At 38.3% G+C, this 57671-nt stretch carries 66 protein-coding genes (2 of these 66 cut by a window edge); 14 read left to right on the top strand and 52 right to left on the bottom strand.

All coding sequences use genetic code 11. From position 1 onward, the window contains the following. The 3 genes from P0Y49_01790 to P0Y49_01780 all read right to left on the bottom strand — a co-directional run. Nucleotides 1–623, bottom strand: partial view of a carbonic anhydrase gene (locus P0Y49_01790; GenBank protein ID WEK19885.1) — the 5' portion only. Its footprint begins 49 nt before the window's first position; only the first 623 of its 672 coding nucleotides appear in the window; its start codon is at nt 621–623; the stop codon falls past the left edge of the window. Between the two features lie 6 nt (nt 624–629). Continuing rightward, nucleotides 630–2234, bottom strand: coding sequence for a SulP family inorganic anion transporter (locus tag P0Y49_01785; GenBank protein WEK19884.1), 1605 nt, complete (start codon nt 2232–2234; stop codon nt 630–632). Nucleotides 2235–2311: 77 nt separating this feature from the next. After that, nucleotides 2312–2650, bottom strand: coding sequence for a hypothetical protein (locus P0Y49_01780; protein WEK19883.1), 339 nt, complete (start codon nt 2648–2650; stop codon nt 2312–2314). A gap of 198 nt (nt 2651–2848) precedes the next feature. Here P0Y49_01780 and P0Y49_01775 point away from each other — a divergent pair, with 198 nt between their 5' ends. The 6 genes from P0Y49_01775 to P0Y49_01750 all read left to right on the top strand — a co-directional run bounded on the left by P0Y49_01775 (nt 2849) and on the right by P0Y49_01750 (nt 9481). Further along, nucleotides 2849–4087 (top strand): porin, encoded by a 1239-nt coding sequence (locus P0Y49_01775; protein ID WEK19882.1) that lies wholly within the window; start codon nt 2849–2851, stop codon nt 4085–4087. Nucleotides 4088–4114: 27 nt separating this feature from the next. Next, nucleotides 4115–5656 (top strand): acyl-CoA carboxylase subunit beta, encoded by a 1542-nt coding sequence (locus tag P0Y49_01770; protein ID WEK19881.1) that lies wholly within the window; start codon nt 4115–4117, stop codon nt 5654–5656. Continuing rightward, complete coding sequence (locus P0Y49_01765; protein WEK19880.1) at nt 5656–6819, top strand: MFS transporter; 1164 nt, start codon at nt 5656–5658, stop codon at nt 6817–6819. The genes P0Y49_01770 and P0Y49_01765 overlap by 1 nt, the downstream gene beginning before the upstream one ends. Nucleotides 6820–6821: 2 nt before the next feature. Continuing rightward, a complete protein-coding gene (locus P0Y49_01760; protein WEK19879.1) occupies nt 6822–7241 on the top strand; it encodes a GNAT family N-acetyltransferase in 420 nt (139 codons plus the stop codon). A gap of 53 nt (nt 7242–7294) precedes the next feature. Continuing rightward, the gene (locus P0Y49_01755) at nt 7295–8404 is read left to right on the top strand and encodes a M42 family metallopeptidase (protein ID WEK19878.1); all 1110 of its coding nucleotides are present in this window, start codon (nt 7295–7297) and stop codon (nt 8402–8404) included. A gap of 177 nt (nt 8405–8581) precedes the next feature. Further along, nucleotides 8582–9481, top strand: coding sequence for a sugar phosphate nucleotidyltransferase (locus tag P0Y49_01750; GenBank protein WEK19877.1), 900 nt, complete (start codon nt 8582–8584; stop codon nt 9479–9481). 75 nt (nt 9482–9556) lie between these two features. Here P0Y49_01750 and dnaK read toward each other — a convergent pair whose 3' ends face one another. The 33 genes from dnaK to P0Y49_01585 all read right to left on the bottom strand — a co-directional run bounded on the left by dnaK (nt 9557) and on the right by P0Y49_01585 (nt 29301). Next, nucleotides 9557–11476, bottom strand: a complete 1920-nt coding sequence (gene dnaK, locus P0Y49_01745; GenBank protein WEK19876.1) for a molecular chaperone DnaK — start codon at nt 11474–11476, stop codon at nt 9557–9559. 168 nt (nt 11477–11644) lie between these two features. Further along, entirely contained in the window at nt 11645–12841 is a 1197-nt protein-coding gene (locus tag P0Y49_01740) for an SAM-dependent methyltransferase (protein ID WEK19875.1), read from the bottom strand. Between the two features lie 102 nt (nt 12842–12943). Further along, nucleotides 12944–13468: a 50S ribosomal protein L17 gene (rplQ, locus tag P0Y49_01735; protein WEK19874.1), complete on the bottom strand. Its 525-nt coding sequence runs from the start codon at nt 13466–13468 to the stop codon at nt 12944–12946. Nucleotides 13469–13557: 89 nt separating this feature from the next. Next, entirely contained in the window at nt 13558–14550 is a 993-nt protein-coding gene (locus tag P0Y49_01730) for a DNA-directed RNA polymerase subunit alpha (GenBank protein WEK19873.1), read from the bottom strand. A gap of 79 nt (nt 14551–14629) precedes the next feature. Then, nucleotides 14630–15238 carry a 30S ribosomal protein S4 gene (gene rpsD, locus P0Y49_01725; protein WEK19872.1) on the bottom strand — a complete coding sequence of 203 codons (609 nt, stop codon included), beginning with the start codon at nt 15236–15238 and terminating at the stop codon, nt 14630–14632. 65 nt (nt 15239–15303) lie between these two features. Continuing rightward, the gene (rpsK, locus tag P0Y49_01720; GenBank protein WEK19871.1) at nt 15304–15693 is read right to left on the bottom strand and encodes a 30S ribosomal protein S11; all 390 of its coding nucleotides are present in this window, start codon (nt 15691–15693) and stop codon (nt 15304–15306) included. Nucleotides 15694–15714: 21 nt separating this feature from the next. Next, nucleotides 15715–16092, bottom strand: a complete 378-nt coding sequence (gene rpsM / locus P0Y49_01715; protein ID WEK19870.1) for a 30S ribosomal protein S13 — start codon at nt 16090–16092, stop codon at nt 15715–15717. Nucleotides 16093–16176: 84 nt separating this feature from the next. Continuing rightward, entirely contained in the window at nt 16177–16293 is a 117-nt protein-coding gene (gene ykgO, locus P0Y49_01710) for a type B 50S ribosomal protein L36 (GenBank protein WEK19869.1), read from the bottom strand. Nucleotide 16294: 1 nt separating this feature from the next. Beyond that, nucleotides 16295–16513 carry a translation initiation factor IF-1 gene (gene infA, locus P0Y49_01705; GenBank protein ID WEK19868.1) on the bottom strand — a complete coding sequence of 73 codons (219 nt, stop codon included), beginning with the start codon at nt 16511–16513 and terminating at the stop codon, nt 16295–16297. A 71-nt stretch (nt 16514–16584) separates the two neighbouring features. Further along, nucleotides 16585–17370, bottom strand: coding sequence for a type I methionyl aminopeptidase (gene map / locus P0Y49_01700; protein ID WEK19867.1), 786 nt, complete (start codon nt 17368–17370; stop codon nt 16585–16587). Between the two features lie 8 nt (nt 17371–17378). Continuing rightward, nucleotides 17379–18716, bottom strand: a complete 1338-nt coding sequence (gene secY / locus P0Y49_01695; GenBank protein ID WEK19866.1) for a preprotein translocase subunit SecY — start codon at nt 18714–18716, stop codon at nt 17379–17381. 3 nt (nt 18717–18719) lie between these two features. Next, on the bottom strand, nt 18720–19166 hold the full coding sequence (gene rplO / locus P0Y49_01690) for a 50S ribosomal protein L15 (protein WEK19865.1): 447 nt from the start codon (nt 19164–19166) through the stop codon (nt 18720–18722). Nucleotides 19167–19279: 113 nt separating this feature from the next. Further along, a complete protein-coding gene (gene rpmD / locus P0Y49_01685; GenBank protein ID WEK19864.1) occupies nt 19280–19459 on the bottom strand; it encodes a 50S ribosomal protein L30 in 180 nt (59 codons plus the stop codon). Between the two features lie 4 nt (nt 19460–19463). Continuing rightward, nucleotides 19464–19982, bottom strand: a complete 519-nt coding sequence (gene rpsE / locus P0Y49_01680; protein WEK19863.1) for a 30S ribosomal protein S5 — start codon at nt 19980–19982, stop codon at nt 19464–19466. 18 nt (nt 19983–20000) lie between these two features. After that, nucleotides 20001–20354 (bottom strand): 50S ribosomal protein L18, encoded by a 354-nt coding sequence (gene rplR / locus P0Y49_01675; GenBank protein WEK19862.1) that lies wholly within the window; start codon nt 20352–20354, stop codon nt 20001–20003. Nucleotides 20355–20359: 5 nt separating this feature from the next. Further along, nucleotides 20360–20917 carry a 50S ribosomal protein L6 gene (rplF, locus tag P0Y49_01670; protein ID WEK19861.1) on the bottom strand — a complete coding sequence of 186 codons (558 nt, stop codon included), beginning with the start codon at nt 20915–20917 and terminating at the stop codon, nt 20360–20362. A gap of 18 nt (nt 20918–20935) precedes the next feature. Next, entirely contained in the window at nt 20936–21334 is a 399-nt protein-coding gene (gene rpsH / locus P0Y49_01665) for a 30S ribosomal protein S8 (protein ID WEK19860.1), read from the bottom strand. A gap of 115 nt (nt 21335–21449) precedes the next feature. Further along, a complete protein-coding gene (rpsN, locus tag P0Y49_01660) occupies nt 21450–21719 on the bottom strand; it encodes a 30S ribosomal protein S14 (protein WEK19859.1) in 270 nt (89 codons plus the stop codon). Further along, the gene (gene rplE / locus P0Y49_01655; protein WEK19858.1) at nt 21719–22285 is read right to left on the bottom strand and encodes a 50S ribosomal protein L5; all 567 of its coding nucleotides are present in this window, start codon (nt 22283–22285) and stop codon (nt 21719–21721) included. The genes rpsN and rplE overlap by 1 nt, the downstream gene beginning before the upstream one ends. Next, on the bottom strand, nt 22285–22596 hold the full coding sequence (gene rplX / locus P0Y49_01650; protein WEK21765.1) for a 50S ribosomal protein L24: 312 nt from the start codon (nt 22594–22596) through the stop codon (nt 22285–22287). The genes rplE and rplX overlap by 1 nt, the downstream gene beginning before the upstream one ends. A 28-nt stretch (nt 22597–22624) precedes the next feature. After that, nucleotides 22625–22993 (bottom strand): 50S ribosomal protein L14, encoded by a 369-nt coding sequence (gene rplN, locus P0Y49_01645; GenBank protein ID WEK19857.1) that lies wholly within the window; start codon nt 22991–22993, stop codon nt 22625–22627. 1 nt (nt 22994) lies between these two features. Then, nucleotides 22995–23249, bottom strand: coding sequence for a 30S ribosomal protein S17 (gene rpsQ / locus P0Y49_01640; GenBank protein ID WEK19856.1), 255 nt, complete (start codon nt 23247–23249; stop codon nt 22995–22997). Between the two features lie 13 nt (nt 23250–23262). After that, complete coding sequence (gene rpmC, locus P0Y49_01635) at nt 23263–23472, bottom strand: 50S ribosomal protein L29 (GenBank protein WEK19855.1); 210 nt, start codon at nt 23470–23472, stop codon at nt 23263–23265. 72 nt (nt 23473–23544) lie between these two features. Next, complete coding sequence (rplP, locus tag P0Y49_01630) at nt 23545–23967, bottom strand: 50S ribosomal protein L16 (GenBank protein WEK19854.1); 423 nt, start codon at nt 23965–23967, stop codon at nt 23545–23547. A gap of 38 nt (nt 23968–24005) precedes the next feature. Then, a complete protein-coding gene (gene rpsC / locus P0Y49_01625) occupies nt 24006–24857 on the bottom strand; it encodes a 30S ribosomal protein S3 (GenBank protein WEK19853.1) in 852 nt (283 codons plus the stop codon). Nucleotides 24858–24866: 9 nt separating this feature from the next. After that, complete coding sequence (gene rplV, locus P0Y49_01620) at nt 24867–25226, bottom strand: 50S ribosomal protein L22 (protein WEK19852.1); 360 nt, start codon at nt 25224–25226, stop codon at nt 24867–24869. A 7-nt stretch (nt 25227–25233) separates the two neighbouring features. After that, nucleotides 25234–25500 (bottom strand): 30S ribosomal protein S19, encoded by a 267-nt coding sequence (gene rpsS / locus P0Y49_01615; GenBank protein WEK19851.1) that lies wholly within the window; start codon nt 25498–25500, stop codon nt 25234–25236. Next, nucleotides 25500–26324: a 50S ribosomal protein L2 gene (gene rplB / locus P0Y49_01610; protein ID WEK19850.1), complete on the bottom strand. Its 825-nt coding sequence runs from the start codon at nt 26322–26324 to the stop codon at nt 25500–25502. Before rplB ends, rpsS begins: the two co-directional genes overlap by 1 nt. Before the next feature lie 23 nt (nt 26325–26347). After that, entirely contained in the window at nt 26348–26638 is a 291-nt protein-coding gene (gene rplW / locus P0Y49_01605) for a 50S ribosomal protein L23 (GenBank protein ID WEK19849.1), read from the bottom strand. A gap of 1 nt (nt 26639) precedes the next feature. After that, nucleotides 26640–27269: a 50S ribosomal protein L4 gene (gene rplD / locus P0Y49_01600; protein ID WEK19848.1), complete on the bottom strand. Its 630-nt coding sequence runs from the start codon at nt 27267–27269 to the stop codon at nt 26640–26642. Between the two features lie 4 nt (nt 27270–27273). Then, nucleotides 27274–27891 (bottom strand): 50S ribosomal protein L3, encoded by a 618-nt coding sequence (gene rplC / locus P0Y49_01595; protein ID WEK19847.1) that lies wholly within the window; start codon nt 27889–27891, stop codon nt 27274–27276. 181 nt (nt 27892–28072) lie between these two features. Next, nucleotides 28073–28468: a DUF1634 domain-containing protein gene (locus tag P0Y49_01590; GenBank protein WEK19846.1), complete on the bottom strand. Its 396-nt coding sequence runs from the start codon at nt 28466–28468 to the stop codon at nt 28073–28075. After that, nucleotides 28465–29301 carry a sulfite exporter TauE/SafE family protein gene (locus tag P0Y49_01585; GenBank protein WEK19845.1) on the bottom strand — a complete coding sequence of 279 codons (837 nt, stop codon included), beginning with the start codon at nt 29299–29301 and terminating at the stop codon, nt 28465–28467. The genes P0Y49_01590 and P0Y49_01585 overlap by 4 nt, the downstream gene beginning before the upstream one ends. A 172-nt stretch (nt 29302–29473) precedes the next feature. Here P0Y49_01585 and P0Y49_01580 point away from each other — a divergent pair, with 172 nt between their 5' ends. After that, on the top strand, nt 29474–30073 hold the full coding sequence (locus P0Y49_01580) for a hypothetical protein (GenBank protein WEK19844.1): 600 nt from the start codon (nt 29474–29476) through the stop codon (nt 30071–30073). A 76-nt stretch (nt 30074–30149) separates the two neighbouring features. On the opposite strand, the gene rpsJ is transcribed toward P0Y49_01580, so the two are convergent. The 6 genes from rpsJ to P0Y49_01550 all read right to left on the bottom strand — a co-directional run bounded on the left by rpsJ (nt 30150) and on the right by P0Y49_01550 (nt 35185). Continuing rightward, nucleotides 30150–30455 carry a 30S ribosomal protein S10 gene (gene rpsJ, locus P0Y49_01575; protein WEK19843.1) on the bottom strand — a complete coding sequence of 102 codons (306 nt, stop codon included), beginning with the start codon at nt 30453–30455 and terminating at the stop codon, nt 30150–30152. 147 nt (nt 30456–30602) lie between these two features. Further along, nucleotides 30603–32717 (bottom strand): elongation factor G, encoded by a 2115-nt coding sequence (gene fusA / locus P0Y49_01570; protein WEK19842.1) that lies wholly within the window; start codon nt 32715–32717, stop codon nt 30603–30605. A gap of 18 nt (nt 32718–32735) precedes the next feature. Then, nucleotides 32736–33203, bottom strand: a complete 468-nt coding sequence (gene rpsG / locus P0Y49_01565) for a 30S ribosomal protein S7 (protein ID WEK19841.1) — start codon at nt 33201–33203, stop codon at nt 32736–32738. Nucleotides 33204–33219: 16 nt separating this feature from the next. Then, the gene (gene rpsL / locus P0Y49_01560) at nt 33220–33633 is read right to left on the bottom strand and encodes a 30S ribosomal protein S12 (GenBank protein WEK19840.1); all 414 of its coding nucleotides are present in this window, start codon (nt 33631–33633) and stop codon (nt 33220–33222) included. Between the two features lie 168 nt (nt 33634–33801). Next, nucleotides 33802–34932, bottom strand: a complete 1131-nt coding sequence (locus P0Y49_01555; GenBank protein ID WEK19839.1) for an acyloxyacyl hydrolase — start codon at nt 34930–34932, stop codon at nt 33802–33804. 31 nt (nt 34933–34963) lie between these two features. After that, the gene (locus P0Y49_01550) at nt 34964–35185 is read right to left on the bottom strand and encodes a VF530 family protein (GenBank protein ID WEK19838.1); all 222 of its coding nucleotides are present in this window, start codon (nt 35183–35185) and stop codon (nt 34964–34966) included. Between the two features lie 50 nt (nt 35186–35235). On the opposite strand from P0Y49_01550, the gene P0Y49_01545 reads away from it, so the two are divergent. Next, entirely contained in the window at nt 35236–35871 is a 636-nt protein-coding gene (locus P0Y49_01545) for a hypothetical protein (protein ID WEK19837.1), read from the top strand. A gap of 129 nt (nt 35872–36000) precedes the next feature. Here the strand turns inward: P0Y49_01545 and P0Y49_01540 are convergent, their stop codons facing one another. The 3 genes from P0Y49_01540 to P0Y49_01530 all read right to left on the bottom strand — a co-directional run bounded on the left by P0Y49_01540 (nt 36001) and on the right by P0Y49_01530 (nt 39197). Then, complete coding sequence (locus P0Y49_01540) at nt 36001–37968, bottom strand: M1 family metallopeptidase (GenBank protein WEK19836.1); 1968 nt, start codon at nt 37966–37968, stop codon at nt 36001–36003. 71 nt (nt 37969–38039) lie between these two features. Further along, the gene (locus P0Y49_01535; protein ID WEK19835.1) at nt 38040–38777 is read right to left on the bottom strand and encodes a carboxypeptidase-like regulatory domain-containing protein; all 738 of its coding nucleotides are present in this window, start codon (nt 38775–38777) and stop codon (nt 38040–38042) included. 72 nt (nt 38778–38849) lie between these two features. After that, entirely contained in the window at nt 38850–39197 is a 348-nt protein-coding gene (locus P0Y49_01530) for an arsenate reductase (GenBank protein ID WEK19834.1), read from the bottom strand. Nucleotides 39198–39316: 119 nt separating this feature from the next. On the opposite strand from P0Y49_01530, the gene P0Y49_01525 reads away from it, so the two are divergent. The 5 genes from P0Y49_01525 (at nt 39317) to P0Y49_01505 (ending at nt 47532) form a co-directional block, all read left to right on the top strand. Beyond that, a complete protein-coding gene (locus P0Y49_01525) occupies nt 39317–40810 on the top strand; it encodes a histidine kinase (GenBank protein ID WEK19833.1) in 1494 nt (497 codons plus the stop codon). A gap of 9 nt (nt 40811–40819) precedes the next feature. Continuing rightward, entirely contained in the window at nt 40820–41506 is a 687-nt protein-coding gene (locus P0Y49_01520; GenBank protein ID WEK19832.1) for a LytTR family DNA-binding domain-containing protein, read from the top strand. A 98-nt stretch (nt 41507–41604) separates the two neighbouring features. After that, nucleotides 41605–45081 (top strand): response regulator, encoded by a 3477-nt coding sequence (locus P0Y49_01515; GenBank protein ID WEK19831.1) that lies wholly within the window; start codon nt 41605–41607, stop codon nt 45079–45081. Between the two features lies 1 nt (nt 45082). Continuing rightward, nucleotides 45083–45907, top strand: coding sequence for a protein-glutamate O-methyltransferase CheR (locus P0Y49_01510; protein ID WEK19830.1), 825 nt, complete (start codon nt 45083–45085; stop codon nt 45905–45907). Between the two features lie 32 nt (nt 45908–45939). After that, a complete protein-coding gene (locus P0Y49_01505; protein WEK19829.1) occupies nt 45940–47532 on the top strand; it encodes a response regulator in 1593 nt (530 codons plus the stop codon). Here P0Y49_01505 and pth read toward each other — a convergent pair. The 4 genes from pth to P0Y49_01485 all read right to left on the bottom strand — a co-directional run bounded on the left by pth (nt 47522) and on the right by P0Y49_01485 (nt 51648). Further along, nucleotides 47522–48082 carry an aminoacyl-tRNA hydrolase gene (gene pth / locus P0Y49_01500; GenBank protein ID WEK19828.1) on the bottom strand — a complete coding sequence of 187 codons (561 nt, stop codon included), beginning with the start codon at nt 48080–48082 and terminating at the stop codon, nt 47522–47524. The genes P0Y49_01505 and pth overlap by 11 nt on opposite strands. A gap of 106 nt (nt 48083–48188) precedes the next feature. Then, entirely contained in the window at nt 48189–49463 is a 1275-nt protein-coding gene (ltrA, locus tag P0Y49_01495; protein ID WEK19827.1) for a group II intron reverse transcriptase/maturase, read from the bottom strand. A gap of 636 nt (nt 49464–50099) precedes the next feature. Beyond that, nucleotides 50100–50678 (bottom strand): 50S ribosomal protein L25/general stress protein Ctc, encoded by a 579-nt coding sequence (locus tag P0Y49_01490; GenBank protein ID WEK19826.1) that lies wholly within the window; start codon nt 50676–50678, stop codon nt 50100–50102. A 28-nt stretch (nt 50679–50706) separates the two neighbouring features. Further along, nucleotides 50707–51648 (bottom strand): ribose-phosphate pyrophosphokinase, encoded by a 942-nt coding sequence (locus P0Y49_01485; GenBank protein ID WEK19825.1) that lies wholly within the window; start codon nt 51646–51648, stop codon nt 50707–50709. A 678-nt stretch (nt 51649–52326) separates the two neighbouring features. Here P0Y49_01485 and P0Y49_01480 point away from each other — a divergent pair. Beyond that, the gene (locus P0Y49_01480; protein ID WEK19824.1) at nt 52327–55356 is read left to right on the top strand and encodes a DUF2723 domain-containing protein; all 3030 of its coding nucleotides are present in this window, start codon (nt 52327–52329) and stop codon (nt 55354–55356) included. 483 nt (nt 55357–55839) lie between these two features. On the opposite strand, the gene P0Y49_01475 is transcribed toward P0Y49_01480, so the two are convergent. The 3 genes in view from P0Y49_01475 to glpT are tightly spaced (at most 40 nt apart) and all read right to left on the bottom strand, a layout consistent with a single transcriptional unit that may run on beyond the window. Beyond that, nucleotides 55840–56805: an acetyl-CoA carboxylase carboxyltransferase subunit alpha gene (locus P0Y49_01475; GenBank protein ID WEK19823.1), complete on the bottom strand. Its 966-nt coding sequence runs from the start codon at nt 56803–56805 to the stop codon at nt 55840–55842. A gap of 24 nt (nt 56806–56829) precedes the next feature. Continuing rightward, nucleotides 56830–57522 carry a GDSL-type esterase/lipase family protein gene (locus P0Y49_01470; GenBank protein ID WEK19822.1) on the bottom strand — a complete coding sequence of 231 codons (693 nt, stop codon included), beginning with the start codon at nt 57520–57522 and terminating at the stop codon, nt 56830–56832. 40 nt (nt 57523–57562) lie between these two features. Beyond that, on the bottom strand, nt 57563–57671 hold the 3' end of the coding sequence (gene glpT / locus P0Y49_01465; protein ID WEK19821.1) for a glycerol-3-phosphate transporter. It continues 1232 nt past the right edge of the window; 109 of the gene's 1341 nt are visible here — the last part of the coding sequence; its start codon lies beyond the right edge, outside the window; the stop codon is at nt 57563–57565.

Below are 57671 nucleotides of genomic sequence, written 5' to 3'. Positions count from 1 at the left end.
GATGCGCTCACCTGCAGATCGGTAATTAATCCCGTCTGTAAGCTATACACCCAGGCATGAACGGCCAACTCCTGTCCTGATGCCCATGCATTTTGAACAATAGAAGTACTCATAACATTGGCAGCACCTTCGATTGCATTGAGTTCTACCAAGCGGTTCGATCTTTTTTGCGGATCTTTAATAGTCTGCATTTCACGTTCATGCATTCGGATAACGTCTTTAATATTCCTTAACCAATTGTCTACCAGACCAACCTGCTTATCACCCAGAGCAGCATTCACTCCTCCACAACCATAATGTCCACATACAATAATATGTTTTACTTTTAATACGTTAACGGAGTAATCTAATACACTAAGCAAATTCATATCGGTATGTGTAACCACATTTGCAATGTTACGGTGAACAAATATATCACCAGGCATCGTATTCGTAATCTGATTAGCCGGCACACGGCTATCAGAGCATCCGATCCAAAGCACAGGCGGAGCCTGCCCTGCAGAAAGTCTTTCAAAAAATTTCGGATCTTCTTTAAGTGTATCCGCTACCCACTCCTTATTGCCTTGCAATAAACTTTCGTATGTTATTTGATTACTCTCTTGTTTTTCTAATTTTGCGCACATAATAATTTAATTATTAATTTCTTCAATGATTTTATTATTCAATTTTGGTACAGTGTATTGCTCTTTTACATTTTCAAGCATGACAATGATACCCTTTGTATAAGCGTTATGCTTATAATTAAAAATGGCTTCTAACACATCCGGGTCAATATATCGGGAATTCGTCCCATCAATAACCACGTTGGTTTCTTTAGGGATTTTATTAAGTACAACCTGGATGGCAGCTTTGTTTAAGAAAGATACTTCTTCTGCAAGTTTAATTCTGATGTTCTTTTTATTTCCTTCTTCTTGAATTTTATAGAAATAAGGATTACGCATATTGGTACGTAGCAGGTAAAACACGGAGAACAACATACCTATAGCTACGCCCTTTAATAGATCAGTAAGCAATACAGCAACGATCGTGATCACAAATGGGACAAACTGATCCCATCCTTTATGGAACATATGCTTAAATAAAGCCACTCGCGTAAGTTTATAACCTGTTACCAATAGTATTGCAGCTAAACATGCCAAAGGTATCATATTTATCAAACCTGGAATAAAAAGCAATGATAAAAGTAACCATATCCCATGAAAAATTGCCGACATCTTTGTTTTTCCACCTGAATTTACATTGGCAGAACTACGCACAATAACCGAAGTTAAAGGCAATCCTCCTAATAAGCCACTGAACATATTTCCGGCACCTTGGGCCATTAACTCTCTATTGGTTGGCGAAACACGCTTGAGCGGATCAATTTTATCCACTGCTTCAATACTTAACAGTGTTTCCAGGCTGGCTACAACTGCAATAGTTGCTGCAACCACCCACACTTTACCATTTAAAATCTCCGAAAAGTTTGGAGCAATAAATAAATCTTTAAATTCTGCCCATCCATTTACTACCGGAATTTCAACCATTTGCTTTGCCTGAAGAGCATAGCCTGTTCCCTGAAAAGCTAAACTTAAGCCAATACCCAAAATCACAACTACTAAAGGTGCCGGGATTGTACTTAATTTTTTAAACTTTGGCCAGAAAATCAGTACCAGGATAGACAAACCACTAATTACTATGGCTGCCAGCGTAAAATGATCAAGGGCCCCACTTATTGCTGAAAATGTGTTCTCACTATTTTTCTGAAAGAAACTTTCATCACCAAAAAAATCTGAGTCCACACCTAAAGCGTGCGGCAACTGCTTAAGAATCAAAGTAAGCCCGATTGCAGCCAACATACCTTCTATCACACTTGAAGGAAAGTAGTTACCTATCATACCTCCTTTTAATAAACCAAGGATCAACTGCATTAATCCAGCAAGCACCACGGCAAGTAAAAAAGTTTGATAATTCCCTAACTGGCCAATAGCGCCCAAAACAATAGCCGTCAATCCGGCGGCAGGCCCGCTTACACTTAACTGCGAACCGCTAAGGCTCGCGACTACGATCCCACCAACAATACCTGTAATAAGACCCGCAAATAACGGGGCGCCTGAGGCTAGCGCAATGCCTAAACATAAAGGCAATGCAACCAGAAATACCACTATACTAGAGGGCAGATCGCGCTTTAAATTCTTTTTTAATATATACTTCTTCACATCCAACCTCGAAAAGATTGAGTTTCCACTTTGCATAAAACTAAGTTCTAATTTTGTAACTAATTTTTAAAAAAATGCACAGTTATCCCTATGAGGGAATTATGCCGTAAAAATTAGCACTGGTTAGGAGGCGGTGTTGGTACCGAAGGATGGAATGGATCGACGTACCGTTTAAAATGATCAATAAAACTATTGTTTATACCAAAATGACTAAGTACAGCCAAAAAGCTATAGTCATAGTGCAGATCAATTTTAAAATCACAGAGCTTTACTTTTGCTTTGCCGCTATCGCCATCGGCACTGTGTTCTGCTTCTATTTGCATAATCACAGCATTCATGATTTCCTTGTCGATATGATTAAAAAACACAGGTGCACCAGAGATCATCATCTTTGACGAAAAGATGCCGAGAAAGGCGATGATGATGAATAAACGATATTTCCTTAGGAACATTTACCTCTGTTTTTGTTTTTATCCTTTCAAAAATAACTCCAAAACTGCCTAATTCGCAAATCAAGATGTAATAAAAATGTAATTTAGTTGTGATGAAACAATAGTTTCATCGTATAAAATTCAAAATCAAAGTGTCAATTAATTGAAAAATGGAGCATTAAACGTAATTTAGGCCCCTTATATACCTTCTTCCGTTTTATGAAACAATTATTATTCGGTTTATTGCTTTTGTGCCCTTTTTTTACTTTTTCACAAAGCAATAACTCCCCCTCTAGCTACGATCCACACGAAATTGCGATTACTGGTTACCTCCAAACTCAATATCAACATGCACAATCGGCAGGGATATCCTCGTTTTCTGGCGGAGATTTTGGCAAAAACTCACAAGACCGCTTTATGATCCGCAGGGGTAGATTAAAAATTGACCGTGCCGACAAATATTCCAGCATTGTTTTTCAAATTGATGCTACACAAAATGGCGTTGCATTGATGGATGCATTTATACAGCTGCATAGACCGGAATCAAAAGATTTGTTGTTTACTGCCGGATTATTTAACCGCCCCTTTGGATACTCCATCGTATATTCATCAGGATATAGGGATTTTCCGGAAAGAGCCAGGGTATTCCAAACCATAATGCCCCGCGAAAGGGACATTGGCGCCATGGTAACCTTTAGACCTGACAATAAAACGTTCCACTTCTTGACTGCTGAATTGGCTGTAATTAACGGAAGTGGATATTCGGCCAGAGATTACGACTCTAAAAAAGATATTGTAGGAAACCTGGGATTTAAGTTTGACAGCCTAGCAAATAAAAAGCTACATATAGGTTTTGGCGCCTCCATTTATCAAGGCTCCGTAAGAAGTGATACCGAAACCTATTATACAAGTACAAGCAATGGCTTTGTTAAAAATACCAATCCAAATAATATAGGATGGAATGCAAAACGTAATTACTATGGGGGAAATCTGCAATTACAATATGACAATACTTTCGGTGCTACATCATTCAAGGCTGAATACGTTGCCGGTACTCAACCAGGTGTAGCCAGCTCATCCAGTGTAACAGGTCCGGTTGCCAGCCAAAGTTTTTCGACCCAACCTACTACCGATCTGTACCTGCGCCCATTTTCAGGGTATTACCTATGGTTTACCCAACGAATAGCAAAAAGCAGGTTTACAGCATTATTGGCTTATGATGTTTACGACCCTAATACAAATGTTAAGGAAAGTGAAATTGGTGCACCCAACAGCTTCACTACTGCAGGAGACATTAAGTATAACACCTTGGGCTATGGCTTGACCTGTCAGATTGGTCCAAGGATAAAATTGACCGCTTATAATGAACATGTTGTAAACAACCCTACTCAATTACCCGGATATTTAAATGATCTTAAGGACGATGTGTTTACCATGAGGTTACAATATCGTTGGTAATAGATATATTTGATAAAATCATTTTTAATGAAAAATAAGATAGAATTACTCCAGGATAAAATTCAACAAGCACTGGCAGGTGGCGGTGCAGCGAGAATTGAAAGTCAACATAAAAAAGGTAAACTTACAGCAAGAGAAAGGATCCATTTTTTAATGGATGAAAACTCATTTGAAGAAATCGGAATGATGGTTACCCATCGTAGTACTGATTTTGGAATGGAACATGAAAAATATCTGGGTGATGGTGTAGTAACCGGATACGGGAATATTAATGGCCGATTGGTATACGTATTCTCACAGGATTTCACAGTATTTGGCGGTTCATTATCAGAAACCCACGCTGAAAAAATTTGCAAAATCATGGATATGGCGATGAAAAACGGTGCTCCTGTTATTGGTTTAAATGACAGTGGTGGCGCCCGTATTCAGGAAGGCGTAGTTTCATTAGGTGGATATGCCGATATTTTTTACCGAAATGTTCAGGCCTCAGGGGTTGTCCCACAACTATCGGCCATCATGGGACCTTGCGCAGGTGGAGCAGTATACTCTCCCGCCATTACAGATTTTACATTAATGGTTGAAAACACCTCCTACATGTTTGTTACTGGTCCTAATGTCGTTAAAACAGTAACACACGAAGAAGTAAGTTCTGAAGAGCTCGGTGGTGCTTCAACCCATGCTACTAAGTCAGGTGTAACACACTTTGCCTGTAGCAATGAACTTGATGCCATTAATCATGTGAAAAAGCTGCTCAGCTATATGCCGCAAAATTGTGAGGAAGTGCCAGCTCAGCTACCTTACGAAATGGCTAATGAGAACAGACCAGCATTAAACGACATTATGCCTCAAAATGCAAACCAGCCTTATGATATGAGGAGTGTTATTGAGGAAACAACCGACAGTGACAGCTTTTTGGAAGTACATAAAGATTACGCCGAGAATATTGTTGTCGGTTTTGCCCGTCTTGCCGGTAGAAGCATTGGTATTGTAGCCAATCAGCCAGCTTACCTTGCAGGTGTTCTAGACAATCACGCCTCAACAAAAGCCGCGAGATTTGTCCGTTTTTGTGATTGTTTCAACATTCCCCTACTCGTTTTTGAAGATGTTCCGGGATTTTTACCAGGAACAGATCAGGAATGGAATGGGATCATTACTAATGGAGCTAAATTACTTTATGCCTTTAGTGAGGCTACAGTACCACGCATTACAGTAATTACCAGAAAAGCTTATGGTGGCGCCTACGATGTAATGAACTCCAAACATATCGGTGCAGATTTAAATTATGCATGGCCTACAGCAGAGATTGCAGTTATGGGGGCTAAAGGTGCAGCAGAAATCATTTTCAAAAAAGAGATTACTATGGCAGAAAAGCCTGAAGAAAAATGGCTGGAAAAGGAAAAGCTCTACTCTGAGACTTTTGCAAATCCTTATCGTGCTGCCGAACGTGGTTTTGTCGATGAAGTTATAGAGCCTTCACAAACCAGGAATAAGCTAATTAAAGCCTTTAAAATGCTGGAAAATAAAGCTGTCAATGCTCCTCGCAAAAAACACGGAAATATCCCTTTATAATGAAGCTGAGCCGTACCGATGTTTTATTAATGGCCTTTTGTACCGGACTTATTGTAGCAAATATTTACTACTGTCAGCCCTTGGTGATTCTTGTTGCTAAAGAATTTAACCTGACAGAAAGCTATGCCGGTAAAATCACCTATTTAACTCAGGCAGGCTATGCTCTGGGCCTGTTTTTAATAGTGCCACTTGGCGATATGTTTGAACGTAGGAAGCAAATACTAATGATTACTACGGTAGCAGTAGCCGCTTTATTGATGGCAGCAGTATCACATACCTTCTTCTTACTACAAATCGCCTGTGTATTAATCGGCGCAAGTTCTATCGTTCCTCAATTAATCTTACCCATGGCAGCCAACCTTACCTCAGACGAGGAACGGGGGCCAACAATTGGTCTAATTATGAGCGGACTGCTAATTGGCATACTAGCATCAAGATCTATTAGTGGAAGCGTAGGCTTTTTATGGGGTTGGCGAACCATGTATTTCATCGCAGCGGGCATCTGTTCCCTACTTTTAATACTAATGGCCCGGCGTTTTCCAATGAGCAAACCAACTTTTAGCGGAACGTACAAAATGCTCATGCATTCTATGTGGCACTACATAAAAACACAGCCAACTTTGCGCGAAGCATCAATCATTAATTTCTTAGCCTTTGCGATTCTTAGTGCATTCTGGACTACGATGGTACTTTTTCTTGCCAACCCACCTTTCAATTTTCAAACCCTTGAAATTGGTCTGTTTGGAATTGCAGGTGCTGCAGGTGCATTAGCGGCACCATTAGTAGGTAAATTGAGCAGCGGACAAAACCCACGTAAAAATTTACTTATAGGACTTATATTACAACTCATAAGTATCAGTGCATTTTATTTTACAGGTAGTCATTTGTATCTTTTTATAGCTGGTATTATTTTAATCGATATAGGACAACAGGCAATTCATGTGACCAACCAAACCAGGATCTACGCGCTCGTTCCTGAAGCACGGAACCGTCTGAATACGATATTTATGTCTGTCAGTTTTGTTGGGGCTTCTTTTGGCTCTGCCTTAGGCTTATGGCTTTGGGACAAAGGTCAATGGCCCCTGTTTTGCTTTGGCTCAGGTCTGGTTATTATCCTGAATATATTGATATACAATTTTTACAGCTATAAAATTAAAGCTTAGCGATGTTGGAAATTCAGATAGAACAGATCAGATTTGATTTAACATGGCCCATCAGACATGAGGCTATGTATCCTGACTTACCTTTTGATTCAATTAAACTAGACGATGATCCAAATGGCTTACATTTTGGACTATATGCCAGACATCAATTAACCGCTGTAGTTTCCTTATTTAACATAGATAACATTTACCAGTTCAGAAAATTTGCGACTAAAACTACTGAACAAAATAAAGGTTATGGAACAATATTACTAAACCACATCATCAGTTATGTAAAAGAAATGGGCGGTCAAAAAATATGGTGCAATGCCAGGGTTTCTGCATTAGAATTTTACAACAAATTTGGTTTAATACAAACTGGCGAACCATATACCCGTAATGGCATCGAATTTGTCACCATGGAGTTACAACTTAACAATTAACCGGGGACTTATGCTCCGTTTTATATATTTGCTTACAATAAAAAAATAGAATAATGGCTAAAAAGAAAGACGACAAACACGTTGCTGTGGTTAATAAAAAATCACTACACTTTTTTGAAAAATATATCAATAACCCATCTCCAACCGGCTTTGAATATCCAGGTCAGAAATTATGGCTCGATTATCTAAAACCATATATCGATGAAAGTTTTATCGACAATTATGGCACCGCTGTAGGTGTAATTAATCCTAAAGCCGAATTTAAGGTAGTAATTGAAGCACACGCTGATGAAATCTCCTGGTTTGTGAATTACATCACAGAGGATGGATTAATCTATGTGATCCGTAACGGAGGTTCTGATCATCAGATTGCACCCTCTAAAAGGGTTAATATCCATACTGACAAAGGTATGGTAAAAGCTGTTTTTGGATGGCCTGCTATACACACCCGTCATGGTGGAGATAAAGAAGAAGCTCCTGCCCTTAAAAACATATTCCTGGATTGCGGATGCACCTCCAAAGAAGAAGTAGAAAAATTAGGAGTTCATGTAGGCTGTGTAATTACCTACGAAGATGAATTTATGATTTTAAACGACCGTTATTATGTAGGCAGAGCTCTTGATAATAGGGCGGGTGGCTTTATGATTGCCGAAGTGGCACGTTTGCTACAGGAAAATAAAAAGAAACTTCCATTCGGTTTATATATTGTAAACTCTGTACAGGAAGAAATTGGCTTACGTGGTGCTGAAATGATTGCTGACAGGATTAAACCGCATGTTGCAATCATTACTGATGTAACACATGATACAAACACCCCAATGATCAATAAAAAAACTCAGGGTGATTTAGCTTGCGGCAAAGGACCTGTAGTTTCTTATGCCCCGGCAGTTCAAACTAACCTGAATAAATTATTGATTGAAACAGCTGAAAAGAATAACATTCCTTTCCAGCGCCAGGCCTCATCACGTTCAACAGGTACCGACACTGATGCTTTTGCCTATTCAAACGGAGGAGTTCCATCTGCGCTAATATCATTGCCGCTGCGTTATATGCATACCACGGTTGAAATGATCCATAAAGAAGATGTAGACAATGTAATTAGCCTGATCTATCATTCATTATTAAACATTGAAAAAGATCACGATTTCAAGTATTCAAAATAAACATTTAACTAAAAGAGAAGGCGTGCTTGAATTATTCAGGTACGCTTTTCCTTTTTTACCACTTAAGCCAAACGATTTAAGGTAAAAAACTCTGAATACATAAAGCAAAAAATGTATTTTAGCTTCATAATTTTTACCGTTCACATTGATTATTAACCTATTCATTATTTTAATTGAATGAAACCCACCTTACTAATATTAGCCGCCGGTATGGCGAGCCGTTATGGCAGCATGAAACAAATTGATGGCTTTGGCCCTAATGGCGAAACCATTATCGACTATTCAATATACGATGCCATAAAAGCAGGTTTTGGCAAAGTAGTCTTCATTATTAAAGAAGAATTTGTAGATAACTTTAAAGCTATTTTTGAGCCAAAACTAAATGGCAAAATTGAGACGGATTATGTATTTCAAAACTTTGATTTAAAGCAATTTGGAATTGAAGAAGAAATCTATCGTGAAAAGCCATGGGGAACAGCTCATGCCATTCTTTCTGCCAGAAAAGCTATCAAAGAACCATTTTGCGTAATCAATGCCGATGATTATTATGGTTTTGATGCTTTTAAAAAAATGGTAGACTTCTTAAGTACTGAAGCCACTGATAGCAATTATTCTATCGTTGGTTATCAGATTGGAAAAACCCTATCCGACTTTGGATCAGTTTCACGCGGAGTTTGCAAAACCAGCGAAGCAGGTTACCTGGAGGAAATTACAGAACGTACGCAAGTTTATAAAAAAGGAGATACTATCGTTTATGAAGAAGATGGCATAGAGTATCCTTTAGAGTACAATACACCTGTTTCTATGAACTTCTGGGGATTCACTCCAGCAGTCTTTAAATTAACTGAGGACTTATTTAAAGTATTTGCTCTAGCGAACAAAGAAAAGCCAAAAGCAGAATTCTTCATTCCTTTAATCGGCGAAAATCTGGTTAAAAGCAATACAGCAAATTTTAAAGTTATCCCTACAGACAGTCAGTGGTTTGGTGTAACTTATAAAGAAGATAAGCCATTCGTACAAAACTGCATAGACGAGCTGGTAAAAGATGGTACCTACCCTCAAAACCTTTGGAATTAATTAATATCCAATTATAAAAGGAAAGGCCCTTGATCAAATGATCAAGGGCCTTTCCTTTTATATAGCTTCAACAATTTACTTTTTGTCGTCTTTAACTTCTTCAAAGTCTACATCAGTAACGTTATCGCCACCATCAGCAGCATGTTGTCCGCCAGCCTGACCTTCTGCACCAGCTTCTGGCTGTGCACCGTCCTGACCACCTTTATACATCTCTTCTGAAGCAGCATTCCATGCATTCTGCAATTCTTCCTGAGCAGCATCAATATCAGCAAAGTTTCTTGCCGCATGTGCATCTTTAAGTTTTTTCAAACCTTCTTCAATAGGTGCTTTTTTATCAGCAGAAAGTTTATCACCAAACTCTTTTAATTGTTTCTCAGTAGAGAAAATTAAAGCATCAGCACCATTGATTTTTTCCGCTTCTTCTTTAGCAGCTTTATCTGCATCAGCATTCTTTTCAGCTTCGTCTTTCATTCTTTTGATCTCTTCATCAGTTAAGCCTGAAGAAGCCTCAATGCGAACTTTTTGTTCTTTACCAGTAGCCTTATCTTTAGCACTCACATGTAAGATACCGTTAGCATCAATATCAAACGCTACTTCTACCTGAGGAACACCACGAGGAGCTGGTGGAATACCATCTAAAATGAAACGACCAATTGTACGGTTCTGAGCAGCCATTGGGCGCTCTCCCTGTAAAATATGGATCTCTACAGAAGGCTGGTTATCAGCAGCAGTAGAGAAAGTTTCCGCCTTTTTAGAAGGAATAGTAGTATTAGCTTCAATCAACTTAGTCATTACACCACCCATAGTCTCAATACCTAAAGAAAGTGGGGTAACATCCAATAACAATACATCTTTAACTTCTCCGGTTAATACACCACCTTGAATTGCAGCACCAATAGCTACAACCTCATCAGGATTTACACCTTTAGATGGCTCTTTACCAAAGAAAGCTTTTACTGCATCCTGAATAGCAGGAATACGTGTAGAACCACCAACTAAGATAATTTCATCAATATCACTTGTTTTTAAACCAGCATTTTTCAACGCAGATTTACAAGGTTCGATTGTACGCTTAATTAAATCACCAACCAATTGCTCAAATTTAGCACGGCTTAATGTTCTAACAAGGTGTTTAGGTCCTGTTGCATCAGCAGTGATATAAGGAAGGTTAATCTCAGTTGAAGTAGTGCTTGAAAGCTCAATTTTAGCCTTCTCAGCAGCTTCTTTTAAACGTTGTAATGCCATTGGATCCTGGTGAAGATCCATGCCGTTTTCGCTTTTAAATTCTTGAGCTAACCATTCAATAATTGTGTGATCAAAATCATCACCACCTAAGTGAGTATCACCATCAGTAGATTTAACTTCAAATACACCATCACCCAATTCAAGTACAGAAACGTCATGCGTACCACCACCGCAGTCAAACACAACAATTTTCATGTCTTTATGAGCTTTATCCAAACCATAAGCTAAAGCAGCTGCAGTTGGCTCATTAATGATACGTTTTACGGTTAAACCTGCAATTTCGCCTGCTTCTTTCGTAGCCTGACGTTGCGCATCATTAAAATAAGCAGGAACCGTAATAACGGCCTCAGTTACTTCCTGGCCTAAGAAATCTTCAGCAGTCTTTTTCATTTTCTGCAAAATCATTGCAGAGATCTCCTGAGGAGTATATTTACGGTCGTCAATCTCAACACGAGGTGTATTATTGTCGCCTTTAACAACTTTATATGGTACGCGGCCCGCCTCTTTAGTAACCTCAGCAAAGCTGTTACCCATAAAGCGTTTAATCGAATAGATTGTTTTTGTTGGGTTGGTTATGGCCTGACGTTTAGCCGGCTCACCAACTTTACGCTCACCATTTTCTGCAAATGCAACAATGGATGGCGTAGTACGTTTACCCTCACTGTTGGCTATAACTACAGGTTCGTTACCTTCCATTACGGCTACGCAAGAGTTTGTTGTTCCTAAGTCTATACCAATAATTTTTGACATGTTATTTATCTCTGTTTATGTTATGAAATCTTTTATTATTTATATCTGTTTAACAAGCAATGTGCCAATTGAGTTTTGGCAGAAAATCATCCTTGCAAACAATAATTAACGAATTTTATGGCCGAAAGCGGTTACAAAAATGTGACACTATGACAGAAATGCATATAATTACTGGCGCTCCAGCTCAAATAATCTTTCCAAATGATGATATCCAATTCCAAAATAAGCTTTAGCATCCCTGATCTTCTGCAGAATTTCGTCTTTGTGCTTTGCTCCTTTATCCTTCATCTTAATTCCTACCACCAATACATTTTTAGGGGTATGCGCGTCGGAGATGAATTCAAACACTTTTGTCTTATACCCAAAATATTCAAGTATCAGTGCCCTTAGCCCATCAGTTACCATTTCCGCTTGTCGTTCCATGAAAATGCCATACTGAGTTAAAAAAGAAACATCATTTTTAACCTTGTGCTTTTCCATCTCCCTCCTAATCTGTTTATGGCAGCATGGCGCAACAACAATCAGTTTCGCATTCGCCTTAATACCTTTGTAAATCGCATCATCTGTAGCTGTATCACAAGCATGCAATGCGATCAGCAAATCGATAGCCGGAACAGCATAATCCTCTATCGTGCCCTGAATAAAGTCCAATTGGCTAAAACCTGATCGTTCTGCAATAGCATTACACAAAAGCACAAGATCCTCCCGATATTCAACCCCTGTTACGTGTATCTTTTCCTCCATCAGCTGCTGAAGATAATCATACAATGCAAAAGTAAGGTAGCCTTTACCGGATCCCATATCCACAACCCTCTTCACACTACCCGCCGGTAATTCTTTGATCAGGCTATTCAAAATCTCGATATATTGATTAATCTGTTTGTACTTATCCTGAGCATTCTTAAAAACATTGCCATCTGCATCGGTCAATTTAAGCTCAGTTAAATAGCTTTTTCCATGAGGCAGGATTAAACGTTTCTTTTCCTTATTATGAGATAAACTCACCACTACTGGTTTCACCAAAGCCTTTTCTCGTAAGGTGATCAATTGCTTTTTACCATATTCAAGAATAACCTCCTTTTCAGTACTAAATAAAGTCGCAATCTTAAAATCATTGCTGATGAAATTTGCCACTAAGGTAATCCCCTCACTTATGGAAAAATTCTTGATGATATCCCTTGTTTTATAACGATAAGTAAACGAAAGCATATCTGCTCTTTTAATCTTCACCCTTCGAATATAAATGTTCCTTAATTCCTTTTCATTTCCCTGGTAATTTCCCATTGAAATTTTAACAAATGTGTTGTCTCCCACGCTTTGTGAAAGCAGATCCTTGAATTGCTGTAAATAAACTTGATTGGACATGAAAATTGATTACCCTGCAAAGATAACCTTTTGGAAAAGGAATAAAACAAAAAACCCCGTCCGAATCGAACAGGGTTTTCTATATTATGATAAGGGAATAAATTATTCGCCTTTATCTTCTGCTTTTTCTTCAGCTACTGGAGCTTCAGTAGTAGCTTCTTCAACTACCGTTTCTGCTTTAGCAGCAGGGGCATCAGCTTTTTTCACTTTGCTTCTACCACGACGAGTTGTTTTCTTTTCAGCAGATTCTGCTTCTTTACCATAAACCTCATTGTAATCAACCAGTTCAATTAACGCCATTTCAGCGTTATCACCTAAACGATTGTTCAATTTAATGATTCTGGTATAACCACCCGGACGGTTAGCAACTTTCGCTGCAACATCACGGAACAATTCAGTAACAGTTTCTTTATCTTGCAAATAGCCAAATACAATACGACGAGAATGTGTAGTATCAGATTTAGATTTTGTAATAAGAGGCTCAACATACATACGCAAAGCTTTTGCTTTAGCTAAAGTTGTTGAAATCCTTTTATGCTTAATTAACGATGAAGCCATGTTAGCCAACATCGCTTTACGATGTGAATCTGTTCTTCCTAAGTGGTTTACTTTTTTACCGTGTCTCATTTTTTGATTTATTCAGTATATACCGTCTCTATGAATTTAATCCGAGGGAATTATATACTATTAACAATATTGTTATTTATATTTTGTACTTATTCTTCGTCCAATTTAAACTTTGACAAGTTCATGCCAAAAGATAAACTTTTAGATTTAACAAGTTCTTGTATCTCTGTTAAAGATTTTTTACCGAAGTTTCTGAATTTTAACATATCAGCCACATCATAAGAAACCAGATCAGCTAAAGTGCGTATATCAGCTGCTTTTAAGCAGTTCAATGCACGAACTGAAAGATCTAAATCAACTAATTCAGTTTTTAAGATCTTACGCATATGCAAGATTTCCTCATCAACTTCTTTAGTCTCTTCTTTAGCTTGAGACTCTAATACTAAATTCTCATCAGAGAACAACATAAAGTGCTGGATTAAAATTTTTGCAGCTTCTTTAAGTGCTTCTTCAGGATGGATAGAACCATCTGTAGAGATATCTAATATTAATTTTTCATAATCTGTTTTTTGCTCAACACGATAGTTTTCAATCGTGTATTTTACATTTTTCATTGGAGTGAAGATCGAATCGATTGCGATCACACCAACAACAGCATCATTGATTTTATTTTCCTCAGCAGGCACATAACCACGTCCTTTATTGATGGTTAATTCCACTTCTAAAGTAACAGATTTCTCCATGTTACAAATAACGAAATCAGGGTTAAGCACCTCGAAGTTGTTAGAGAATTTAGTAATGTCACCAGCTAAAAACTGCTCCTGTCCATTAACTAAAATAAAAACTTTCTCTGAATCGCCAGCATCTCCTGTTTTTTTGAAACGTACTTGTTTTAAATTAAGAATAATTTCTGTCAAATCTTCTACAACACCTTTCATTGTAGAGAACTCATGAGATACGCCTGAAAAACGAATACTTGTAATGGCATAACCTTCTAAAGAAGAAAGCAATATTCTTCTTAAGGCATTACCAATTGTTACACCGAAACCGGGCTCTAAAGGGCGGAACTCAAATGTACCATCGAAATCAGTTGATTTCTGCATGATTACTTTATCGGGTTTCTGAAATGCTAAAATTGCCATTTATAATGTTTTTAGATCGTTATTAAATATATGTAACGTAAAAAAGTTAATTGCCCATAAAGGCAATTAACTAAATATATTACTTAGAGTATAACTCTACTATAAGGTTTTCTTTGATATTTTCTGGTATCTCGTCGCGATTAGGATAAGCTAAGAACTTACCTGTTAATTCACTTGCATTCCAGTCTAACCAATTGAATTTATTGATCACTCTACCAGCTACTGAATTAGTAATAGCTTCTAAAGTTTTAGACTTTTCACGCACTGCGATAACATCACCAGATTTCAATTGATATGATGGTATATTTACTACCTCACCGTTAACTGTTACGTGTTTATGGCTAACTAACTGACGAGCAGCTGAACGTGTTGTAGCAATACCTAATCTGTAAACTGTGTTATCTAAACGAGCTTCTAATAATTGTAATAAGTTATCACCTGTAATACCTTCACGTGAAGACGCTTTAGTAAATAAGTTACGGAATTGACGCTCTAATACACCATAAGTATATTTCACCTTTTGCTTTTCCATTAACTGTACTGCGTACTCAGACTGCTTACCTCTTCTTTTTGAAGCACCATGTTGCCCAGGAGGGTAGTTTTTTCTGTCTAGTACTTTATCAGGACCAAAAATTGGTTCTCTGAACTTACGGGCGATTTTGGACTTTGGTCCTGTATATCTTGCCATTGCTTTTCGTTTTAAAGTATCATACAACCTTACGCTGCAGACTCTTAGCTTTAAAAATTAATAAATTAAACTCTTCTCTTCTTAGGAGGACGACATCCATTGTGTGGAAGCGGTGTAATATCTTTGATTGAGGTTACTTCGATACCTGAAACTTGCAATGTTCTAATTGCAGATTCACGACCAGAACCAGGACCTTTAACAAAAACGTCTACTTTACGTAAACCTAAGTCAAATGCTACTTTACCGCAATCAGATGCAGCTTGACCTGCCGCATAAGGAGTGTTCTTTTTAGAACCTTTGAATCCCATTTTACCTGCAGAAGACCATGAAATAGTTTGACCATTGTTATTTGTTAGGGTAACAATGATATTGTTAAAAGTAGCATTGATGTGCGCCTGTCCAACAGGCTCAATAACAACAATACGCTTTTTGGTAACTTTTTTACTCTTAGCCATAATTATTATTCAGTACTAATTTTATTTAGTAGCTTTTTTCTTGTTTGCAACTGTTTTTCTCTTGCCTTTACGTGTACGAGAGTTGTTCTTAGTACGTTGACCACGTACAGGCAAACCTTTTCTGTGACGTAAACCACGGTAACAACCGATATCCATTAAACGTTTAATGTTCAATTGAACCTCTGAACGTAAAGCACCTTCTACTTTAACGCCGTCGTTAATGATGGTACGAATTGCTGATAACTCATCATCAGACCAATCCTGTACTTTCTTGTTAAAATCGATACCTGCTTCCGTTAATATACGTTGTGCAGTTGATTTACCTACTCCGAAGATGTAAGTTAATCCAATCTCGCCTCTTTTGTTTCTTGGTAAATCAATACCTGATATCCTTGCCATATTTTATACTAATGTTTGATTATTTGATTGTACTACAGATTGAGTAACCTGTACATCCAATCTATATCATACTTCAATAATGTCTTAACCTTGACGTTGCTTAAATTTAGGGTTTTTCTTGTTGATAACATAAAGTTTACCTTTACGACGAATAACCTTGCAATCAGCACTACGTTTTTTAATTGATGACCTAACTTTCATTTTATTTATATCTATAAGTAATCCTGCCCTTTGATAAATCGTAAGGCGACATCTCTAATTTGACTTTGTCCCCTGGTAAAATTTTGATATAATGCATCCTCATTTTCCCAGAGATATGAGCGATAATCTCGTGGCCATTTTCCAATTCTACACGGAACATAGCATTTGATAGTGCTTCTCTTATTACACCGTCTTGTTCAATCGAGGCTTGTTTAGCCATATAATATTGATTTTTACTTAATTAGCTGCTATTAAACAGGGTTGCAAAATTAAATAAAAAAATTTAATTATTTACTTTTTTTCTTTTAAAACTTCTTCAATAAATGAAAAGGTTGATAAAACGTCTGCATTACCCTTTTTTACTGCAACAGTGTGTTCAAAATGAGCTGATGGCTTATTATCCAAGGTGGTAACAGTCCAACCATCAGTCCAGAATTTAACTCCTGCTGTACCTGCATTGATCATTGGTTCGATAGCAATAACCATGCCTTCTTCAAGTTTAATTCCACTCCCCCGTCTACCATAATTAGGTACCTCAGGTTTTTCATGTAATTTAACACCAACACCATGACCAACTAACTCTCTTACTACTCCAAATCCATTTGCTTCAGCATAAGCCTGCACTGCATATCCAACATCACCTATTCTAGAACCAACTACTGCCTTTTCAATTGCAAGCTTCAAGCATTCTTGTGTAACATCTACCAGCTTCTTCCGTTCCGCATCAATCTCACCGATCGAAAAAGTATAAGCAGAATCACCAAAAAAGTTATTCTTAATTACCCCACAATCAACAGAGATCAAATCACCTTCTTGAATTACGTAATCACCAGGAAAACCATGAACAACTTGCTCATTCGGCGAAATACATAAAGAATAAGGAAACCCGTTATAGTTTAAAAAAGCAGGTATAGCACCATGGTCTTTAATAAACGTCTCTGCCAGATCATTTAGCTTTTGAGTGGAAACACCGGGACCAATAACTTTGGCTACTTCAGCCAAAGTCTTTGATACCAGTAAAGAACTTTCTCTAATGAGTTCTACTTCTTCTTTTGATTTATAATAGATCTTAGACATTCTATATATTAAATCACAGCATTACTACCACTCGTTTCAGGAATTCCTGTACGACCGGTAACTCTACCTGTTTTCATTAATCCATCATAATGACGCATCAACAAATAACTTTCAATCTGTTGTAACGTATCCAAAACAACGCCAACTAAAATCAATAAAGATGTTCCTCCATAAAAATGTGCAAACTCAGATTTGATTCCAAATTTAACAGCTATTGAAGGAAGGATCGCAATGATAGCTAAGAAAATTGCTCCTGGGAACGTGATCTTAGAAATCACATCATCAATAAATGATGATGTAGCTAATCCTGGCTTGATACCAGGGATAAATCCACCATTCTTCTTCATATCATCCGACATTTGAGTTGGATTAACAGTTATTGCAGTATAGAAGAATGTAAATGCAATAATTAAAAATGCAAATGTTAAACTATATGCTAATGAGGTATAATCACTAAACTGAATCAACCAGGTATTCTGTAACGAAGGGAAGAACCCTGTTAACGTTGCAGGAATAAACATTAATGCCTGAGCAAAAATGATTGGCATTACACCGGCAGCATTAACCTTTAATGGGATATACTGTCTTACTCCTCCGAATTGTCTGTTACCAACAATTCTTTTCGCATACTGAACAGGAACCTTGCGTACACCTTGAACAATCATGATGGTAAACATCACAACCGCAAAAAGCGCAACAATTTCAAGAACAAGCGCAATCAATCCACCACCTTCACCAACAACTCTTGAGCTTATTTCCTGTGACAATGCTACAGGTAAACGGGCAATAATACCAACCATAATGATTAGTGAAATACCGTTACCAATACCCTTATCTGTAATCTTCTCACCTAACCACATCACAAACAATGTACCAGCAGCCAAAACAAAGGTTGCAAGCACAAAGAATAAGCCATGATCAATAATGATAGCTTCAGTAGGAACTTGAGTTTTAACATAACCAATCGCCTGAACAGCGGTAATGGCTACAGTTAAATAGCGTGTAATCTGATTAAGTTTCTTTCTTCCGCTTTCACCCTCCTTTTGCATTTTCTGAAAAGAAGGAACGGCAATACCTAATAGCTGAACTACAATAGAGGCTGAAATATAAGGCATAACACCCAAGGCCAATATAGATACCCGTGAGAATGATCCCCCCGCAAACATATCCAATAGACCTAAAATGCCTGACTTTGTATTATCGCCTAAAAGTGTTGCGTCTACACCTGGTAAAACCACGTGAGATACAAACCTATAAACTAAAAGAATTACGAGCGTATAAACTATACGCTCTTTTAATTCTTGAATTTTCCAAATATTACTTAAAGTAGTAAACAGCTTCTTCATTAATTACAATTTTTCGATTGAGCCTCCAACAGCCTCAATAGCTTTTTGTGCGGTTGCAGAAAAAGCATGTGCTTTAACTTCTATCTTAGATTTAACTTCACCACGACCTAAAACTTTAACTAAGTCGTTTTTAGATGCTAAACCATGTTGTTGCAAGATAGCAAAATCTATGGTTGTTAAGTTAAACTTTTCTGCCAAACCTTGCAATACGTCTAAGTTTACACCAACGTATTCAACACGGTTAATAGGTTTGAAACCTACCTTAGGTACACGGCGTTGTAATGGCATCTGACCACCTTCAAAACCGATTTTGGTTTTGTGACCAGAACGTGATCCAGCACCTTTGTGACCACGAGTGGAAGTACCACCGCGACCAGAACCAGTACCACGACCAATTCTCTTACTATTTTTAGTAGAACCTGCTGCAGGTTTTAAATTACTTAAGTTCATTTCTTGAAACTTATTGTGCTGCCCTTCGCTTTCACTAATCAGGGCAACGGTGAAACAATATACAAAGGTTGCAAATGTAATTATATTAACTACATTAACAACCTTTTTATAAATTATATACTCTCAATTGCTATTAAGTGATTCACTTTTCTAACCATTCCTATAATGGCTGCAGTGGCTTCAACTTCTACGCTTTGGTTCATTTTAGTTAAACCTAAAGCTTGCATTGTTCTTTTTTGGCGTTCGCTTCTGTCGATAATGCTTTTTACCTGGGTTATTTTGATCTTAGCCATAATATTATCCGTTAAAAACTTTATTTAAATCAACACCACGTTGCTGTGCAACAGTGTAAGCATCACGCATTTTAGTTAAAGCATCTACAGTTGCTTTTACCACGTTGTGAGGATTTGATGAACCTTTTGATTTTGCAAGTACGTTATGTACACCAGCACTCTCTAATACAGCACGCATCGCACCACCAGCAATAACTCCGGTACCAACTGCTGCAGGTTTAATTAAAACAAAACCTCCAGAAAATTTACCGATCTGCTCGTGAGGTACAGTACCATTTAACAAAGGAACTTTTACCAAGTTCTTTTTAGCATCATCAATGCCTTTAGCAATTGCTTCTGTTACCTCTTTCGCTTTACCCAATCCGTAACCCACGATTCCGTTCTCATCTCCAACAACCACGATGGCTGAGAAGCTGAAAGTACGACCACCTTTGGTTACTTTGGCTACGCGCTGTATGCTAACTAAACGATCTTTTAATTCGATCTCGCTAGTCTTAACTCTTTTTATATTGATAGTTGACATTCTTATCTAATTTTCAGATTAAAATTCTAAACCAGCTTCGCGAGCACCTTCTGCCAACGATTTAACGCGACCATGGTACAAATAGCCATTTCTATCGAAAACAACTTGTTTAATACCTGCTGCGATTGCTTTTTCAGCCACTAATTTACCTACAGCTACTGATTGCTCAGATTTATTGCCTGTACCTGAAAAATCTTTAGATAAAGATGAAGCTGATACAATTGTGCTACCGGTTACGTCGTTAATAATTTGAGCATAAATCCCTTTATTGCTTCTATAAACCGATAAACGTGGACGGTCTTCAGAACCTGTTAATCTTTTTCTGATACCTTTTTTTATACGATCTCTACGAGATAATTTTTTCCCTGCCATGATGATTATTTTTTAGAAGCTGATTTACCTGCTTTTCTTCTTAACACTTCGCCTACAAACTTGATACCTTTACCTTTATATGGCTCTGGTGCACGTAACGAACGGATTTTTGCCGCTACTTGTCCGATCAATTGTTTGTCAATACTTTCTAAAATAATTTTAGGAGTCTGACCTTTTTCTGAGGTTGTAGTCACTTTAATCTCTTCCGGTAATTGGAACACATAGTGGTGAGAAAAACCCAAAACTAAGTCTAAAGTGTTTCCTGTGTTTGTAGCACGGTAACCAACACCTACCAGTTCTTGAGAAATTTTATAACCTTCTGTTACACCAATAACCATATTATTGATCAAAGCACGGTATAAACCATGTAATGCTTTGTGTCTTTTTTGATCTGATGGACGTTGTACAGTCAACACACCATCTTCTTGACTTACAGTGATATCTGAATCCACTGCTTGAGTTAATTCTCCTTTAGGACCTTTAACAGTTACTACGTTATCTTTAGCTACCGTAACCATTACGCCTGCAGGTACATTAATTGGGGCTTTTCCTACTCTTGACATTTTGCTATCCTCCTTTAATTAATAAACGTGACACAAAACTTCGCCACCAATGTTTAGTTTAGCAGCTTCTTTATCTGTCATAACACCTTTAGATGTAGACAAAATTGCAATACCTAAACCGTTTAATACTCTTGGCATATTCTCTACGCCGGCATACTGCCTTAAACCTGGTTTGCTAATACGTGTTAACGTGCGGATAGCAGGAATTTTAGTGATCGCATTGTATTTCAAAGCGATTTTAATTATTCCTTGAACCGTAGTGTCCTCAAATTTGTAGTTAGCGATGTAACCTTTGTCAAAAAGTACTTTAGTAATTTCCTTTTTCAGGTTTGATGCAGGAATCTCTACAATTCTGTGATTTGCCTTAATGGCATTTCTTACTCTTGTAAGATAATCTGCTATTGGATCTGTATTCATTGTTATATAATTGTGATAGTGGTTTCCTTCCCGACCTATTCGAGACGACCTTCCATCGGTTAATGTTTTTGTTTATCGCTTAAGGAATTGAACCTTAAACAGAAGTAAGCTGGGGTTACCAGCTTGCTTTTCTTACTCCAGGAATTTTTCCTGCTAAAGCCATATCACGGAACAATACCCTTGATATACCGAAAGTACGCATATATCCACGAGGACGACCAGTTAATTTACAACGATTGTGTAAACGTACTGCTGATGAGTTTTTTGGTAACTTATCTAGTCCTTCGTAATCACCTGCAGCTTTAAGTTCTGCACGTTTCTCTGCATATTTAGCAACCAATTTTTGGCGCTTAATTTCGCGAGCTTTTACTCCTTCTTTTGCCATTATTGCTCTGTTTTTTGATTTTTAAATGGTAACCCAAATTGTTTTAAAAGTTCCAATGCCTCAACGTCAGTAGTAGCAGATGTTACAAATGTAATATCCATACCTAAAATCTTGTTGATTTTATCGATGTTGATCTCAGGGAAGATGATTTGCTCAGTTACACCTAAAGTGTAATTTCCTTTACCATCAAAACCTTTATCATTGATACCTTTGAAATCACGGATACGTGGCAAAGCTACGGAAATTAAACGGTCTAAAAACTCATACATGTTGTTATCACGTAAAGTTACACGTACACCTACTGGCATACCTTTACGCAATTTAAAGTTTGAGATATCTTTTTTAGATTTTGCGCCTACTGCTTGCTGACCAGCGATTGTACTCATCTCTAAAATAGAGCTGTCCATAATCTTTTTGTCAGTTACAGCGAAACGACCAACACCCTGGTTGATAGAGATTTTCTCCAACTTAGGAACTTGCATAACGCTTTTGTAATTGAACTTATCTTTAAGTGCCGTTACAATTTCCTCTTTATATTTACTTTTTAATCTTGGTACGTAAGCCATTATTTGATCTCCTCTCCTGATTTTTTAGATACCCTAACCAATTTCCCATCAGCATTAAGCTTTCTGCCAACGCGCGTAGTTGCACCTGTTTTAGGGTCAATCAGCGCTACGTTAGAAATATGAAGAGCAGCCTCTTTTTTAATGATACCACCATTAGGGGTAGCAGCATTTGGTTTTGTATGTTTTGATACAAGGTTAACACCTTCTACAAGTATTCTGCTTTTAGAAACCAATACTGAAAGTACAGTTCCTTGCTGACCTTTTGAATCGCCGGCGATAACCTTTACTAAATCACCCTTACGGATTTTTATTTTTGGTGTAGTTACTTTATTTTTCATTTTATAATACCTCCGGTGCTAATGATACAATTTTCATGAATTGTTTTTCACGCAGTTCTCTCGCTACCGGGCCAAAAATACGTGTACCGCGCGGCTCATCTTGTGCATTTAATAATACTGCTGCATTGTCGTCGAAACGGATGTAAGAACCATCTTTACGTCTGATCTCTTTCTTTGTTCTTACAACAACTGCTTTAGAAACTGTTCCTTTCTTAATGTTTCCAGAAGGTAATGCACTTTTCACGGTAACAACGATTTTGTCACCAATAGAAGCATATCTCTTTCCAGTACCACCAAGTACACGGATAACCAATACTTCTTTTGCGCCGCTATTATCGGCTACGTTTAATCTTGATTCCTGTTGTACCATGTTATTTAGCCCTTTCTAAAATTTCCACTAATCTCCAGTTCTTGTTTTTACTCAGCGGACGAGTCTCCATGATCAGTACTGTATCTCCAATACCGCAATCGTTTTTCTCGTCATGAGCCATAAATTTGGTAGTTTTCTTAACAAACTTACCATAGATCGGGTGTTTCACTTTACGTTCTACCGCTACAACAATAGATTTATCCATCTTGTTGCTTACCACCAACCCGGTTCTTGTTTTTCTTAATTGTCTTTCCATTTCGACTCTAAAGTTATTTAGTTTCAGTAGCAGACTCCGCTTTACGCTTAGTCACTTCAGTATTTAATCGGGCAATATTTCTCCTAACCTTGCTAATGCGGCTTGGGTTTTCTATAGCCGAAATTGTATGCGCAAACTTTAACTTAACTAAGTTTTCTGTCTCTTCTGCAATCCTGGCTACTAGCTCTTCTTGTGAAAGCCCTGTAATTTCTGAGTTCTTCATTTTATTAATTTTTATTTTGCGGGTCCAGAGGTTGTAATAACAAGTTACTTACAACATTCAACCCTACACTAATTATGCTTCTACGTAATCTCTACGTACTACAAATTTTGTTTGGATCGGTAATTTTTGAGCTGCTAAACGCATTGCTTCTTTAGCAACTTCTAAAGGAACACCCTCTGCTTCAAAAATGATGCGTCCAGGTCTAACTACGGCTACCCAATATTCAGGAGCACCTTTACCTTTACCCATACGTACCTCAGCTGGTTTCTTAGTCACCGGTTTGTCCGGGAATATTCTAATCCATACCTGACCTTCACGTTTCATGAAACGAGTTACGGCGATACGGGCTGCCTCTATCTGACGACTGGTAATCCAGGTCGACTCTAAAGATTTGATCCCAAAAGACCCGAATGATAATTCAGCACCACGAGTTGCTAAACCTTTCATTCTGCCCTTCTGCATCTTTCTGAACTTCGTTCTTTTTGGCTGTAACATTTTATTTTAATATTATCGTAAAACGATTTGTTAACTAATTATTTACGAGGACCTCTGTTCTGAGAATTTCCACCTCTATTATTTCCTGCACCAGGACCGCCTTGACCAGGGCCTCTTCCGCCACGATTACCACCACCGCGGTTATCGTTTCTTCTGTCGCCACCGCCACGGTTATCTCTGTCTCTACCGCCAAAAGCACCTTCTGGTCTGCCACCTTTGCCTGGAGCATTGCTCGTTGCACCGATGTTTGGAGAAAGATCACGTTTACCGTAAACCTCACCCTTACAGATCCATACTTTAACACCTATTTTACCATAAGTAGTTAAAGCCTCTGCTAATGCATAGTCAATGTCTGCACGGAAAGTATGCAAAGGAATTCTTCCTTCTTTATACTGTTCGCTACGAGCCATCTCAGCACCACCTAAACGACCAGAAGTCATAATTTTGATACCTTCAGCACCCATACGCATTGTTGATGCGATAGTAGATTTCATTGCTCTACGGAATGAGATCCTTGCTTCTAATTGTTTTGCAACACCTTCTGCTACTAATTGTGCATCAAGCTCAGGACGTTTAATCTCAAAAATGTTGATTTGAATTTCCTTTTTAGTCAATTTCTTCAACTCTTCTTTGATCTTATCAACCTCAGCCCCTGCTTTTCCAATCACAATACCTGGACGAGCAGTGTGGATTGTAACCGTAATACGTTTCAACGTACGCTCGATAACAACTTTTGATACACCACCTTTTGCGATACGTACAGAAAGGTATTTTCTTATTTTTTCGTCCTCAACTAATTTATCAGCATAGTTGTTGCCACCGAACCAGTTAGAATCCCAACCTTTGATGATTCCTAACCTGTTACCTATTGGATGTGCTTTTTGTCCCATTTCTGTTAATTAGTTTTGAGTTTCAACGTTTTTACTATCTACTACCAAAGTTACATGGTTTGAACGCTTACGTATTCTGTAACCACGTCCTTGAGGTGCTGGTCTTAATCTTTTTAACTGACGACCACCGCCTACCATTACCGTTTTCACGTATAACTGGTTTTCTTCAGGGCGAGAACCTTCATTTTTATTTTCCCAGTTTTTGATAGCTGATAATAATAGTTTCTCAACTCTTATTGCTGCATCTTTATTGGTGAACTTTAAAATATGTAAAGCTTTCTCAACACGCTCACCTCTGATAAGATCTACAACCAAACGCATCTTACGTGGTGAGGTTGGACAATTGTTTAATTTCGCTACTGCTTCCATCTCTTAATTATTTTTTCTTTTCAGAGTGACCCCTAAATGTTCTGGTTGGAGCAAACTCTCCCAGTTTATGACCAACCATGTTTTCTGTTACGTATACCGGTATAAATTTATTACCGTTATGCACTGCAAATGTATGTCCCACAAAATCTGGTGAGATCATTGATCTGCGAGACCAAGTTTTAATTACAGACTTCTTGCCTGAATCATTCATAGAGACTACTTTCTTCTCTACGTTATGGTCAATATAAGGTCCTTTTTTAATCGAACGAGCCATTATTTCTTCCTTTTCTCTATGATGAAACGATTTGAGTATTTTTTAAGTGTACGGGTTTTGAATCCTTTTGAGTATACACCATTTCTTGAACGAGGCTGACCTCCTGATGAGCGACCCTCACCACCACCCATAGGGTGATCTACCGGGTTCATCGCTACCGGACGTGTTCTCGGACGACGGCCTAACCAACGGCTACGACCAGCTTTACCCAATACTTCATTCGCATGATCTGAATTGGAAACAGCTCCGATTGTTGCTAAACAAGTAACTAAGATAGATCTTACTTCACCTGAAGGCATTTTCAATGTAGCATATTTACCATCACGAGCTGCCAATTGTGCATAAGCACCAGCGCTACGTGCCAACTGAGCACCACGACCTGGATTAATCTCCACATTGTGTACAATAGATCCCAAAGGAATATTGCTCAATTTTAAAGTATTTCCCACCTCAGGAGTTGCGGTATCACCCGACACTACCTTCTGCCCAACTTGCAAACCTTCCGGTGCAATAATATAACGCTTCTCGCCGTCTGCATAATGTAACAATGCAATACGTGCTGTACGGTTTGGATCGTACTCAACAGTAGCTACTGTTGCAGGAATATCAAACTTATCACGTTTAAAGTCAATTAAACGGTAAGATTTTTTGTGACCACCACCCATGTAGCGCATAGTCATCTTTCCTGTATTGTTACGTCCTCCCGATTTCTTAGAAGATACAACCAATGATTTTTCGGGCTTGGTTGCTGTAATCTCCGTAAAGCTGGCACCAACTCTAAAGCGGGTACCCGGAGTAACTGGTTTAAATTTTCTTAAGCCCATAGTTATAAATTATTCAATTCTTATTAAATATTCGAGTAATAATCAATTGTCTCACCTGCAGCCAGGGTTACAATCGCTTTCTTGTATTTCGGGCTACGTCCCGTAACTAATCCGCCTTTAGTATTTCTGGACTTAATTTTACCATTTACAACCATTGTGTTAATGGCTAAAACGTTAACGCCGTACATTTTTTCTATGGCTCCCTTAATCTGCAATTTATTTGCTTTAGGTTCTACTTTAAAAGTAAAGCGATTAGACTTCTCTGTTAATGCAGAAGCTTTCTCTGTTAATATTGGTTTCTTTAAAAATTCCATATTACTTGGCAAACGCCTCCTCGATTGTTTTAACAGAATCCGCAGTTAACAAAAGTTTGCCACAGTTTAATACATCATAAGTATTTAACTGATCTGCAGTAATTACTTTCACTTTCTGAATGTTTCTGCTTGATAAATAGATATTGTTATTTTGTGTAGGTAAAACCAACAATGTCTTTTCGTTAGTCAAGTTTAATGCACTAACCAAATTGATATAGTTTTTAGTTTTGATCGAATCAAAAGTAAAATCTTCTAAAACCACAACATTGTTGTCTTGAGCCTTATATGATAAAGCAGACTTACGTGCTAATGATTTTAATTTTTTGTTCAATTTGAAGCTATAGTCACGTGGCTGAGGGCCAAATACACGACCACCACCGTTGAACAATGGAGATTTAATACTTCCGGCGCGAGCACCACCAGTACCTTTTTGTTTATATAGTTTACGGGTTGAACCAGCAATCTCATTACGTTGTTTAGACTTGTGAGTACCTTGACGTTGATTAGCCAAATACTGTTTAACATCTAAATAAATTGCGTGGTCAACAGGCGTTATGCCAAATACCGACTCAGGGAGTTGCACCTTGGCACCTGTCTCTTTTCCTGAAATGTTTAATACTTTAACTTCCATCTGCTTACTTATCTAAGATTACGTAAGAACCCTTAGCTCCTGGAACGGAACCACTAACTACAACTAGATTTTGATCAGCATAAACTTTCAAAACTTGTAAGTTCTGAACTTTCACTCTGTCACCACCCATTCTACCCGCCATACGCATACCTTTAAATACACGAGAAGGATACGAAGCAGCACCCAATGAACCTGGCGCACGCATCCTGTTGTGCTGTCCGTGAGTTTGCCCACCAACACCACCGAAACCATGACGTTTTACAACACCCTGGAAACCTTTACCTTTTGACGTACCAACTACATCCACAAAATCACCTTCGTTGAAGATACTCACCGTTACAGTATCACCTAAGCTAAGTGATTCTTCAAACGGCTCAAACTCAACCAATTTACGTTTTGGGGTAGTGCTTGCTTTCGCAAAGTGGCCTTTAAGAGGCATGGTAGTGTTCTTTTCTTTGGCTTCGTCGAAACCTAACTGAACTGAAACGTAACCGTCTTTCTCTTCGGTCTTTACCTGTGTTACAACACAAGGTCCAGCTTCGATCACAGTACATGGTATGTTTTTACCATCCGCGTCGAATATGCTGGTCATTCCTACTTTTTTTCCAATAATACCTGACATTTTCTTTTTTTAATTTAACACCCATCGAAGCAGTAGGGCTTCGTTCAAGGTGGATACACATCCCACTTAAGGGAGGGCAAAAATAAGAAAGAAATCTTAATTTTCAAATAGTTAGCTAAATATTTTTCAAATAATCGCTAAAAATTTGTTTTCACTGGGTAGCACACAATTAAAGCTAGTTTTAACCAACTAAATTGTCGCTTAAACTATATAAGATAATGGATAAAACCATTAAACCAATCAAAACATACATATAATCCCGCTCAATCAGGAAACTGAAAACCGAAAAAACAACCCTGGCTATCGGCGTAAAAATCAACAATAAAGTGCCAAATTGAATAATTGCGGCCCCATCCATAGTGGTCAATCCATTAAAAATTGCAGCAATAGAAGAGAACCCCGACTTCCCGGAATCAAACTTACTATAATCAACCACATTTGCATGGTTAAAAAACAGATAAATAAGTCCCCCTATAAACACAACCGTCATAGAAGAAATCACTCCTACCCTAAGCAGGGTACCCAAAATAACCTGTATATCTTTGTCGGCAAAAAAATTCTTACTCTCCTTTATCATAACCTACCAGATAATCCATTATAAATCATTTGAATTGCTAAAAAAGTAACCACAACCGCAAATACCACTTTTAGCTTATCCGTTTTAGTTCTAACCAATATTTTCGATCCAATGGTAGCCCCAAGTAATACCCCCACAGTTACAGGCATTGCTATTCCCGGATCAATCTGTCCCCTGTGAAGATAAACGATCGCACTTGCAGCCGCAGTTACACCCATCATAAAGTTACTTGTGGTAGTTGATACCTTAAACGGAATTCTCATGATATTATCCATAGCGATGACTTTCAATGCACCCGAACCAATCCCAAGTAAACCAGATATGATGCCCGCAACAAACATCATTAAAAATCCTCCAATCACATTGTGTACAGCATATTTCTTAACACCACCATCGACAGGATAAGTACCATTCAGCTTAAAAAATACAGCCAGATTCCCAGAAGTATCATTATCAGAATGATCTACTTTCTTACGAACCATCATCACGGCAGAAAACAAAAGGATCAAGCCGAAAATAACAGCAATATAGCTTGGATTAATAAAAACAGTTACTATCGCACCAATAATTGCACTTATAGTAGTGGCAATCTCTAAAAACATCCCAATCCGGATATTTGTGATCCCCTCCTTAACATATGCAGCAGCAGAACCCGATGAAGTAGCAATTACAGATATGATCGATGCACCTATTGCATAATGAATATCAACACCCAGTCCAAGTGTTAACAATGGAATAATGATTACCCCACCACCCAGGCCTGTAAGCGAGCCCACCAATCCGGCCAAAAAAGCCCCTATCAAAACTATAATTGTAAATAGTAATACCGACATTGCTGCAAATATACTATCTACAACCAGAACACAATAAAATTAAAATATCATTGTTAAATTAGACATAAACCAATACCCATATGATGAAACCATCATGAGTAAAAACACACAAGCAGCGATGAATATTACTCATGATAGCTTCATTACAATTAAAAAACAAAATTATATTCCAATGAAAAAAGTAATACTCCCTATTCTTTCGGCTTTAATACTGAGCTTCACTGCTCAGGGCCAGTTAACAAATGATTCCACTAAAGTCGACCCAAGCTTAAAAGGACAATACCAACTGATGCTTGCAAAATCTAAATCTATAAACGGATATAAACTTGTAAATCCGAACAGGATGAACGCCTTCTGGCAAAGCCTTAGCGACACCCTCATAACAACACGCAAGCAACTTGCAGGCGCTAACCAAAAGCTTAAAGATCATGAAAAAAGTATCGCAGATTTAAAAAATCAGATCAGTGGAAAAGAAAGTGCACTAGCCGGCACAAACGCAAAAGTAAACGAGATCAATTTCCTCGGGATATCATTTACCAAATCAAACTACAACACCATTGTATGGAGTTTGATAATTGGCCTGGCTGCTGCCCTAGCCTTCGTCATCCTGAGATCTGCTAAACACATCCATGAAGCAAAATACCGTAGCACCCTATATGAGGAAATCGCTCAGGAATATCAATCCTATAAAACTAAGGCAAATGATAAGGAGAAAAAACTAGCGAGGGAACTCCAGGATGAACGCAACAAACTTGACGAATTAAAAAACTGAGGTAAATAAACAATTACAAAAAGAAAAGCCTTCCCGAAATGATCAGGAAGGCTTTTCTTTTTAACTGTCAATATAGTTAAACTTTAATTTCTACTTCAACACCGCTAGGTAATTCAAGTTTCATTAATGCATCAACTGTTTTTGAGTTAGAGCTATAAATATCTAACAAACGCTTGTAAGCACATAATTGAAATTGCTCACGTGCTTTTTTGTTCACGTGTGGTGAACGCAAAACAGTGAAAATTTTCTTTTCTGTAGGCAACGGAATAGGTCCGCTAACCACTGCACCCGTAGGTTTAACAGTTTTTACGATTTTCTCAGCAGATTTATCTACCAGATTATAATCGTAAGATTTTAATTTGATTCTGATTCTTTGGCTCATGATATTTAAAATTACGACCAATGTTAGAGCTATTAATAACAAGGGTCAGATTTATCTTTTAGATTAAGAAGGAAGGAACAAGGAATAAAGACCATAATGCATAAACACCATATCTTTTATCCTTGCTCTTTATTCCTTCATCTATAATTATTCTACCGACTTGATTCTACCTTTTGATTTAGCAATTACTTCATCCTGTACGTTTTTAGGAGCTGGTTCGTAGTGATCAAACTCCATTGTAGAAGTTGCACGACCAGAAGTAATGGTACGTAACTGGGTTACATAACCAAACATCTCAGAAAGAGGTACAGTTGCTTTAATTACCTGAGCACCATTACGTGTATCCATACCTAAAAGCTGACCACGACGACGGTTCATATCACCGATTACATCACCCATGTTTTCTTCAGGGGTAAGGATCTCGATTTTCATGATAGGCTCCATCAATACTGGACTACATTTAGGTAATGCCTCACGGTAAGCCATTTTAGCAGCAAGCTCAAATGATAAAGCATCTGAATCGACTGCGTGGAATGAACCATCAATTAAGCGAACTTTCATGTCTGGAAGTGGATATCCAGCCAATACTCCATTAGCCATTGAAGCCGCAAAACCTTTCTCAACTGAAGGAATAAATTCACGAGGAATAGCACCACCAGTGATTTCGTTTACGAATTGTAAACCACCTTTTTCAAAGTCAGCATCGATTGGAGAAATAACAACCTGGATATCCGCGAATTTACCACGACCACCTGATTGTTTTTTATAAGTCTCACGATGTTGAACACTACCGTGGATTGCTTCTTTGTAAGCAACCTGAGGAGCACCTTGGTTAACCTCAACTTTAAACTCACGTCTTAAGCGGTCAATCAAGATATCTAAGTGAAGCTCACCCATACCAGAGATTACAGTCTGACCAGTTTCCTGATCTGTCTGAACTCTGAATGTAGGATCCTCTTCTGCAAGTTTACCAAGACCAATACCCAATTTATCAACATCAGCCTGAGTTTTTGGCTCAATAGCTAAACCGATAACTGGCTCAGGGAAATCCATAGACTCAAGAATGATCGGATTTTTCTCATCACAAAGTGTATCACCTGTTTTGATATCTTTAAATCCTACTACAGCAGCAATATCACCAGCACCTACGTTAGGAATTGGGTTTTGCTTGTTAGCATGCATTTGGAAGATACGAGAAATACGCTCTTTGCTCTCAGAACGTGCGTTATAAACGTACGAACCTGCTTCTAAGTTACCTGAGTAAACACGGATAAAACACAAACGACCTACGAAAGGATCCGTTGCAATTTTAAATGCTAAAGCTGCAAAAGGCTCGTTTACATCTGGTTGACGGGTTACTTCTGCACCTGTTTCAGGATTGGTACCAGTGATACCATCAACATCCATTGGCGAAGGCAATAGCTCCATTACCAAATCCAACATGGTTTGAACACCTTTGTTTTTGAAAGATGAACCACAAACCATAGGAACGATTTTTGCATCTAAAGTTGCTTTACGCAATGCATCAAGAATCTCACGCTCAGTGATTGAGTTAGGATCATCAAAGAATTTCTCCATTAATGACTCATCATAATCAGCAACAGCTTCTAATAAATTCTCTCTCCACTCAGCAACCTCACCTAACATATCATCGGGAATAGGCACTTCAGTAAAGGTCATACCTTTATCATGCTCATTCCAAACAATACCACGGTTGTTAATCAAATCAACAACCCCTTTAAAGCTATCTTCAGAACCGATTGGTAATTGCAAAGGAACTGCATGGCTACCCAGCATGTCTCTTACTTGTTTAACAACTTTTAAGAAGTCAGCTCCTGAACGGTCCATTTTGTTAACAAAACCGATACGTGGAACTGCATAGTTGTTAGCTAAACGCCAGTTAGTTTCAGATTGAGGCTCAACACCATCAACAGCTGAAAATAAAAACACCAATCCATCCAAAACACGTAATGAACGGTTTACCTCTACGGTAAAATCCACGTGTCCAGGAGTATCGATAACGTTTACCTGATATTTGTTACCGCGGTAAGGCCAGAAAACAGTAGTAGCAGCAGACGTGATGGTTATCCCACGTTCAGCCTCTTGTACCATCCAGTCCATGGTAGATGCACCTTCGTGAACCTCACCAAGCTTGTGGTTTACCCCAGCATAATAAAGAATACGCTCAGTTGTTGTGGTTTTACCCGCATCAATGTGAGCCGCAATTCCAATATTTCTTGTAAATTTTAAATCTCTTGACATTTTATGATTCTCTAATAATTAGAAACGGAAATGAGAGAACGCTTTGTTGGCTTCAGCCATTTTATGCGTATCTTCTTTTTTCTTCACTGCTGCACCTTCACCTTTAGCTGCTGAAACGATTTCACCTGCTAATTTCTCTTTCATTGTTTTTTCACCACGTTTGCGTGCATATGAAATTAACCATTTCATGCCTAAAGCAATCTTACGGTCAGGTCTAACCTCTGTAGGAACCTGAAAGTTAGCACCACCAACACGGCGTGACTTAACCTCTACTGCAGGCATTACATTAGTTAAAGCACGTTTCCATACTTCTAATCCATTCTCACCAGCTTTTTTCTCTGCCAATTCTACAGCATCATAAAAAATTGAATAAGCGATAGATTTCTTTCCGTCAAACATCATGTTGTTTACGAAACGGGTCACCTGAACATCGTTAAATTTCGGATCAGGAAGAATGATTCTCTTTTTTGGTTTTGACTTTCTCATTTTGTTTTCCTCCTAATTATTTCTTTTTACCTTTTGTTGGTGCCGCAGCTACTTGTCCTGGCTTAGGACGTTTTGTTCCGTATTTAGAACGACGTTGGTTACGACCAGCAACACCTGAAGTATCTAATGCTCCACGGATGATGTGATAACGTACACCTGGCAAATCTTTAACACGACCACCACGGATCAATACGATTGAGTGCTCCTGTAGGTTGTGACCTTCTCCAGGGATGTAAGCATTAACCTCTTTACCATTGGTTAAACGTACACGCGCAACTTTACGCATTGCTGAGTTTGGTTTTTTAGGGGTAGTGGTATATACACGTGTACATACACCTCTTCGCTGTGGACAGCTGTCCAACGCCGGAGACTTACTCTTGAACTCCAGTGCTACTCTACCTTTTCTAACTAATTGTTGAATGGTTGGCATTGTTCTTTTTTTGTTTTTCTATTAATGTTTAAAAACTTTACCCCTCAATAAGGGACTGCAAAGGTAAGACAATACATTTTATAAATCAAGGGGTTAACACAAATTTAATCCCTTAAAAGACAAAGGCATAATTACATACCCAAATTTCTATCACTAAATCTAATTTTTTTAGGGCGTAACAATCAATCCAAACCCTACAAAATCGGCTTCAGTTTGATGCAAATACATTTTAGCCTGAACAGCTAGCCGCTCCATAATTTGATACTTCAATCCGGCAGTCCAATAGGTCTTCATATCCTTCAGACTATTGTAATGCAAATAATAACCATATTTAGTCATCACCCCCAATCTACCCAGCCACAAATCTGGTCCGATAGCCGCTCCTACCCGCCATCGGTCAAACGAGCTTGCTTTAGATTGAAAAGTTTCCTCATTCCTCAGCGGATCATAAATAGTATGGTAATAAACGGCATCTACTCCTGCACCCAAAGCAAGAACAGGGTTCAGTCTATAATTGTACCCCGCATATAAACCAGTCTTATACAAGCCATCTTTACTCCTGTACACTCCACGTCGCCCGATATTAACCCCAAAATCCACACTATGCTTTTTGTATTCCGCAGGGTTTCTAGAGGATACAGTATCATTAACAGTCTTCCTCACATTCAATGACTGGGCAATCCCCAAACTAACACTGCTCACATTCATCCCATTGTTTGGCACCCTAATCGCCGCATTAGAAAAATGGAGAACGTCTATCCCGGCCAATAGCTTTGTGGATGACCCAATTTGAGTAGCTAATTTTAATGCAATCCGCGACGAAAAATTGAGATGACTACCTACCAGTATATTTTCATTGGTAAACCAGGTTTCCCCCAAATACCCAAATCCAAATCCTGGCGTAAGCAGCAACTCGGTTCCTTTTATCTTTAATAACGAAAAGTTAAGTGCAGCGATCAGTGCATATGAATCCCCAAACCTATTCGGCCTCGGATCTGACACCATTACAATGTCGCTCATATTCTTATAATTGAAAACCAGATCAAGACTTTTCAAATTCAAAAGCTTCATCCATGGCCTGGGGTGGGCAATAGTATTCATATGGTAAATCAACTCACCCCCATATGCTGTACCACGCAATTTATGCTCAGCTGTAAATGCCCCTACAGAAACCTGGGGAGAGAATTCAATACTACTTCGAACATCCCCCACTTCCTGCGCCTGTAAATTACCGGCAGCGACCAGGAAACCTAAAAAGAAAAGAGAAAAATAAAGATTAACTGATCTTGGGAGGTTCATTTTAAAAACTACTTCACCGCAATATAGGAGATTAATGAAAAGTATTCAAGTATAATTTTTCTACTTTTTTTCGCGCCCAATCTGTCTTACGCAAGAATTTCAAACTTGATTTAAGTGTTGGATTGTTATTAAAACAATCAATCCTAACCAACATCCCCATCTCTTCCCAGCCATAGTGCCATACCAACTGCTTCAATATAAATTCAAGCGTCTTGCCATGTAGTGGATTGTTTATCTGTTCTCGTGCTGCCATAGTGCAAAAATAATAAGAATAACTAAATTTGTACGAAATACAACAATATTATGGATTTAAAACTGGGTGACTTTGTTCGTTTTGTAGACGAAAACATTGAAGGGTATATTACCCGGATTATTGATAAAGATACCATTGGAGTAACAGACTCAAATGATTTTGAAATCCCTGTTCTGGCTACCAAAGTAACATTGGTGCATGGTGATATCACCGACAACGATGTGGTGACAAATAAACCCAACATAGTTGTCCCGGAGGCCCAGTTCAAAAAAGACGGTATTTATCTGGCTTTGGTTACTGATCAACATAGCAGCTCAGTAGCGCATTTTCACCTTGTCAACGAAACATCTTACCAGCTCTTAGCCAGCCTGAGCACAGAAAAACAGGAAACTTTTAAAGGAGAATTTGCGGGGATTATTGCTCCCAATACAACTAAAAAGATCTACTCAGCCCAACTGGGTGATATTCAGATCTGGCCTAAATTCAGATTGGAAATATTAACCAATACGCCAGCAAACGTAGAGCCTAAAACCCCAATTATTTTTCACAAAAGCATTAAAGGAAAAGACCTTTCCGTTGCCAAAGAAGAAATCACCCTCCTTAAACAAAAAGGCTGGTTAATTAAACTCGAAGAACCAGAAGCAATAATTGATGCAGAAAAGCTGAAAGCCAGCTTCTTTAAGTAATAGTCAAAATTAGCCATTCTATTCATAGTCTGGAATCTTTTACCGATGAAGAATCGGAAAATCTTCCTAGGCCTATTCATAGAAGGCAAATTTTGTTTCAAGCATGATGCATATGAGAGAATGCAAATGTTAATTTCCTCTCCAAATATTATTACTGTCATCAACATCCGGCAAAACATGTTTTGGATCTAAAACAACCGAAACAACTTCTTCATTTGTCGGATAATATACCGTCCAGGTTTTATTCCTCATCCATACATCGACAGGAATTTTAATCAAATCAGTCTTACCACTCTTTGTTTTAATCTCCATAATGATAGGCATAGGCATTTTTTCCAAATTAGCTACCACAATATTATAACCAGTAACCACTCCACCATCTTTAACTTCTTTAACACCAGCAATTGCCTGATCCATTTTCCAGTTCTCTAAAAACCAGCCTCTCCAAAACCACGAAAGATCTTCACCAGCCCCATTCTCCATAGAGCGGAAAAAATCAAATGGCGTCGGATGCTTAAAGGCCCATTGAGAGATATAATTTTTAAAAGCATAATCAAAACGATCAGCCCCCAGAATCTCGTTTCTTAAAAGATCTAGTCCCCAAGCCGGTTTGTAATAAAGATTTATACCAATATTCTCTTCCCTCATAGCATCCGGAGTCAACATAATATATTCCAAGTCCGGTGATGCAAGTCTTTTAGCAACAGCATGCATATCCACAGGATTACTTTTATATTCCCCTTTATTAAAGGCTTCAGATGATAAGCCATTAATGAAAGTATTCAATCCTTCATCCATCCAGCCATACTTACGTTCATTACTTCCTACGATCATAGGAAACCAGGTATGTCCAAATTCATGATCAATTACGCCCCATGTACTTGCACCTTTAGCAGTCCAGCCACAAAATACAATACCCGGATATTCCATACCCCCAACATTACACGCTACATTAACAGCCATTGGATAAGGATACTCAAACCATTTACCAGAATAATACTCTACCGAAGTTTTTACGTATTCTACTCCCCTGCCATAACTATCCTTCCCATTACTTTCAACCGGCTGAGCCGAAACTGCAAGCGACTTTTTACCACTGGGTAAATTGATGCGAGCAGCATCAAGTACAAATGCCTTCGAAGAAGCCCAAGCCACATCCCGCGCGTTTTTGATTTTAAATCTCCAGGTAAGTTTATCTTTCGCCGGACGGGATTTCACATCTGTCACCTCTGATTCGGATCTGATTGCTATTGTTTTATTACTTAATTTTGCAGCCTCCCACCGTTTTAATTGTTCAGCTGTAAATACTTCTTGTGGGTTCAGCAACTCACCCGACCCCATTACAATATGACTAGCAGGCGCCGTTACTGTAAAATCTACATCGCCATATTCACAATAAAACTCGCCAGCTCCCCAGTAAGGCAATGTATTCCATCCAAGTACATCATCATAAACACACATTCTCGGAAACCACTGCGCGATGGTAAATATCTCTCCATTCTTTGTAGTCAGGTGTCCCATCCTGTCCGAGCCATTAATAGGAATAATAAAGGAAAAATTCATCTTGATTGAGATGACATCCCCATTGGCTTCCATTGGCGCGGCTAAGCGAATCTGCATGCGGGTATCCTCTGTAAGCGTAGTAAATTTTACCGGCTTCATTTTTTGAGACACGGTAATTCCATCTATTTTATAACCACCCTCTAGCTTTTCGCCTCTCGAACCATAACGGCTACCCGAGGCAATCAAAGCATTACCACGAGAATCCGTAGAAAACAAATTCTGGTCTAATTGTAACCATAAAAAAGGCAATCGATCCGGACTATTATTTTTATAGGTAATTGTAACAGTTCCCGACACCGTATTTTTTGCTTCGTCAAGATTTGCAGCGATGCTATAATCTGCACGGTTCTGCCAATACTTTGGGCCGGGAGTCCCACTGGCTGATCGGTATTCATTCCCATTTTGTGTATAAAACAAGGGACCAAAAGCAGCATGAGGATCATAGTTACTTGCGGGAAGGTTACCTTGCTGTGCAAAACCGGTGAAACACCATACACATAGCAAAGCACATAATAATGTGGATTTATGAATCATATTAAATTGTTAGTTACAATTTAATAAAGATATAAAATGAAATGCGATCCGTCTATATTGTAACGGTTTTATTAATCGGCCTTTAGTTTGGGTATTGATGAGATCTTTCTTTCTTCGGGAGACAATTTTAACCAGGCATGATAAGCCTTAACTGTATAATAAGCATAATTAAAAGGCCTTTCGCTTTTCACCAACTCTTCAGGGGGTCTGTACATAGCCATAAAGTTCCTTAGATCATCTCCTTTAAGTTTTACCAGATCCGAGACATACGCTTCAGTAAAAACAGCATTGATCTCGGCCTGATACCGGTCTCGCTCCTCCAGCAATCTAATCTTTTCCTGTTGCCGCCTGTACTTTCCATAACCAAGATTAAAAAGTAATCCCCCTGCCCTATCATTATTACCCTTCCCCTGAAGACCATCTGTAGCAACACGTGTAAAAGGTCTTGCCAAGGGGTCCGGAGCTAAAATAGAAGGGTTAATTTTTGCCCCTACAATCTCAACCTCTCTTAATGTAGTTGAACTACTCGGAAGGAATACAATTTTCGACTCCAGATTAATTAAAAACAAAGTATCTGTATGGTAACCTGTCAATGAAAACTCCAGCAAATCGCCTACTTTAGCAGGGATGGTAAATTGCCCCGCTGCCTTGGTTACGACAGACTGACTATTGCTTAGATTGCTCACCTTAACATTTTGCAATGGGAAGGTTTTGTTATCATAATCATAGATATTACCCGAAACGGTGCCCTGTGCCATTATTTTAAATGGAACAACAAAGATCAGGAACAAGAGCAGATTTTTAAGCATAATCAAATGTAGGGCTGTTTATTAGGTAAATATATAATTTAACAAACTTTAACAGGAAAAGTTTTACAGTACTTACCTCAATACAGCAGCATATTGATCTTCGTTAAAACTGATCAATACCGGCTTTCCATCAACCTCAATTACTGGACGTTTAATGGCGCTATTGTGCTGAAGCAAAACCTCAACAGCTGTCTTTTGATCTTTTACCATTTGCTGTACATCAGGGCTCAATTTCTTCCAGGTAGTCCCTTTTTTGTTTAAGACAGTTTCCCATCCAAAAACTTCACACCACTCATTGAGTTTTTCAGCAGTAATGCCTTTCTTCTTGAAATCATGAAACTCAGGATTAAATCCATTTTCGTCCAGCCATGTCCTGGCCTTTTTTACAGTATTGCAATTTGGTATTCCGTATACGATCATATCCACAAAATTAAAATTTAATTCATCACATTTTTAAAGGGTTTCATCACATTTTAAAATTTCAAAGCAATAGGGTGCGTATTATTGCACCATAAAGCAACTATAATAATCCAAATCACATGAACTCAAAAGAAATTGCAAAACTCGAACTATGGATTGTCACCGGCTGCATTATTCTTGCATTCTTGTTCTCTCTTGCAGACAGCGTACTAACCAATATTAACCATACAACGATTATAAATGGCATAAGTAAATCCAATATCACAATTATTGGAGAAAACCTTGTCCCAATTCTTTTCAATTATCTCATCATTTATATATGCTATCTTTTTCTTGTCTTTCATGTTAGTCCCGAACTAAATAAAAAAGAAGGGCCTGCGGCCAGAAGCGTAGCCTTCGTATACCTATTTATTACAGCAGCAATACTAATAAGCATTGTCAATATATATTGGGCAGTACTGCTTGCACTTAAATTGCTCTTCATCTTATTTACATGTAACAGAGCAAACAAAGAAAATGCCTTTTACATTGAGGCAGGGTTCTTAACCGGCACATGGATCCTCATAATTTCTACGCTATTTCTCATATCTGTTCATCCACTTGTCAAGCTATATACCATTTTAGTTATACCTCTTGCTATAATATTGTATTTGTATGCGATTTACATCAACATACCAAAAGCATCAAAAAGAGTTTGGAAACGTACAAGGTATTTCTTTTCTGTGCTTGGTATAACGATTTTGTACATGTCAGTTCTTGCAGGAATTGTTATACCATTATCAATAGATAACGATTCGCAATTCAGTTCCGTTTTCATTAACTCTTTTATCACCACCATTTCAATTAAACAACTCCTCGCTGCCCAACAAGAAAAGGTAGCCATCCCAATCATATTAGGCGGCAATTTTCTAACACAACTTATCATCATAACTCCGCTTGCCTGGAAAATCTACAAAGACAGAAATGCCATAAAAACAGAAGAAATCATTACCCTAAAAACAGAACTGGGAAAGGCCGATGCCAACCTCAACTTCCTAAAATCTCAGATCAATCCGCATTTTCTCTTTAATGCTTTAAACACCTTATATGGAACCGCTTTACAGGAAAAAGCAGATCGTACCGGAGAAGGTATTCAAAAACTAGGAGACATGATGCGTTTTATGTTACAAGAAAATATAGAAGATAAAATCCTGCTCTCAAAAGACGTAGATTACTTAAACAATTACATAGCCCTTCAAAAGTTAAGAACATCAATTTCCCCTGAAATCATTATAGAAACTCAGATTGAAGAACAAATAAATAACTTACTGATCTCCCCCATGTTACTCATCCCTTTTGTTGAAAATGCCTTTAAACATGGTATTAGTCTCCAATCACCTTCTCACATCAAAATCACATTACAAACCAGTGGACATACCCTATACTTTGATGTACATAATAGTATTCACTTGAAGCAAGACAACGATCCTGAAAAACTCCAAAGTGGAATAGGTCTCCAAAATGTAAAACAAAGACTTGCCTTATTGTACCCTGATCAACACGAATTGATTATCCGACAAAATGCAAAAGAATTTTTCGTTCACCTTACACTACAGCTTTCAGGAAATGCTTAGCTTTAAAAAATGATTGCTATAGCGATAGATGATGAGCCCATTGCTTTGGATGTGGTACGGTCCCATGCATCCAAAGTCCCATACATAGAGCTCGTTGCAACCTTTACAAATGCATTCGATGCCGTTATTTTTCTCCAAGAAAACAAAACTGACCTTATTTTCCTAGACATCAAAATGCCAGATATTAATGGCATCGACTTTCTAAATACACTCAGTGTTCCTCCAATGGTTATTTTTACAACTGCTTATTCCGAACATGCGGTAAAAAGCTTTGAGTTGAACGCCATCGATTATTTATTAAAACCTTTTTCGCTACCTCGGTTCTTAAAAGCATGTAATAAAGCTCAAGAACTTTACAGTCTGAGAAACAATTCCGGAGATGCCCCACAAACGCCATATATCTTTATAAAAGATGGATACGAACAAATAAAGGTATTGATAAACGACATTCTTTATATTGAAGCCTCCGGAAATTATACGCAAATACATCTCAACAATCACAATTTGCTTAGCACAAGGGTCCCACTTAATGAGATGTTGCAAATCCTTACGGTTAAAAAGTTCGTCCGAATACATCGTGCTTTCATTATTGCGAAAGAAAAAATAACCAAATTCGATCGCAATCAGGTCTGGATCGGAGATAAATCAATCCCTATTGGTGCCACTTACATGCAATGTTTACAGGAATTAGGGTAATTTTCCGAACAAATTAAGTATCAGCTGACAGCTAATTAAATATTATCGCTAATATTGTTCACTATTCTAGCTATTGATTTTAATCATCAACATATAACATGTTTAAACTGACTTTTAAACAACAAGTATTAACAGGCTTCATCGTCTCCCTTTCATTTGTTCTGGTTTCTGCAATAACCTCTTACTTTAGTATTGATAAATTAAACGACGACACCAGGTGGCAAAGTCACACCTATGATGTAATTAACCTGCTCAAGGATGTCGAATTCCAGATACTGAATTCAGAAACCGGGCTCAGAGGCTTTATTATAAGTGAAAAAACAGAGTTTCTAACTCCCTACAAGAAAAGCTCTTCAAAAATTTTAAATACAGTTCAAGACCTAAAAAGAATTGTAACCGATAACTCTGCTCAGGAAATGCTTATTGACTCCCTTGATTTTTATGCTCATGAGAAGGTAGAGGACATGAAAGAAACGCTCCGCACTTATGAGGCTAAAGGAAAAGATGCAGCAGAAAATCGTGTAATGGCTGGTACAGGCCAGTTTTTTAAAACCAAGATCCTCGAACTAAGCGGAAAAATCATTCAGGGAGAAAAACAATTGCTGGTCAAAAGAAAAGCAGCTATTCATAAAAGCAGCTTTCAAAGTGAATTTGTAGTTATAGCTAGCTCTATTATTATATTTTTTCTGATCCTATTCTTATTGTCCTACATCAGGCGAACATTTGATCAGCAAAAAGAAACAGAGACACAGATCAGAGATTCAAACCTCCAACTGGAAAAAATATCAGCCGAGAATAAACAAAAAAATTGGCTGCTTTCGGGAACTACAGCAATTAATGAAGCCATGCGTGGCGAACAGGAGATAGATGAACTGGCGACAAATATCATTACTAAGATTTGCAACTACATCAATGCCCCCATTGGCGCCTTTTTCCTCGTTAATCAATCTAAAAAGACCGTTAAATTTGAAGGAGGATACGCCTGGCACAATACAAAAAGCACCAGGCATGAATACCATTTCGGCGAAGGTTTTATTGGACAAGTAGCTGCAGAAAAACAGTATAAATTGCTGGAGGATATCCCAGCAGATTACATTAAGGTACAATCGGGATTGGGCGAAGCCCCGCCCAACTGTATTTGCCTGGTACCAATAGTTTTTGAAGAAAAAGCTATTGCTGTTATTGAATTAGGATTAAATCAGAAGCCTGATAAATCCATGCGCTTATTATTAAATACGGTTGAAGAAAGCATAGGCATAGGTGTAAACAGTGCCATAGCCCGTGTAAAATTAAGAGCCTTATTTGAGCAAACCCAACAGCAGGCAGAAGAGCTGGAAAGTCAGCAGGAAGAATTACGCACGACCAATGAAGAACTGGTTTACAAATCCGAACAGCTGCAAGCATCCGAAGAAGAATTAAGAGTTCAACAAGAAGAACTGCGTCAAACCAATGCTGAACTGGAAGAAAAAGCCCAACAGCTCGAGGAACGCAACATTGCTATAAACCAGGCTAAAGAAGCCATGAGTTTAAAAGCAGAAGAATTGGAGATCTCCAGCAAATATAAATCCGAGTTTCTGGCCAATATGAGTCACGAACTAAGGACACCATTAAACAGTATCTTAATTCTTGCCCGTATATTAAAAGAAAATCGCCCGGAAAACCTTAATGAAGATCAGATAAAGTATGCTGGCGTTATCCACAATGCCGGAACAGATTTGCTAACATTGATCAACGATATCCTCGATCTGTCTAAAATTGAGTCCGGAAAACTGGATCTGACCATATCCCCAATGAAGCCTGCAGCCATCCAACACAATATGGAAGCATTGTTCACCGAATTGGCCAAAAGCAAAAAAATCACCTTCCATACCATCCTCGACAACGAATTGCCAAAAGAGATTTTTACTGATCAATCGAGAGCAGAACAGGTGGTCAAGAATATGCTTTCAAATGCCTTCAAATTCACTCCCGAACATGGAGAAATTACACTCGAAATCCACAAGGCCAACCCTGGCACTGTCTTTTTCTCTAGCCAGTTAAAAACAACTACAGAAGAGATCATTGCCATCTCAGTAAAAGATACCGGCATTGGTATCCCAGCTGACAAACAAAAACTAATATTTGAAGCTTTCCAGCAAGCTGATGGATCAACCAGCAGGAAATACGGCGGTACAGGATTAGGCCTATCTATCAGTAAAGAGCTGGCACATATACTGGGCGGAGAAATTCAGGTTGAGAGTAAACAAGGACAAGGAAGTAAATTTACTTTCCTCATTCCCAAGAACAATACTGCAAACCATCAGGATACAGTAATCGAAGTTGAAGAACCAACCATTACCCCGATCATACCTGACCCAGTCTTCAACCCTGATCATCACAATGAAAAACAGACATTGCTAATTGTTGAAGATGACCTTGTATTTGCTGATTTACTTAATGACTATGCAATAGAGAAAGGCTTTAAACCGATTCTTGCCCACAGTGGTGACGTGGCCCTGGAAATGGCTTTTTCAGAACTTCCTGATGCCATTGTCCTGGATATAATGTTACCCGTAGTAGATGGCTGGACCATCCTTAAAAAACTTAAAGCTGATCCAAGAACCAAACACATCCCTGTGCACATGATGTCGGCAGGAAATGAAAAGGCAGGAAAAGCAAAAAAAGAAGGTGCAATTGGCTTTTTGAAAAAACCAATTGAAAAAGAGCAACTCGATGAAGCATTCGAACTACTAAGTGCCGCCCATTTAAAATACAACTTAAACACAGTGCTTGTTATTGAAGACCAGGAGCTGCAGAGTGCAGCATTAACCCAACAATTAACAACGAAAGGTGTTGAAGTAAAACAAGCTTTTACTGGTAAAGAAGCATTGGCCCTTTTAGATGAATATACCTTTGATTGTATTATCCTTGACCTTAAACTTCCGGATATTTCAGGATTCGAATTACTCGACATCATCAAAGCCCGCCCGGCCTACTCGCATATTCCAGTAATCATCAATACCGCGATGGAACTGGACCAGGATAAAATGGCTCATATCATGAGGTATACTGAGGCTATGGTGTTAAAGTCCAACAAATCTAACGACAGGCTAATAGATGAAGTAAGCTTGTTTATGAATAAACTCAAACAAGATGGCCAGGCACCTTCACCCCTTATCAGTAAACATCATACGAGCAAAGCTTCATCTACAATGGAAAAGGTTTTGAGAGATAAAACCATTTTGATCACGGATGATGATATGCGCAATATATTTGCACTATCAAGTGCACTACAAGCTTATGACCTAAAAATTATCATTGCAAGCAATGGACGGGAAGCCATAGAAAAGCTGGAAGATTCTAACCACATTGATCTTGTATTGATGGACATCATGATGCCGGAAATGGATGGTTATGAGGCTATGAGGCTCATCAGAAGTAAAAAGGAATTTGCCAAACTGCCTATAATTGCCTTAACTGCCAAAGCTATGAAGAATGATAAGGAAAAATGTATTGAGGCCGGAGCTAATGACTACATTTCGAAACCGGTTGATATGGATAAGTTACTTTCAATGTTAAGAGTTTGGCTAAGCTAAGATGAATAACGAAACCGACACCATTAGCTATGAAGAACTGAATAGCCTGATCAGCTTCATCAAAAACATTCATGGTTTTGATTTTAGCGACTATTCTGCTGCATCTTTAAAAAGAAGGGTAACCAGAATCATGGAGTTGCAAAAACTAAGCCTGTTCGACTTACGTACCCTATTAACAAATGATCAGGATTATTTTGAGTCATTTTTAATTGAGGTGACCGTTAATGTAACCGAAATGTTTAGGGACCCATCCTTTTACAAATCGGTGGCCCACAATATCATCCCTTATTTAAAATCCTATCAGCGGATTAAAGTATGGAATGCTGGCTGCTCTACAGGCGAAGAACTCTATTCTTTTGCAATCCTGTTTTCGGAAGAAAACCTTTATGAGCGCTGTTTTTTTTATGGTACAGATATTAATTCCCATGTACTGGAACAAGCTAAAAATGGAATTTACAATTTGCAAAAAATGAAACAATATTCTGAGAATTTTCAGAAAACGGAAACAACAAATACATTATCTAACTATTATACAGCAAAATACAACGCAGCATCAATTCATCATTCCTTAAAAAAGAACATCCTTTTTTCTGTGCATAACCTCGCCTCAGACGGGGTATTTAATGAGTTCCAGGTAATTTCTTGTCGCAATGTACTCATCTACTTTAACATCGAATTGCAAAAAAAGGTCATAGAACTATTTTACAATAGTTTAGCTAATTTTGGCTTTTTATGCTTAGGCTCAAAAGAGACATTGAGAAGTACCGAGTTGGGTCGCTTTAAAATTATAGATAAGAAAAACAACATTTACCAAAAAATAGCGTAGCGATTAAGTCGCTGAATTAACAATAAAAAAGCATGGAAAAAATTAACATATTAATTGTTGATGACAGACCCGAAAATATTATTGCCCTTGAAGCACTTCTGCAAAGAGATGATATCAATATAATCAGTACCACCAATCCCAATGAAGCCCTTCGGTTATCATGGGAAATGGATATCGCGATTGCTCTGATTGATGTTCAAATGCCCGAAATGGATGGATTTGAATTGGTAGAAATCTTAAAAAGCAATCCCAGAACAAAAGAAATACTGATCATATTCGTTACCGCCATATCCAAAGAAACAAAGTATGCCGTTAAAGGATTAAACACTGGTGCAATTGATTACCTATATAAACCCTTAGACCCATTCATTACCTCTGCGAAAGTAGATTCATTTATCCAGTTTGTTAGAAATCAACGGGAAATAAAAAACAAAAACCATGAGCTTGAGGCCAATCAGAAAGAGCTGATCAAGGCAAAAGATCTAGCCGAGCAAGGCAAACGCATTAAAGAGAACTTTTTGGCCAATATGAGCCACGAAATCCGTACACCAATTAACGGAATTATTGGAATTACCCAACTCTTAAAGAAAACAACCCTAAGTGATGAGCAACACGAAATGGTTAAATTGCTCGAAATTTCATCCAATTCATTACTTGGTGTAATCAATGACGTGCTTGACCTGGCGAAAATAGAATCCGGTAAATTTAAAATCAATAGAGCCCCTACTGATGTTGTAAAAATATGTGAGTCGGTGGTCAACCTGTTGCGTATCCCATCCGTTGAGAAGAACCTTCATTTAACCATAAATCTGGATTCTGAACTCCCAAAAATGATCCTTGCGGACTCCCTTCGTTTAAATCAGATCCTGATGAACCTGATTGGCAATGCAATTAAGTTCACCCATGAGGGCAGCGTAACTTTAAAAGTAGAGATCCTGGATAGAAAAGGGAACAATGTTAAACTCAAATTTTCAGTTATAGATACGGGTATAGGCATCGCAAAAGAAAATATTGAGAAGATTTTCGAAACCTTTGAGCAAGCAGACGAACAAACTACAATTAAGTTTGGCGGTACCGGTTTGGGGCTTTCTATCGTTAAAAATCTTGCAAAACTTAAAGGTGGCACACTTGAGGTGCACAGTGAAGAGTTTAAAGGAAGTACTTTTAGCTTCACCAACTGGTATGAAATATTTAAAGAAACTGCAGTGCTAAAAAAACCTACAGAGGAAAAGTTGCTACCACTTGGCAATACAAGAATTCTTGTTGCTGAAGATAACCCCATCAATAAATTCCTGATCACTAAAATTCTGCAAAGCTGGCAAATTGAGATGGATATAGTAGAAAATGGGAAAGAAGCAATAGAAAAACTAAGAGAGAACGATTACGATCTTATTTTAATGGATACCTTTATGCCGGTAATGAACGGATTAGAAGCCATTAAACTGATTCGTGAAGGTTATGCTAGTGGAAAAGAAAGTATTCCAATTATCACCTTTTCTGCAGCAGTGATGGATACAGATAAAGAAACAGCCATAGCTGCCGGAGCAAATGATGTTATTAGTAAACCTTTTGAACCGACAGTACTACACAAGAAAATATTGGAATACACTAAGGTTATTGGTTAAAAGCTGTCATCGTTTTGGCAGGGCCAATAGTAACAAAGCTTTTGATCAGCTCTGTACTCCTATCGATCAATGCAGGCAACTCCGGTAATTCATCTTTATCAAAGGGCGACAGCACATAATCTGCCTGTTGCCCTCTGCCAAAGTTGTCACTGATACCAAAGCGTAAGCGTGGATAACCTTGTCCACCACAAAGACCCTCAATGCTTTTTAAACCATTATGTCCCGCGCTGCTACCCTGTAACTTCAGGCGCAGTTTGCCCAACGGCAAAGCCAGATCATCAACAATAACCAGTACATTCTCCAGAGGAATACGCAACTCCTGCATATAATAATTCACTGCTTTACCACTTAGATTCATATAAGTAGTCGGTTTAATCACATGCAGCTTTCTACCTTTAAAACCAACTTCAGCATAATAAGCCAGGCGGGTATTCGAAAATGTTCCCTCCTGCTGCTTTACCAGCTCGTCAGCAATCATAAAACCAATATTATGGCGGGTATACGCATATTCAGGACCAATGTTCCCTAAACCAACAATTAAGTATTTCATCTTGCCACAAATATAATAGTAAATACAATTAGGTAGGAAGATAGCTATTATTTAGCTATCTGTCCTCCTACACCACCGTACGTGCCGTTCGGCATACGGCGGTTTGTTAGAATAATTTCTTCTGGTATTCAGTTTTCCAGTAATAGTAGTTGGTAAAGCCCGTATACTTTAGCTTTGTAAAGTATGCATTGTCTAGCACCCGACATAGTATTGGGCTGTGAGCAATTCTGCAATAAGATTTTCGACTGTTTGCCCATTCATAAGCTTTGTCCCTTGAAATACCCAACTTAATTAGGTTCCCAATACGGGTATATACTTTCTTCCACTGTTTCCAAATGATCATTCTTAACCTTACACGGACCATTTCGTCTAATCTAAGTAACTGATTTTTGGCTTTGGCTATAGAAAAGTAATTTACCCAGCCCCGTATGACCTTTTCTAGTCTATAAATTCGTTCACTAGTAGCAATCGAATGGTTCCGTTGGGTTTGTTCCCTTATCTTCTGTTTTATCGTTTTCAGAGATTTGGACGCAACCCGGATCTGCCATCCTTGTTTGGAGCCATAAAAGGAAAAGCCTAAAAGCGTGCTACCAGATGGTCGGCTTACTTTGCTCTTCTCCCGGTTGACCTTGAGTTTCAACTTATCTTCCAAATAGCCTGTCATAACCGCCATAACACGGAAGGCCGATTTTCTGCTCCGCACATAAATACTACAGTCATCTGCGTAACGTACAAAACGGTGGCCCCGGTCTTCCAGAATTTGATCTAGCTCATTCAGAATAATGTTTGATAATAAAGGGCTCAAAGGACTACCTTGCGGCGTACCCTCTCTTCTGGGGCTAACCAGTCCATTATCCATCATACCGCCACTTAGGTAAGCACGAATAAGCTTTAAGGTCCCCTTATCCTTGATCTTAACCCATAACAGGCTCATAAGCTTGTCGTGGTTGACCGTATCAAAGAACTTTTCCAAGTCCACTTCTACAACCCAGGTATAACCCGCATTGAGGTTTACCTGCCCCTGAAATACCGCCTGATGTGCACTGCGACCCGGGCGAAACCCATAACTGTTTGCTGAAAAATCGCCCTCGTACTTAGGACTCAACCATTGAGAGATCGCCTGTTGCAACAGCCTGTCGATTACCGTTGGGATGCCCAAAATTCTCGTTCCACCGCCCGTTTTGGGTATTTCTACCTTAAGTACAGATTGTGGTCGATAATTACCCGCTAAAATATCACTCTTTAATGCTTGCCAGTGGATATTGAGGTAGTCACGAAGTTCATCGGTCTGCATACCATCAATACCCCCAGCACCCTTATTGGTAGTAACCTGCCGAAAGGCTTTTTGTACATTTCGGATGTCTAATATTTCTTCAAGCATACTACTAAAAAAAAAAAACTAATTCCAGGCATTGTGCTCATTAGTTGCATAGCTAGACTCAACTCCTCCTGCGTTTTACTTTCAGCTTCCGGCCTATACTCCCGCAGGCAGTTCTCTTACGTGTTTCAGTTGTGAACGTTTCGCCATAAACGTTTTGATTCCTTTGCCATTCTAACATTCAGTCCTTCCTGTTAAAAAAAAAACAGTACTACGACTTCTGCTGACTTCTGCCTATCCCAAGTAACCATTGTTATTCTGATTATTGTTTCTTCGCCGGTACTCGCGCATACCTTTGACAGTCTATAGACAGATCTCCAGGGTAAGGCGGTCAACTTTCTATGGATGTGACCTCTGTATTTACGTGTTGATGTTCTGTGTAGCATAGGGCTTCTGTTTGTTTTGCAACATCACCCACATCAACCCGCCTTATATACAGTTTCTGTACGTAGGCCCCCATATTTGCCACCAGCTTCCTTCAGATTCGCAGTCACCCGCGACACCCTTGCTATTGGCTAACCCTTCCTACTGCAAAGTGGGCTCGGGACTTACACCCTAGAGTTGATCGCCATGCCCGGCGCACAAAAAAAGCAGCACCGATTGGGTGCTGCTTTTCATATTTAAACTGCTTAGCAAAAATTATTTTTTACCAGCTGCTTGCTCTGCTTGTTTTAAAGCTCTTGACATACCAACAGAAACGATAGTATCTTCACCTGTGTTAGTGATGGTGTAGCTACCTTTTACAAGGTCACGTACACGGAACAAGTTACCAACTTCCATTTTGCTGATGTTCACTTCAACTGTTTGAGGCATATCTTTAGGGAATGCTTTAACACGAAGTTTACGTAATTTCTGAACTAATTTACCACCCATTTTAACACCTGGAGAAGTACCGGTTAATTTAACAGGGATTTCCATTAAGATTTCTTTGTCATCAAATAACTGAAGAAAATCTACGTGTAATAACACGTCAGTTAATGGGTGAAATTGTAATTCTTTAATGATAGCTTTTACTTTGTTACCGTTGATTTCAATTTCAACAAAGTTTGCTTCCGGAGTGTAAATAGCATCCTTTAAATCAGTGATCAAAGCTGCAAAGTGAACTTGCTCTTTACCACCATACAATACTGCAGGAACTTTACCTTCGTAGCGAAGCTCTTTAGCATCGCGTTTCCCTACGTTCTCTCTTGGAGAACCGCTAATTGCGATTGTTTTCATTTTTTATTTATTTTATTTGTTATAATTCTTAAACATTAAAAAGGTCACTAATAGACCCGTGCTCATTTACATTGGCAATTGCCTTTGCAAACAATGGCGCCGTAGTGAGTACTCTTATTTTTGAACTTTCCTGTTTTAAAGGAATAGTATCGGTAACGATAAGCTCAGTTAACATTGAGTTCTCAATAGTTTCGTAAGCTTTTCCTGATAATACAGGATGAGTACAAACAGCTCTTACGCTCTTAGCACCTTTTTCCATAATCAAAGCTGCTGCTTTAGCCAATGTACCTGCTGTATCGCAAATATCATCAATCAAAACTACATCCTGACCTACCACATCACCGATGATCGACATCGACTCAATTTCATTTGCACGCTTACGTCTCTTATCACAAATTACAACCTCTGCATTAAAGAATTTAGCAAAGGTACGTGCGCGATAAGATCCACCCATATCCGGAGAAGCGATGATTAAGTTTTCCAGTCCCAAACTTTTAATATAAGGAACAAAGATTACAGAACCATCCAGGTGATCAACCGGGATATCAAAAAAACCTTGTATCTGTGCAGCATGAAGATCCATAGTCATAATCCTATGAATTCCTGCAGATTTCAATAAGTTAGCTACCAATTTAGCACCTATTGCTACCCTTGGTTTATCCTTTCGGTCCTGTCTTGCCAAACCATAATAAGGAACCACTGCAGTAATGTAATGTGCTGAAGCCCTTTTAGCGGCATCAACCATCAGCAACAATTCCATTAGATTATCAGAAGGCTGGTAAGTGGATTGTATTAAGAAAACATCACAACCACGCACAGTTTCATTGTAAGAAGGCTGAAACTCACCGTCGCTAAACTTGTTTAAAGTTACATCGCCAAGTGGTTTGCCGTATTGTTCGGCAATTCTTATTGCTAATTCTTTTGTACCAGTTCCGGCAAAAAGCTTAACGGGGTTAAATTGCAATGGCATGATTAAAGGTATATCAATGCTGGTTAAAAAAAATCGGATTGTGAATTAAACCCACAATCCGAATATTGTTAGTTGTCCGACCTGGATTCGAACCAAGACAAACGGTACCAAAAACCGTTGTACTACCCTTATACTATCGGACAATCTTTCCATTTAAAAGCTTCTAATTAGTGTTGCTTTGAAAGGGAATGCAAATGTAAGCACATTTTTCAACTTTGCAAATACTAACGCAAAAAAAATTAAAATAATTAGCCCCAATTTATCTAAAAACAATGAAACTTTCAGAAAACTAAGCAATTACACTAAGTAATAAAAATGAATATTTTTTCAGCAATTTTTGAATTTCACAAAACATCAATAGTTAAACCCATATACTGCTCACATTCCTCTTGATAAGACACACTCTAATAGTTTAATCTTTTTTAGGTCCTTTTTAGGACGTTGCTAGGTCCTTGCTAGGTCAAAATGACTTAACGAGGTTTAATAAATGAACTAAAAATATTATAAAATGATTTCTTTAATATGAGCTCATATAAGAGAACGACCAATAGTTAACTCAAACCAGGTAATATTAAAAAATGTTAAACTCAGTTTTACTTTGCGCTATTCTCAATCTTATTCTTTATTTTCGGCTGCATTTTAATTGCCTCAACAACACGTTAACTATTCAACAAAGAAATGAATTATTCAAAAATTAATAATCTTACTGGCTGGCTTTGCTTCCTTATAGCCACTGTAACTTATATTTTAACACTAGAACCATCCGCAAGTTTTTGGGATTGCGGTGAGTTTATTGCTTCGGCTTATAAAATGCAGGTTGTACACCAACCGGGTGCTCCATTATTTTTGATGATTCAAAGGTTCTTCTCACTTTTCGCTTTCGGCGATATCCATAAAATTGCTTACTTTATGAACGTGGGTTCTGCCGTTGCAAGTGGTGCTACCATATTATTCTTATTCTGGACCATCACTGCTTTAGCTAAAAAAGTTTTGGTAAAAGGAAACGAGGAGATCTCAAAATCCACTATGATCTCTATTATGGGTGCAGGAGCAGTAGGTGCATTAGCCTATACTTACTCTGATAGTTTTTGGTTTTCGGCAGTTGAATCTGAAGTATATGCTTTATCATCTTTATTCACAGCTATCGTTTTCTGGGGAATTTTAAAATGGGAAGCCAAAGCAAATGAGCCAGGTGGCGACAGATGGTTGCTTTTTATAGCTTACATAATGGGTTTATCAATTGGTATTCACTTATTGAACCTATTAACTATACCAGCTATGGCTTTTGTTTACTATTTTAAAAAGACAGAGAAGGCCACTACTGCCGGAATTATTAAAACCGGAATCATAGGTATACTTATTCTTGCCTTTGTTCAATATGGAATTATACAATATCTGGTTTCATTCGGTGCATATTTCGATTTATTCTTCGTTAACACATTAGGACTAGGCTTTGGCTCGGGTGTGATCTTCTTTGCTCTATTATTAATAACAGGCTTAGTATGGGGGATTCGTTATTCGATCAAACACCAGAAAAAAGTGCTAAACTTAGCATTCCTGTCTACAGCGCTCATCATATTCGGTTATTGCTCATTTGCTATGATCGTTATCCGTGCTAAGGCAGGTCCGAACCTAAACAACAGTGATCCTGAAAATGCTTTTTCATTCCTAAGCTACTTAAACAGGGAACAATATGGCGACAGGCCGTTATTGTTTGGTCCTAACTATAACTCACAAAAAGTTAGCCTTACACAAGGAAAAAACATCTATAGAAAAGGTGATGAGAAGTACGAAGTTGCAAGTAAAAAAACTGAATACGAATACGACAGAACTACTCCTTTTCCAAGAATGTATAGTGATGAGGGACGCCATGTTGCTTATTACAAGGATATGATGGGCTTTGACGACAATAAATTCCCAAGCTTGTTTGATAATATTAGTTTCCTTTTCAGATACCAGATTGGCCAAATGTACATGCGCTACTTTATGTGGAACTTTGTAGGCCGTCAGAATGATGATCAGGGACAAGGGAGTTTATACGAAGGACAATGGTTAAGTGGTATTAAACCTATTGATGCATTGATGCTTGGTGATCAGAAACACCTTCCGCCATCGATAGTGGACAACAATGCTTATAACCGTTTCTTCTTCCTTCCACTAATACTCGGTTTATTGGGTGCGATATGGCACTTTAAACGAAATCAAAAAGATGCCGGTGTTGTAGCCTTATTATTTTTCTTTACAGGTCTTGCCATTGTGCTTTACCTCAATCAAAAACCACTGGAACCTCGTGAAAGGGATTATGCTTACACTGGGTCCTTCTATGCCTTCTCCATTTGGATAGGCTTAGGTGTATTGGCAATTAGAGAATGGCTATCTAAAAAACTAACTCCTACTACAGGAGCCGTATTGGCTACGGTTATCGGCTTACTTGCCGCACCTGCTATTATGGCTGAACAGGGCTGGAATGATCATGATCGTTCAACCAAAATGGTTGCTCATGATATTGCGGTCGACTACCTGCAGTCCTGCGCCCCCAATGCGATTCTCTTTACCTACGGAGATAATGACACATACCCGTTATGGTATGCTCAGGAGGTGGAAAACATCAGACCTGATATCAAACTGATTAACTTAAGTTTGTTTGATACCGACTGGTACATCAATGGAGCAAGAAAATTGCAAAATGAAGCTGCACCATTACCAATGACAATGAAGCCTTCTCAATATGTACAGGGCGTTAGGGATGTGATGTATTATCAGGATTATAAGATTGCGGGTCATGTTGAATTAAGTAACATCCTTGCCATCCTATTATCTGAAGATGCGGAAGATAAATTACCGCTACAAGATGGAAGCAGAGAGAACTTTATTCCTACCAAGAATTTTAAACTTACCGTAAATAAAGCTGACGTTATTAAAAATGGAGCTGTAAGTCCTGCTGATTCAAGCAAGATTGCTCCGGCACTGGAATGGACATACAGCAAAAACTATGTAACTAAAGGTACATTGGCTTTCTTTGATATTCTGGTACATAACAACTGGAAGAGACCTATTTATTTTGCCAGTACTGTACCTTCAGACCAATATAATGGACTTGATAACTATTTATACAATGAAGGCCTGGCTTTACGTTTAATGCCATTAAAAGTAGATACTACAGCAAGTAAAGCAGAGTTAGTCAACACCCCTGTTCTTTATAAAAATGTAATGGATAAGTTTGTATGGGGTAATGTTAAGAATGCAAAATATCTTGATCCTCAATCATCAGACGATATATCAATCTTCACAAATGTATTTAACAACACCATTTCCGGCTTAATCAGAGCAGGTAAAACTGAAGATGCCCAAAAAGTTGTAAACCGTTATTTTGAAGTAATGCCAGAGAAATTCTATGGCATGCGTTCTATGATGGGTGCTTATTTCATGGCAGAAAATCTTTACCAGCTAGGAGATGTTAAAAGAGCAAATGCTTTAATTGAAAGATCTGCATCATACATTCAAAAGGAACTTACGTACCTGGCAGATGTTTCTGAGAGCAAACGTAGGTTTATTGGCGGACAGAATGTTCAGTTGGGCTTATCGTTCCTGAATCAAATGTCTAAAACGTCAGCACAGCAACAGCAAACAAAACTAAGCGAGAGTCTGAACCATCAGTTTGAAGCACTTGAAGGAAGGTTCTCACAGTACTTTGCCCAAGGAAATTAAAACTCGCATTCTGCTCTCCGGCTGCATTAACTCGGAGTATATGATTGTTTAAATGTCTCGTTGAGCTCCTTTTAGTCGGTTAATTTGCCCTGAAGAAGGGCAAACAAAAGCTAGGCCGGTTCACAGAAAACTCGTTTTAACTAACTATATTCAGTGCTAATAACAAACACTGAATAACTAAAATCAAAATATTTAACTAAAAGGGGGCTGCAATTTGATTGCAGCCCCCTTTTAGTTGTTAGCATACTATAGTTTAATAGAAGCCAGTTCTCCATCTAATTGTATCCATTACTTAAGAGCCAGCGCTGGATAACGAAAGTAAAATATACTCAGCAAAGAAAATACTGTATAACTAAAAGAGGCCTGCAATTTGATTTACAGGCCTCTTTTAGTTAGCATAAAACGAGTTTTCTGTGAACCGGCCTAGCGTTTGTTTGCCCTTCTTTCGGGCAAATTAATGCAGACGGAGAACAGAATGCGAGTTTAACCTTCGTTGACAACTCCCATCGCACAGAATTTATCAATCCTTGTAGCAATCATCGTGTCCGTATTTTCTTTTTTAAGTACCGAAAGGTCCTTTATGATCTGATCTTTAACAGTCTGTGCCATTAACTCAGGATTTTGATGTGCACCACCTAGTGGTTCTTTAATAATCCCATCGATAAGCTTATTTCTAAACATATCGTCAGAAGTCAGCTTTAAACACTCTGCTGCACGTTCTTTAAAATCCCAACTCCGCCATAAAATAGACGAGCAAGATTCAGGAGAGATCACAGAATACCAGGTATGCTCCAACATATATACTTTATCGCCTATACCAATTCCCAATGCACCACCTGATGCACCTTCACCTACTACGAAGCAAATGATAGGAACTCTTAAAACAGACATTTCGAGTAAATTACGGGCGATAGCCTCACCTTGTCCACGTTCTTCAGCTTCTAACCCTGGGTATGCACCCATAGTATCGATGAAAGAAATAACAGGTTTATTGAATTTTTCTGCCAGACGCATTAAGCGTAAGGCTTTTCTATAACCCTCGGGATTGGCCATACCAAAATTGCGGTATTGTCTTTCTTTAGTGTTCTTGCCTTTCTGATGACCAATGATCATAACAGTCTCGCCATTTATCGTTGCAAAACCGCCTATAATCGCTTTATCATCTTTAACTGTTCTGTCGCCATGCAGCTCGATGAAATCATCGCAAATCATGCTGATATAATCCAGCGTTTGTGGCCGCTCAGCATGACGAGACATTTGAACTTTTTGCCAACCTGTAAGGTTGTTATATAATGATTGTTGGGTTTTATCCAACTTTTGTTCAAGCTCAGTTAAGGTCGCAGACATATCTACTTTGGTTTTATCGGCAACCTGTTTAACCTTCTCAATTTGCTGAGCTAGCTCAGCAATAGGCTTTTCAAAATCAAATGATGTTTTTATCTGTTCCATAATCGGGCTGTAAAAATAGACATTTTATTTTAAATAGCCACCTTTTTTGAGCACCTCCGCCCAAACCTCATAACCTTCAGGCTTCAGATGCAATCCATCGTGTGTTAGATCTGCCTTTAAATGGTTTTCTGAATCTAAGAAATGTGGGTATAGATCGATAATTGTTACTTTTTTATCCCCCAGCTTTCTGATCTCTGAATTGAGCCATAAAATGTGTTCATCTTTACCGTAATGGTTTTTGAACTTATTAAATGAACTGTTGACCGGCAGCAGGGTGTAGAAATAGATTTTCGTCTTTTTTGAACCTGCTTTTATTCTGCTAATGATACTTTTATAATTCCTCAGAATGATGCTGTCGGGTATATTTCTCGACACATCATTGATTCCTATCAATACGAATACTTTTGAAGGCTTGCCGGATATCACCTGATCCAACCGTTCTAAAACACCAAAAGTGATGTCACCAGATATTCCTCTGTTTTTAGCATTGGGTATATCCAATAATTTTGCCCAGTTGGTTCCGGCAGTAATGCTATTGCCTAAAAAGACGAAATCTTTTTTAGTGATGCCTTCTGCTTTAAAGGCTTCAATATTTTTAAGGTAAGCTCCCGGTCTATAAGTACTATCCCATTTTACCTCCTGAGCCATTGTGCTTGTTGAGGCAAGAATCAGGATTAAGCTTAATCCCGCAATGATTTTGTGAAAAGTATAGTTCATTGGTATGTCTGGTTATATGAAGCACCTAAAATAATAAATTTTACTGCTCTGCTAAGTTCCTTTTTTCTCTGTTCCAGGTTAATGCGGTAAAGAAGATAGATAAGACACAAGCCGCAACGATTACTTCAAAGCCTCCATCCCAGCCCCAT

The organism is Candidatus Pedobacter colombiensis, assembly GCA_029202485.1.
Classification (GTDB): domain Bacteria; phylum Bacteroidota; class Bacteroidia; order Sphingobacteriales; family Sphingobacteriaceae; genus Pedobacter; species Pedobacter colombiensis.
The sequence above is the reverse complement of the archived record's forward strand: the minus strand, read 5'-3'. Positions and strand labels throughout refer to the sequence as shown.

Excerpts from the sequence above, each read along its gene's own strand:
- P0Y49_01785 (WEK19884.1), bottom strand. The coding sequence starts at position 2,234 with ATGCAAAGTGGAAACTCAATCTTTTCGAGGTTGGATGTGAAGAAGTAT.
- P0Y49_01780 (WEK19883.1), bottom strand. The coding sequence starts at position 2,650 with ATGTTCCTAAGGAAATATCGTTTATTCATCATCATCGCCTTTCTCGGC.
- P0Y49_01775 (WEK19882.1), top strand. The coding sequence starts at position 2,849 with ATGAAACAATTATTATTCGGTTTATTGCTTTTGTGCCCTTTTTTTACT.
- P0Y49_01770 (WEK19881.1), top strand. The coding sequence starts at position 4,115 with ATGAAAAATAAGATAGAATTACTCCAGGATAAAATTCAACAAGCACTG.
- P0Y49_01765 (WEK19880.1), top strand. The coding sequence starts at position 5,656 with ATGAAGCTGAGCCGTACCGATGTTTTATTAATGGCCTTTTGTACCGGA.
- P0Y49_01760 (WEK19879.1), top strand. The coding sequence starts at position 6,822 with ATGTTGGAAATTCAGATAGAACAGATCAGATTTGATTTAACATGGCCC.
- P0Y49_01755 (WEK19878.1), top strand. The coding sequence starts at position 7,295 with ATGGCTAAAAAGAAAGACGACAAACACGTTGCTGTGGTTAATAAAAAA.
- P0Y49_01750 (WEK19877.1), top strand. The coding sequence starts at position 8,582 with ATGAAACCCACCTTACTAATATTAGCCGCCGGTATGGCGAGCCGTTAT.
- dnaK (WEK19876.1), bottom strand. The coding sequence starts at position 11,476 with ATGTCAAAAATTATTGGTATAGACTTAGGAACAACAAACTCTTGCGTA.
- P0Y49_01740 (WEK19875.1), bottom strand. The coding sequence starts at position 12,841 with ATGTCCAATCAAGTTTATTTACAGCAATTCAAGGATCTGCTTTCACAA.
- rplQ (WEK19874.1), bottom strand. The coding sequence starts at position 13,468 with ATGAGACACGGTAAAAAAGTAAACCACTTAGGAAGAACAGATTCACAT.
- P0Y49_01730 (WEK19873.1), bottom strand. The coding sequence starts at position 14,550 with ATGGCAATTTTAGCATTTCAGAAACCCGATAAAGTAATCATGCAGAAA.
- rpsD (WEK19872.1), bottom strand. The coding sequence starts at position 15,238 with ATGGCAAGATATACAGGACCAAAGTCCAAAATCGCCCGTAAGTTCAGA.
- rpsK (WEK19871.1), bottom strand. The coding sequence starts at position 15,693 with ATGGCTAAGAGTAAAAAAGTTACCAAAAAGCGTATTGTTGTTATTGAG.
- rpsM (WEK19870.1), bottom strand. The coding sequence starts at position 16,092 with ATGGCAAGGATATCAGGTATTGATTTACCAAGAAACAAAAGAGGCGAG.
- ykgO (WEK19869.1), bottom strand. The coding sequence starts at position 16,293 with ATGAAAGTTAGGTCATCAATTAAAAAACGTAGTGCTGATTGCAAGGTT.
- infA (WEK19868.1), bottom strand. The coding sequence starts at position 16,513 with ATGGCTAAACAAGCCTCGATTGAACAAGACGGTGTAATAAGAGAAGCA.
- map (WEK19867.1), bottom strand. The coding sequence starts at position 17,370 with ATGTCTAAGATCTATTATAAATCAAAAGAAGAAGTAGAACTCATTAGA.
- secY (WEK19866.1), bottom strand. The coding sequence starts at position 18,716 with ATGAAGAAGCTGTTTACTACTTTAAGTAATATTTGGAAAATTCAAGAA.
- rplO (WEK19865.1), bottom strand. The coding sequence starts at position 19,166 with ATGAACTTAAGTAATTTAAAACCTGCAGCAGGTTCTACTAAAAATAGT.
- rpmD (WEK19864.1), bottom strand. The coding sequence starts at position 19,459 with ATGGCTAAGATCAAAATAACCCAGGTAAAAAGCATTATCGACAGAAGC.
- rpsE (WEK19863.1), bottom strand. The coding sequence starts at position 19,982 with ATGTCAACTATCAATATAAAAAGAGTTAAGACTAGCGAGATCGAATTA.
- rplR (WEK19862.1), bottom strand. The coding sequence starts at position 20,354 with ATGGCAGGGAAAAAATTATCTCGTAGAGATCGTATAAAAAAAGGTATC.
- rplF (WEK19861.1), bottom strand. The coding sequence starts at position 20,917 with ATGTCAAGAGTAGGAAAAGCCCCAATTAATGTACCTGCAGGCGTAATG.
- rpsH (WEK19860.1), bottom strand. The coding sequence starts at position 21,334 with ATGAATACAGATCCAATAGCAGATTATCTTACAAGAGTAAGAAATGCC.
- rpsN (WEK19859.1), bottom strand. The coding sequence starts at position 21,719 with ATGGCAAAAGAAGGAGTAAAAGCTCGCGAAATTAAGCGCCAAAAATTG.
- rplE (WEK19858.1), bottom strand. The coding sequence starts at position 22,285 with ATGGCTTACGTACCAAGATTAAAAAGTAAATATAAAGAGGAAATTGTA.
- rplN (WEK19857.1), bottom strand. The coding sequence starts at position 22,993 with ATGGTACAACAGGAATCAAGATTAAACGTAGCCGATAATAGCGGCGCA.
- rpsQ (WEK19856.1), bottom strand. The coding sequence starts at position 23,249 with ATGGAAAGACAATTAAGAAAAACAAGAACCGGGTTGGTGGTAAGCAAC.
- rpmC (WEK19855.1), bottom strand. The coding sequence starts at position 23,472 with ATGAAGAACTCAGAAATTACAGGGCTTTCACAAGAAGAGCTAGTAGCC.
- rplP (WEK19854.1), bottom strand. The coding sequence starts at position 23,967 with ATGTTACAGCCAAAAAGAACGAAGTTCAGAAAGATGCAGAAGGGCAGA.
- rpsC (WEK19853.1), bottom strand. The coding sequence starts at position 24,857 with ATGGGACAAAAAGCACATCCAATAGGTAACAGGTTAGGAATCATCAAA.
- rplV (WEK19852.1), bottom strand. The coding sequence starts at position 25,226 with ATGGAAGCAGTAGCGAAATTAAACAATTGTCCAACCTCACCACGTAAG.
- rpsS (WEK19851.1), bottom strand. The coding sequence starts at position 25,500 with ATGGCTCGTTCGATTAAAAAAGGACCTTATATTGACCATAACGTAGAG.
- rplB (WEK19850.1), bottom strand. The coding sequence starts at position 26,324 with ATGGGCTTAAGAAAATTTAAACCAGTTACTCCGGGTACCCGCTTTAGA.
- rplW (WEK19849.1), bottom strand. The coding sequence starts at position 26,638 with ATGGAATTTTTAAAGAAACCAATATTAACAGAGAAAGCTTCTGCATTA.
- rplD (WEK19848.1), bottom strand. The coding sequence starts at position 27,269 with ATGGAAGTTAAAGTATTAAACATTTCAGGAAAAGAGACAGGTGCCAAG.
- rplC (WEK19847.1), bottom strand. The coding sequence starts at position 27,891 with ATGTCAGGTATTATTGGAAAAAAAGTAGGAATGACCAGCATATTCGAC.
- P0Y49_01590 (WEK19846.1), bottom strand. The coding sequence starts at position 28,468 with ATGATAAAGGAGAGTAAGAATTTTTTTGCCGACAAAGATATACAGGTT.
- P0Y49_01585 (WEK19845.1), bottom strand. The coding sequence starts at position 29,301 with ATGTCGGTATTACTATTTACAATTATAGTTTTGATAGGGGCTTTTTTG.
- P0Y49_01580 (WEK19844.1), top strand. The coding sequence starts at position 29,474 with ATGAAAAAAGTAATACTCCCTATTCTTTCGGCTTTAATACTGAGCTTC.
- rpsJ (WEK19843.1), bottom strand. The coding sequence starts at position 30,455 with ATGAGCCAAAGAATCAGAATCAAATTAAAATCTTACGATTATAATCTG.
- fusA (WEK19842.1), bottom strand. The coding sequence starts at position 32,717 with ATGTCAAGAGATTTAAAATTTACAAGAAATATTGGAATTGCGGCTCAC.
- rpsG (WEK19841.1), bottom strand. The coding sequence starts at position 33,203 with ATGAGAAAGTCAAAACCAAAAAAGAGAATCATTCTTCCTGATCCGAAA.
- rpsL (WEK19840.1), bottom strand. The coding sequence starts at position 33,633 with ATGCCAACCATTCAACAATTAGTTAGAAAAGGTAGAGTAGCACTGGAG.
- P0Y49_01555 (WEK19839.1), bottom strand. The coding sequence starts at position 34,932 with ATGAACCTCCCAAGATCAGTTAATCTTTATTTTTCTCTTTTCTTTTTA.
- P0Y49_01550 (WEK19838.1), bottom strand. The coding sequence starts at position 35,185 with ATGGCAGCACGAGAACAGATAAACAATCCACTACATGGCAAGACGCTT.
- P0Y49_01545 (WEK19837.1), top strand. The coding sequence starts at position 35,236 with ATGGATTTAAAACTGGGTGACTTTGTTCGTTTTGTAGACGAAAACATT.
- P0Y49_01540 (WEK19836.1), bottom strand. The coding sequence starts at position 37,968 with ATGATTCATAAATCCACATTATTATGTGCTTTGCTATGTGTATGGTGT.
- P0Y49_01535 (WEK19835.1), bottom strand. The coding sequence starts at position 38,777 with ATGCTTAAAAATCTGCTCTTGTTCCTGATCTTTGTTGTTCCATTTAAA.
- P0Y49_01530 (WEK19834.1), bottom strand. The coding sequence starts at position 39,197 with ATGATCGTATACGGAATACCAAATTGCAATACTGTAAAAAAGGCCAGG.
- P0Y49_01525 (WEK19833.1), top strand. The coding sequence starts at position 39,317 with ATGAACTCAAAAGAAATTGCAAAACTCGAACTATGGATTGTCACCGGC.
- P0Y49_01520 (WEK19832.1), top strand. The coding sequence starts at position 40,820 with ATGATTGCTATAGCGATAGATGATGAGCCCATTGCTTTGGATGTGGTA.
- P0Y49_01515 (WEK19831.1), top strand. The coding sequence starts at position 41,605 with ATGTTTAAACTGACTTTTAAACAACAAGTATTAACAGGCTTCATCGTC.
- P0Y49_01510 (WEK19830.1), top strand. The coding sequence starts at position 45,083 with ATGAATAACGAAACCGACACCATTAGCTATGAAGAACTGAATAGCCTG.
- P0Y49_01505 (WEK19829.1), top strand. The coding sequence starts at position 45,940 with ATGGAAAAAATTAACATATTAATTGTTGATGACAGACCCGAAAATATT.
- pth (WEK19828.1), bottom strand. The coding sequence starts at position 48,082 with ATGAAATACTTAATTGTTGGTTTAGGGAACATTGGTCCTGAATATGCG.
- ltrA (WEK19827.1), bottom strand. The coding sequence starts at position 49,463 with ATGCTTGAAGAAATATTAGACATCCGAAATGTACAAAAAGCCTTTCGG.
- P0Y49_01490 (WEK19826.1), bottom strand. The coding sequence starts at position 50,678 with ATGAAAACAATCGCAATTAGCGGTTCTCCAAGAGAGAACGTAGGGAAA.
- P0Y49_01485 (WEK19825.1), bottom strand. The coding sequence starts at position 51,648 with ATGCCATTGCAATTTAACCCCGTTAAGCTTTTTGCCGGAACTGGTACA.
- P0Y49_01480 (WEK19824.1), top strand. The coding sequence starts at position 52,327 with ATGAATTATTCAAAAATTAATAATCTTACTGGCTGGCTTTGCTTCCTT.
- P0Y49_01475 (WEK19823.1), bottom strand. The coding sequence starts at position 56,805 with ATGGAACAGATAAAAACATCATTTGATTTTGAAAAGCCTATTGCTGAG.
- P0Y49_01470 (WEK19822.1), bottom strand. The coding sequence starts at position 57,522 with ATGAACTATACTTTTCACAAAATCATTGCGGGATTAAGCTTAATCCTG.